Annotated in this window: 49 protein-coding genes and 2 tRNA genes (2 of these 51 running past the window's edge); 22 read left to right on the top strand and 29 right to left on the bottom strand. The window is 48.2% G+C overall.

What is annotated here, in order from left to right; all coding sequences use genetic code 11:
• Both rfaE1 and VLX91_00990 read right to left on the bottom strand, forming a co-directional pair.
• A protein-coding gene (gene rfaE1, locus VLX91_00995) for a D-glycero-beta-D-manno-heptose-7-phosphate kinase (protein ID HUI28760.1) crosses the window boundary here: on the bottom strand, nucleotides 1–523 show its 5' portion. Its footprint begins 509 nt before the window's first position; 523 of the gene's 1,032 nt are visible here — the first part of the coding sequence; it begins with the start codon at nucleotides 521–523; the stop codon falls past the left edge of the window.
• A gap of 110 nt (nucleotides 524–633) precedes the next feature.
• A complete protein-coding gene (locus VLX91_00990; GenBank protein ID HUI28759.1) occupies nucleotides 634–3,639 on the bottom strand; it encodes a PAS domain S-box protein in 3,006 nt (1,001 codons plus the stop codon).
• Nucleotides 3,640–3,931: 292 nt separating this feature from the next.
• On the opposite strand from VLX91_00990, the gene VLX91_00985 reads away from it, so the two are divergent.
• On the top strand, nucleotides 3,932–4,516 hold the full coding sequence (locus VLX91_00985; protein HUI28758.1) for a GNAT family protein: 585 nt from the start codon (nucleotides 3,932–3,934) through the stop codon (nucleotides 4,514–4,516).
• Nucleotides 4,517–4,622: 106 nt separating this feature from the next.
• On the opposite strand, the gene VLX91_00980 is transcribed toward VLX91_00985, so the two are convergent.
• The 4 genes from VLX91_00980 to VLX91_00965 all read right to left on the bottom strand — a co-directional run bounded on the left by VLX91_00980 (nucleotide 4,623) and on the right by VLX91_00965 (nucleotide 12,080).
• The gene (locus VLX91_00980) at nucleotides 4,623–6,431 is read right to left on the bottom strand and encodes an acyl-CoA dehydrogenase family protein (protein HUI28757.1); all 1,809 of its coding nucleotides are present in this window, start codon (nucleotides 6,429–6,431) and stop codon (nucleotides 4,623–4,625) included.
• Nucleotides 6,432–6,465: 34 nt separating this feature from the next.
• Nucleotides 6,466–7,644 carry an acetyl-CoA C-acyltransferase gene (locus VLX91_00975; GenBank protein HUI28756.1) on the bottom strand — a complete coding sequence of 393 codons (1,179 nt, stop codon included), beginning with the start codon at nucleotides 7,642–7,644 and terminating at the stop codon, nucleotides 6,466–6,468.
• 121 nt (nucleotides 7,645–7,765) lie between these two features.
• Nucleotides 7,766–10,171 (bottom strand): 3-hydroxyacyl-CoA dehydrogenase NAD-binding domain-containing protein, encoded by a 2,406-nt coding sequence (locus VLX91_00970; GenBank protein HUI28755.1) that lies wholly within the window; start codon nucleotides 10,169–10,171, stop codon nucleotides 7,766–7,768.
• 61 nt (nucleotides 10,172–10,232) lie between these two features.
• On the bottom strand, nucleotides 10,233–12,080 hold the full coding sequence (locus VLX91_00965) for a long-chain fatty acid--CoA ligase (GenBank protein ID HUI28754.1): 1,848 nt from the start codon (nucleotides 12,078–12,080) through the stop codon (nucleotides 10,233–10,235).
• A gap of 191 nt (nucleotides 12,081–12,271) precedes the next feature.
• On the opposite strand from VLX91_00965, the gene VLX91_00960 reads away from it, so the two are divergent.
• The 3 genes from VLX91_00960 to VLX91_00950 are packed head-to-tail and all read left to right on the top strand — an operon-like array spanning nucleotide 12,272 to nucleotide 14,069.
• On the top strand, nucleotides 12,272–12,889 hold the full coding sequence (locus VLX91_00960) for a DedA family protein (protein HUI28753.1): 618 nt from the start codon (nucleotides 12,272–12,274) through the stop codon (nucleotides 12,887–12,889).
• Complete coding sequence (locus VLX91_00955) at nucleotides 12,889–13,602, top strand: pseudouridine synthase (GenBank protein ID HUI28752.1); 714 nt, start codon at nucleotides 12,889–12,891, stop codon at nucleotides 13,600–13,602. Before VLX91_00960 ends, VLX91_00955 begins: the two co-directional genes overlap by 1 nt.
• Nucleotides 13,602–14,069, top strand: coding sequence for an NUDIX pyrophosphatase (locus tag VLX91_00950; protein ID HUI28751.1), 468 nt, complete (start codon nucleotides 13,602–13,604; stop codon nucleotides 14,067–14,069). The genes VLX91_00955 and VLX91_00950 overlap by 1 nt, the downstream gene beginning before the upstream one ends.
• 59 nt (nucleotides 14,070–14,128) lie before the next feature.
• Here the strand turns inward: VLX91_00950 and VLX91_00945 are convergent, their stop codons facing one another.
• The 16 genes from VLX91_00945 to VLX91_00870 form a co-directional block, all read right to left on the bottom strand.
• The gene (locus tag VLX91_00945; GenBank protein HUI28750.1) at nucleotides 14,129–14,536 is read right to left on the bottom strand and encodes a VOC family protein; all 408 of its coding nucleotides are present in this window, start codon (nucleotides 14,534–14,536) and stop codon (nucleotides 14,129–14,131) included.
• Between the two features lie 61 nt (nucleotides 14,537–14,597).
• Nucleotides 14,598–15,368, bottom strand: a complete 771-nt coding sequence (gene mazG / locus VLX91_00940; protein ID HUI28749.1) for a nucleoside triphosphate pyrophosphohydrolase — start codon at nucleotides 15,366–15,368, stop codon at nucleotides 14,598–14,600.
• A gap of 6 nt (nucleotides 15,369–15,374) precedes the next feature.
• Nucleotides 15,375–16,415 carry a glycosyltransferase family 9 protein gene (locus VLX91_00935; GenBank protein HUI28748.1) on the bottom strand — a complete coding sequence of 347 codons (1,041 nt, stop codon included), beginning with the start codon at nucleotides 16,413–16,415 and terminating at the stop codon, nucleotides 15,375–15,377.
• Nucleotides 16,412–17,887, bottom strand: coding sequence for a GWxTD domain-containing protein (locus tag VLX91_00930; GenBank protein HUI28747.1), 1,476 nt, complete (start codon nucleotides 17,885–17,887; stop codon nucleotides 16,412–16,414). Before VLX91_00930 ends, VLX91_00935 begins: the two co-directional genes overlap by 4 nt.
• Before the next feature lie 55 nt (nucleotides 17,888–17,942).
• On the bottom strand, nucleotides 17,943–19,205 hold the full coding sequence (gene murA, locus VLX91_00925) for a UDP-N-acetylglucosamine 1-carboxyvinyltransferase (protein HUI28746.1): 1,263 nt from the start codon (nucleotides 19,203–19,205) through the stop codon (nucleotides 17,943–17,945).
• Nucleotides 19,206–19,270: 65 nt separating this feature from the next.
• Nucleotides 19,271–20,149: a permease-like cell division protein FtsX gene (locus VLX91_00920; protein ID HUI28745.1), complete on the bottom strand. Its 879-nt coding sequence runs from the start codon at nucleotides 20,147–20,149 to the stop codon at nucleotides 19,271–19,273.
• Complete coding sequence (locus tag VLX91_00915; GenBank protein HUI28744.1) at nucleotides 20,146–20,979, bottom strand: prephenate dehydratase domain-containing protein; 834 nt, start codon at nucleotides 20,977–20,979, stop codon at nucleotides 20,146–20,148. Before VLX91_00915 ends, VLX91_00920 begins: the two co-directional genes overlap by 4 nt.
• 56 nt (nucleotides 20,980–21,035) lie before the next feature.
• Nucleotides 21,036–21,569 carry a hypothetical protein gene (locus VLX91_00910; GenBank protein HUI28743.1) on the bottom strand — a complete coding sequence of 178 codons (534 nt, stop codon included), beginning with the start codon at nucleotides 21,567–21,569 and terminating at the stop codon, nucleotides 21,036–21,038.
• Nucleotides 21,536–22,144 carry a hypothetical protein gene (locus tag VLX91_00905; protein ID HUI28742.1) on the bottom strand — a complete coding sequence of 203 codons (609 nt, stop codon included), beginning with the start codon at nucleotides 22,142–22,144 and terminating at the stop codon, nucleotides 21,536–21,538. The genes VLX91_00910 and VLX91_00905 overlap by 34 nt, the downstream gene beginning before the upstream one ends.
• A gap of 61 nt (nucleotides 22,145–22,205) precedes the next feature.
• Nucleotides 22,206–22,805: a recombination mediator RecR gene (gene recR, locus VLX91_00900; GenBank protein HUI28741.1), complete on the bottom strand. Its 600-nt coding sequence runs from the start codon at nucleotides 22,803–22,805 to the stop codon at nucleotides 22,206–22,208.
• Nucleotides 22,806–23,138, bottom strand: coding sequence for a YbaB/EbfC family nucleoid-associated protein (locus VLX91_00895; GenBank protein ID HUI28740.1), 333 nt, complete (start codon nucleotides 23,136–23,138; stop codon nucleotides 22,806–22,808).
• A gap of 83 nt (nucleotides 23,139–23,221) precedes the next feature.
• The gene (gene rnr / locus VLX91_00890) at nucleotides 23,222–25,363 is read right to left on the bottom strand and encodes a ribonuclease R (GenBank protein ID HUI28739.1); all 2,142 of its coding nucleotides are present in this window, start codon (nucleotides 25,361–25,363) and stop codon (nucleotides 23,222–23,224) included.
• Entirely contained in the window at nucleotides 25,338–26,798 is a 1,461-nt protein-coding gene (locus VLX91_00885) for an N-acetylmuramoyl-L-alanine amidase (GenBank protein HUI28738.1), read from the bottom strand. The genes rnr and VLX91_00885 overlap by 26 nt, the downstream gene beginning before the upstream one ends.
• A 127-nt stretch (nucleotides 26,799–26,925) precedes the next feature.
• Nucleotides 26,926–27,744: a TIGR02757 family protein gene (locus VLX91_00880; protein HUI28737.1), complete on the bottom strand. Its 819-nt coding sequence runs from the start codon at nucleotides 27,742–27,744 to the stop codon at nucleotides 26,926–26,928.
• A gap of 125 nt (nucleotides 27,745–27,869) precedes the next feature.
• Nucleotides 27,870–27,943 (bottom strand) — tRNA-Pro (locus VLX91_00875).
• A gap of 302 nt (nucleotides 27,944–28,245) precedes the next feature.
• Nucleotides 28,246–28,617 carry a MerR family transcriptional regulator gene (locus VLX91_00870; protein HUI28736.1) on the bottom strand — a complete coding sequence of 124 codons (372 nt, stop codon included), beginning with the start codon at nucleotides 28,615–28,617 and terminating at the stop codon, nucleotides 28,246–28,248.
• Nucleotides 28,618–28,761: 144 nt separating this feature from the next.
• On the opposite strand from VLX91_00870, the gene VLX91_00865 reads away from it, so the two are divergent.
• The 5 genes from VLX91_00865 (at nucleotide 28,762) to VLX91_00845 (ending at nucleotide 34,131) form a co-directional block, all read left to right on the top strand.
• Nucleotides 28,762–28,835: transfer RNA gene (locus VLX91_00865), tRNA-Arg, on the top strand.
• Between the two features lie 245 nt (nucleotides 28,836–29,080).
• Nucleotides 29,081–30,193: an efflux RND transporter periplasmic adaptor subunit gene (locus VLX91_00860; GenBank protein ID HUI28735.1), complete on the top strand. Its 1,113-nt coding sequence runs from the start codon at nucleotides 29,081–29,083 to the stop codon at nucleotides 30,191–30,193.
• A 9-nt stretch (nucleotides 30,194–30,202) separates the two neighbouring features.
• The gene (locus tag VLX91_00855; protein HUI28734.1) at nucleotides 30,203–31,438 is read left to right on the top strand and encodes an ABC transporter permease; all 1,236 of its coding nucleotides are present in this window, start codon (nucleotides 30,203–30,205) and stop codon (nucleotides 31,436–31,438) included.
• 24 nt (nucleotides 31,439–31,462) lie between these two features.
• Nucleotides 31,463–32,704, top strand: a complete 1,242-nt coding sequence (locus VLX91_00850) for an ABC transporter permease (GenBank protein ID HUI28733.1) — start codon at nucleotides 31,463–31,465, stop codon at nucleotides 32,702–32,704.
• 230 nt (nucleotides 32,705–32,934) lie between these two features.
• Nucleotides 32,935–34,131 (top strand): 3-phosphoglycerate dehydrogenase family protein, encoded by a 1,197-nt coding sequence (locus tag VLX91_00845; protein ID HUI28732.1) that lies wholly within the window; start codon nucleotides 32,935–32,937, stop codon nucleotides 34,129–34,131.
• A 6-nt stretch (nucleotides 34,132–34,137) separates the two neighbouring features.
• On the opposite strand, the gene VLX91_00840 is transcribed toward VLX91_00845, so the two are convergent.
• Nucleotides 34,138–36,744: a two-component regulator propeller domain-containing protein gene (locus tag VLX91_00840; protein ID HUI28731.1), complete on the bottom strand. Its 2,607-nt coding sequence runs from the start codon at nucleotides 36,742–36,744 to the stop codon at nucleotides 34,138–34,140.
• Nucleotides 36,745–36,968: 224 nt separating this feature from the next.
• Between VLX91_00840 and VLX91_00835 the strand changes: the two genes are divergently transcribed.
• Complete coding sequence (locus VLX91_00835; protein ID HUI28730.1) at nucleotides 36,969–37,472, top strand: DinB family protein; 504 nt, start codon at nucleotides 36,969–36,971, stop codon at nucleotides 37,470–37,472.
• A gap of 120 nt (nucleotides 37,473–37,592) precedes the next feature.
• Here the strand turns inward: VLX91_00835 and VLX91_00830 are convergent, their stop codons facing one another.
• Nucleotides 37,593–38,186 carry a hypothetical protein gene (locus VLX91_00830; protein HUI28729.1) on the bottom strand — a complete coding sequence of 198 codons (594 nt, stop codon included), beginning with the start codon at nucleotides 38,184–38,186 and terminating at the stop codon, nucleotides 37,593–37,595.
• 348 nt (nucleotides 38,187–38,534) lie between these two features.
• Here VLX91_00830 and VLX91_00825 point away from each other — a divergent pair, with 348 nt between their 5' ends.
• Both VLX91_00825 and VLX91_00820 read left to right on the top strand, forming a co-directional pair.
• Nucleotides 38,535–39,464 carry an ion channel gene (locus VLX91_00825; protein ID HUI28728.1) on the top strand — a complete coding sequence of 310 codons (930 nt, stop codon included), beginning with the start codon at nucleotides 38,535–38,537 and terminating at the stop codon, nucleotides 39,462–39,464.
• A gap of 189 nt (nucleotides 39,465–39,653) precedes the next feature.
• Nucleotides 39,654–40,220: a heme-binding beta-barrel domain-containing protein gene (locus VLX91_00820; protein ID HUI28727.1), complete on the top strand. Its 567-nt coding sequence runs from the start codon at nucleotides 39,654–39,656 to the stop codon at nucleotides 40,218–40,220.
• A gap of 343 nt (nucleotides 40,221–40,563) precedes the next feature.
• Here VLX91_00820 and VLX91_00815 read toward each other — a convergent pair whose 3' ends face one another.
• The gene (locus VLX91_00815; GenBank protein HUI28726.1) at nucleotides 40,564–40,938 is read right to left on the bottom strand and encodes a hypothetical protein; all 375 of its coding nucleotides are present in this window, start codon (nucleotides 40,936–40,938) and stop codon (nucleotides 40,564–40,566) included.
• A gap of 162 nt (nucleotides 40,939–41,100) precedes the next feature.
• On the opposite strand from VLX91_00815, the gene VLX91_00810 reads away from it, so the two are divergent.
• The 4 genes from VLX91_00810 to VLX91_00795 all read left to right on the top strand — a co-directional run bounded on the left by VLX91_00810 (nucleotide 41,101) and on the right by VLX91_00795 (nucleotide 45,053).
• Nucleotides 41,101–42,234 carry a hypothetical protein gene (locus VLX91_00810; protein ID HUI28725.1) on the top strand — a complete coding sequence of 378 codons (1,134 nt, stop codon included), beginning with the start codon at nucleotides 41,101–41,103 and terminating at the stop codon, nucleotides 42,232–42,234.
• 77 nt (nucleotides 42,235–42,311) lie between these two features.
• Nucleotides 42,312–43,058, top strand: coding sequence for a hypothetical protein (locus VLX91_00805; protein ID HUI28724.1), 747 nt, complete (start codon nucleotides 42,312–42,314; stop codon nucleotides 43,056–43,058).
• A gap of 175 nt (nucleotides 43,059–43,233) precedes the next feature.
• Complete coding sequence (locus VLX91_00800; GenBank protein HUI28723.1) at nucleotides 43,234–44,196, top strand: hypothetical protein; 963 nt, start codon at nucleotides 43,234–43,236, stop codon at nucleotides 44,194–44,196.
• A gap of 17 nt (nucleotides 44,197–44,213) precedes the next feature.
• On the top strand, nucleotides 44,214–45,053 hold the full coding sequence (locus VLX91_00795; protein ID HUI28722.1) for a hypothetical protein: 840 nt from the start codon (nucleotides 44,214–44,216) through the stop codon (nucleotides 45,051–45,053).
• Between the two features lie 79 nt (nucleotides 45,054–45,132).
• Here the strand turns inward: VLX91_00795 and VLX91_00790 are convergent, their stop codons facing one another.
• The 3 genes from VLX91_00790 to VLX91_00780 all read right to left on the bottom strand — a co-directional run bounded on the left by VLX91_00790 (nucleotide 45,133) and on the right by VLX91_00780 (nucleotide 50,118).
• Nucleotides 45,133–46,521, bottom strand: a complete 1,389-nt coding sequence (locus tag VLX91_00790) for an amidohydrolase family protein (GenBank protein ID HUI28721.1) — start codon at nucleotides 46,519–46,521, stop codon at nucleotides 45,133–45,135.
• Nucleotides 46,522–46,620: 99 nt separating this feature from the next.
• The gene (locus VLX91_00785) at nucleotides 46,621–47,487 is read right to left on the bottom strand and encodes a LytTR family DNA-binding domain-containing protein (GenBank protein HUI28720.1); all 867 of its coding nucleotides are present in this window, start codon (nucleotides 47,485–47,487) and stop codon (nucleotides 46,621–46,623) included.
• A 195-nt stretch (nucleotides 47,488–47,682) separates the two neighbouring features.
• Entirely contained in the window at nucleotides 47,683–50,118 is a 2,436-nt protein-coding gene (locus tag VLX91_00780) for a TonB-dependent receptor (GenBank protein HUI28719.1), read from the bottom strand.
• Nucleotides 50,119–50,846: 728 nt separating this feature from the next.
• On the opposite strand from VLX91_00780, the gene VLX91_00775 reads away from it, so the two are divergent.
• From VLX91_00775 to VLX91_00750, 6 genes are all read left to right on the top strand, one after another.
• Nucleotides 50,847–51,290 carry a VOC family protein gene (locus VLX91_00775; GenBank protein HUI28718.1) on the top strand — a complete coding sequence of 148 codons (444 nt, stop codon included), beginning with the start codon at nucleotides 50,847–50,849 and terminating at the stop codon, nucleotides 51,288–51,290.
• Between the two features lie 51 nt (nucleotides 51,291–51,341).
• The gene (locus tag VLX91_00770) at nucleotides 51,342–52,250 is read left to right on the top strand and encodes an SRPBCC domain-containing protein (GenBank protein ID HUI28717.1); all 909 of its coding nucleotides are present in this window, start codon (nucleotides 51,342–51,344) and stop codon (nucleotides 52,248–52,250) included.
• Nucleotides 52,251–52,804: 554 nt separating this feature from the next.
• Complete coding sequence (locus tag VLX91_00765; GenBank protein ID HUI28716.1) at nucleotides 52,805–53,674, top strand: hypothetical protein; 870 nt, start codon at nucleotides 52,805–52,807, stop codon at nucleotides 53,672–53,674.
• A gap of 360 nt (nucleotides 53,675–54,034) precedes the next feature.
• On the top strand, nucleotides 54,035–54,568 hold the full coding sequence (locus tag VLX91_00760) for a hypothetical protein (GenBank protein ID HUI28715.1): 534 nt from the start codon (nucleotides 54,035–54,037) through the stop codon (nucleotides 54,566–54,568).
• A gap of 407 nt (nucleotides 54,569–54,975) precedes the next feature.
• A complete protein-coding gene (locus tag VLX91_00755) occupies nucleotides 54,976–55,251 on the top strand; it encodes a hypothetical protein (protein HUI28714.1) in 276 nt (91 codons plus the stop codon).
• A 213-nt stretch (nucleotides 55,252–55,464) separates the two neighbouring features.
• On the top strand, nucleotides 55,465–55,623 hold the full coding sequence (locus VLX91_00750; GenBank protein ID HUI28713.1) for a hypothetical protein: 159 nt from the start codon (nucleotides 55,465–55,467) through the stop codon (nucleotides 55,621–55,623).
• A 622-nt stretch (nucleotides 55,624–56,245) separates the two neighbouring features.
• Here the strand turns inward: VLX91_00750 and VLX91_00745 are convergent.
• Nucleotides 56,246–57,671: the 3' portion of a hypothetical protein gene (locus VLX91_00745; GenBank protein HUI28712.1), read on the bottom strand. It continues 341 nt past the right edge of the window; the window shows 1,426 of its 1,767 coding nt (coding positions 342–1,767); its start codon lies beyond the right edge, outside the window; its stop codon occupies nucleotides 56,246–56,248.

Below are 57,671 nucleotides of genomic sequence, written 5' to 3'. Positions count from 1 at the left end.
CCGACAATAATTCCCCGGTCAGGATTCCTTTGTTATAATCCTCAAGAATAATTGCATCGATATCTTTTCTCAAAGACCGCATGACTTCCAGAATGTGGTCTGCAATTTTCCGATCTATGTCTCTTCTGACTTCATGGTCCATTCTGACCACGTGCTGATTGTGGGCTATGACGCGTGTTTTCACGGTGGTCGGCCTGTCGTCAACTTTAATGATTCCTTCTCTTGTCATTTGCATCTCAGCAACGATATGCGAGATTCTCTCTCCCGCCTCATCATCTCCGACGATTCCAAACAGAATAGGTTCTGCTCCCAGCGATTTGATATTGTTCGCTACGTTCGCCGCTCCGCCAAGGCGGGCAGACTCGCTCTCGACTTCCAGCACGGGCACCGGAGCCTCGGGCGATATCCTTGATACACTTCCCCAAATGTATTTGTCCAGCATTAAATCGCCGACTACCGCAATTCGCTGACCGTTAAAATTGTCAAAAAGGTCCTTCAGCCTTTTGATTTCAAAGCCTCTCAATGAGATTCTCCACTTTACATTAATTTACACCCGGTTGACGTGAAGAGCAATTTATGACGGTGACGCAATGGAGACCCTGGTCATGCCATCAATCGATCAACGACCTGTTTTCAATCCTCGTTCAGAACCTCGTACACCGTCTTAAGAAGTTTTTCTCCGGTAAAAGGTTTACTGATGAATGCATCGATCTGACCCGCGAAGCCTGCAGAAGCTTCTTCCTGCAAACCGCTTGTCGCAATTATCTTCACTTCCGTTTCCATTCGTTTAAGTGCAGACACTGCCGACTTGCCATCCAGGATCGGCATCATATTGTCTATGATGACGGCTCTTACCTCTTCCATGTTCTTGACAAACACAGCTATCGCTTCGGCACCGTCGCCCGCCAGAACCACTTGATAATGATATGCCTCGAGAGTGGCCCGTGCAATTTCTCTTATGGACGATTCATCATCAACGACGAGTATCATTTCACCATGTCCGACGTACTGATCAAGATCGGTCTCCACGGCAGTCGAAACCTCTTCAAGCTCAGTTGCAGGCAAATAGATCTTGAAAGAAGTTCCTTTGTTGATTTCGCTGAAAACGTTTATGAATCCGCCATGTGCTTTCACAATCGCCAGCGCAGTCGACAAACCGAGTCCGGTTCCCTTGCCAACTTCCTTGGTAGTAAAGAAAGGCTCGAAGATTTTATCCAGCAGTCCCGGCGGTATTCCGACACCGGTATCACTAACCGCAATCAAAACATATTTCCCCGGTTTCGCATCTATGTTCATCTTGGCGGACTCTTCATTGAGAATTGTATTCTCCGCGCTTAATGTCAGAACTCCACCCTCGGACATCGCGTCTCGAGCGTTTACACAGAGATTAAGAAGAACCTGGTGAAGCTGAGTTGCGTCTCCCAGGATCGTCCATAAATCTTTAGGGATATACTGATCGACGCGTATCGACTTCGGCAAAGTCTCGTTCGCGATGCTCACTATTTCCCTCACGACATGGCGAGGCTGGAGTATGACGCGCTCGCCCTTAGCGCCCCTTCCAAACATAAGGACCTGTCGTACCATATCTGCGCCGCGTTTTGCGCTCGACTCGATCGCCTGCAAAATTTTCTCGCTCTGATCGTCGTTAAGGCGGCGTTTCAATGCCCTCACTGACATCATGATGGGCGATAAAACATTGTTGAGATCGTGCGCAATGCCGCCCGCGAGCGTGCCTATGCTTTCCAGTCGTTGTGCGCGCATGAACTGCGATTCAAGTTTTTTCCGATCAGTTATGTCGGTGCATATTGTCATTATTGTTCTCGGATTGCCTTCGATGTCTGTCAGCAGCTTCCATCTGCAATCCAGAATTAACTCATCACCGCTCCGGTTGAATGAGGTCATCTCACCGGCCCATTCGCTTTCCTTCAGAGTCTTGTTGCGCGCCGCGCTCGAGCCTTGCGGCATTTTGTCTTTCATAAGCGATTCCAATTTCTTTCCTATCGCATCTTCGCTCTTCCATCCGAAAATCTTCGTCGCGCCTTCGTTCCAATAAGTTATTATACCATCCAGTGTCTCCAGCGTGATTGCGTCCTGAGATTTGTCCAACAGAGTTGCCTGTTCACGGATTTTTTCGTCGGATCGTTTTCTCTCGATCGCTGCAGCAATCTGCCCGGACAACAATGACAACAAATTCTTTTCCCGATCGCTGAATCTCGTCATAGTGGTAAAATTCTGTATCCCCAGTACTCCGATCGTACCCGAAGCAGTCTTCAGGGGGACGCCAAGCCAATCAACCGGCATTTTCCGGACCGCATTGCCTGCCTCCTTCGTATCCATGTCGCTGCTCTCGTTCACCGTTAGAATCGATGGACTGCCGCTTAATGCCGCCTGTTCGTTAAAGGCATCAAGCCCCGGCTGCTTCTCCGGTCCGTCAAAAACTTCGTTTACGTAATAAGGATAAAATAAACTATTGCTAAGGGAATCGCGCAGGGCGATGTAGAAGTTTTTTGCCGGTATAAGGTGCGCAACAACTTCGTGTATCGCTTTGCAGAATTCATTTAGGTTGTCGGTAACGCGGGTAATTTCGGCAAGTCTGACGAGCGCAGCCTGCAGCAGCTCCGAACGGCGCCGCTCCGTGATATCCCTTCCCACTCCGACAAAACCTACAGTCTGTCCTGCCTCAAGCACGATGGTTAGCGACAAATTCATGGGCACGGTGTTGCCGCTCTTCGAAACAAAATCCACATCGACCACGACCTCGTCCTCTTTCCCGCCGATGGCATTTTCCTTGTATGTCCGAATGGCTTCTCCCTGCTGAGTAAACGCCAGAAGATTTTTTCCCAAAAGCTCACTCTCTTGATAACCAAGAACCGCCAACGACCCGCCGCGGACAAACTGAATATTAAGGTCATCATCCATCCGGAACAGGACATCACTCATGAACGTCAGCGCAGATTTCATGGCATCGTAAAGAGTGTTGATAATTATTTTGTGCCGGAACACGAAGTACAGAGCCACGACCAAGGAGAGAAGAGACGTGAAGATGTACAATTCCATGTTCTTCGGAAAAAAAGCATTGAATATCGATTCCGTAAAAGGTCCTGGGAGCAGCAGCAGCAGACATGCAAACCCACCCACAATGAGATTCGACTTCGTCCCCTTTTCGCTGAACCCCTTCAGAAACGTGAACAGTATCGCGATGCCAATGCTGAATGCGACGGACATCCACGTCACAAGAAACACGTAGCCGATCGATGAAAGGCCTACGCCGATAACGGTCGGTTTAGGAATCAGGCCTATCAGCTCCAGCGTGTAGCTAAAGAGACCTGCAAAATAGACAGCAGCGACAGTAAGCGGAGACTGCAGTAGTTCCTCCCGGCGCACCATGATTATCATAAAATGGAGGAAGAAAAAAGGAAACAGCGCGAAAAGAAAAGAACTCAATGCACCTGTCACGGCGATTGCATAATTCGAAGTAATAACGGTTGATAGGAAACCACACGCGCCGAACACAATCAAGCAGCTCACAAGAAAAAGGTAAAACTTTACGATTAGACTTCTGGTGGCTTTGAGGTATATGATGACCGCAAGCAATAAATTCGTCGCAGAGTAACCGATGGAAACATACTCATATAGCATTTAATGCCTCCATAAATTTATATTAAAATTTCCGATCCGACCCGCAGCCGTCAACCGCTGCAAAGTTTTATCCATCAACGCGAGACCGACGCGGACTGTCTCCCAAAATTCCGTAAGCCGGCTTAAACACACAAAAAACCGATCACCCAGACTCGAATGAAACTTCGGCTATAAGTTATAACCAAAGGCCGAAAAATCATAGTCAACAATAATCTGAGCGACACAAAATATTTTTCGCGCCGATGTGCAGCAGCATTTTTATTGTGCTCGTCATGAACTTATCTTAAGCTCCATGGACAATTTCAACTCGTTGATCCTCGAAGGAAGAAGAGTCACACTCCGCTCGGTTCGATTGGAGGATGCAAACGAGCTTTTCAGAATCATAACAGAATCCCGTGAACATCTCGAAAGATGGCTGCCATGGGTCGATTACATCCGTTCCGTCGACGACGAAAGCCATATCGTGGAACAATGGACATACGAGATGCAAATGAAAACCGCAATACATTTTTGTATAAACGCCGAGAGCCAGACTGCTGGGCTGGTCAGCACGCATCAGATCGACTGGATGAACCAGCGGACAAGCATAGGATATTGGATCAAAGCGGGGATGGCAAATAAGGGCATAATTACGGAATCGACCGCGGTAGTGATGGAATATGTCTTCGAAAAGTTAAACCTGCACAGAATCTATATTCAAGCCGCAACTGGAAATGCTCCCAGCAATCGCGTGATTCAAAAATTGGGCTTCAAACATGAAGGAGTTCTCCGAGAGAACGAACGGTTGAGAGAACATTACCTGGATCATAATATTTACGGAATGACTAAAGGTGACTTTTCAAAAATAAAACCAAGTCTTTCCAAATACTTCAAGTAGACTCGGCGAAATAAATTCATGCTGCAGGGGACGATGAGAACTCACAGTTTTCTATCGCGGTCCTATTTTATCCTGTGGGGCTTTAAATTTTTTTCGGCGAAAAAATCTACAAGCTATACTTATCAGCTTCTGCAAGCTTATCTGTGACGGTACGACGGATATAAGCCGAATTTATCGGCACATATTTCAACAGACGGCGAACAGCAGTGAGGTACGTACGCAGCATATCGCCGTCCGCAATGATCGCAAGCGCAGCCTTCGCGTGGCTCTCCACTCTTTCAAGTGCGTCATAAACGAAAGCCCTCGCGATGTCTACGTATAGCGATGCGTCTCTCTTGACTTTCGTCTGCCCCGAAGGGATCGGTTCCGACATCTTTTTCACCCTCAATAACACGCTTTCCATTGCGTAGGATTCCATGGCGATGTCGCTTATATGCCAGATCACTTCCTGTTCGTGTTCTAGATTATTCATGTATTTTTGAAATGCAACACCTGCAGCGAGCAACCCGACTTTCTTGGCATTTGCAGCAAGCGCCATTTCACCGGCCAATACACCATCGTATGATGATTCATTTACGGAGAATGAGATAAGTTCATCCGTCAATTTTTGACTCGCCGCCATCAGAGGCAATTCTCCTTTCATGGCACGGCGAATAAGCATGGATGGGATGAGGAGACGATTGATTTCGTTTGTACCTTCAAATATCCTGTTGATTCTCGAATCACGATAAGGTCTCGCTACCGGGTATTCTTCGGTAAATCCATAGCCGCCAAAGATTTGTACGCCTTCATCGGCAACGTAATTCAAGATTTCGGATGCGTAAACCTTTATGATGCTGCACTCGACGGCGTATTCTTCGATACCTTTCAATGCCAGCGTATTCGCGTCGGGCATTTTCTTATCGATGTGCTGCAGTATGGAGTCTATCAATCCGGCGGTTCGATACACCATGGATTCACCTGCAAAAGTTCTTATCGCCATTTCGCCGAGCTTATTTTTAATCAGCCCGAACGAAATAATTGGAGCATTAAACTGTTTCCGTGTCTTCGCGTATTTCACCGCTTCTGTTATTATGGACTTCGCTCCGCCGATCACACCGGCTCCGAGCTTGAACCTTCCAATATTAAGTATGTTCAAAGCGACCCGATGCCCCTTTCCAATTTCGCCGACAACGTTTTCTGCAGGCACCTGCACATTGTCAAGATTAAGAGCACGCGTCGATGAACCCTTGATCCCCATCTTTTTCTCTTCCTTGCCGAGCGAAATGCCTCTGTAATGTTTTTCAAGAATAAACGAAGTGAACTTATCGCCGTCGACCTGAGCGAAGGTTATATACACATCCGCAAAGCCGGCATTAGAAAGCCACATCTTTGTCCCGTTGAGGGAAAAGGACTTTCCGTCGACGGACAACATCGCCGTCGCTTTGGCGGACAGCGCATCGCTGCCGGAACCCGGCTCGGAAAGCGAATACGAAGATATCATCTCCCCCGTCCCGAACTTCGGAAGATATTTTTGTTTCTGATTTTCCGTCCCGAAATAGACAATTGGTAACGTCCCGATCCCGGCATGTGCGCCATGACTTACTGCAAACGATCCCGTCTTGCCGAGATTCTCCGCCACAAGCATCGAGCTTGTTTTGTCGAGTCCAAGTCCGCCGTATTCTTCCGGGATATCGACCGATAGAAGTCCTATCTCCCCTGCTTTCCGGAGGAGCTTCACTGTAAGATCATAGTCCAGCTCCTCCAACTTTCCCAAGTTTGGCATTACCTCGTTATCGACAAAATCTCTTGTCGTATCGGCAATCATCTTATGCTGCTCAGTGAAATCTTCGGGAGTGAATACTTCTTCGGGCTTCGTTTCCTCGATAAGGAAGCTGCCGCCTTTTTTGTAGCTCAGCTTTTGTGTCGTTTCCATTTTGGATCTCCTGGTAGGGACGTAAAACTTTTCTTTAGTTTATATTTTCAAAAATTCCTGCGGCACCCATTCCCCCGCCGATGCACATCGTAACCATGCCGTATCTCGCTTCTCGTCTTTTCATTTCGTGGAGCAGAGTTGCAGTTAGCTTCGCCCCGGTACAGCCGAGAGGATGACCAAGAGCTACCGCACCGCCGTTAACATTAACTTTGCTCTCATCCATCCCGAGCTCTCTTATGACAGCAATCGCCTGAGAAGCGAACGCCTCGTTCAACTCGATCAAGTCGATGTCATCAAGTTTGAGTCCGGCAAGCTTCAATGCTTTTGGAACAGCTTTGACCGGTCCAATCCCCATGATTTCGGGCGGTACTCCGGCCACGGCAAACGAGACAAATTTCGCAAGCGGCTTCAGTCCAAGCTCACTTGCTCTTTCTGCGCTCATCACGATTGAAGCGGCTGCGCCGTCGCTCATCTGGGAAGAATTCCCTGCAGTCACCGTACCACCTTCCATGAAAGCCGGTTTTAGCTTAGAAAGCTTATCGAGTGACGTATCTTCTCTTGGTCCCTCGTCGACGCAGAAGGTCGTTTCCTCGGAAACAGTCGTCCCGCTCTTCGTAAATTTCCTTTTCACCTTCAAGGGAACAATTTCGTCGATGAAGTTTCCTGCTCTGATAGCTGTGACGGCCCTTTGGTGACTTCGCAGCGAAAATTTATCCTGGTCTTCGCGTGATATTTTATATTGTGCCGCCACCCGCTCGGCTGTTAATCCCATGTTGAGATATGTCTCAGGCTGATTATCGATAAGCTGCGGATTCGGGAGAACTTTTCGGCCGCCCATGGGAACCAGGCTCATTGTTTCGGTTCCGCCGGCAACAATTACATCTGCAGAACCCACCATGATCCTTTCCGAAGCCATCGCTATCGTCTGTAAGCCTGATGAACAGAACCTGTTGACAGTCGCTGCCGGTACCGATACTGGCACGCCGGCCCGCAGAGCGGCGATCCGCGCGACGTTCATCCCCTGCTCACCCTCCGGCATCGCGCAACCCATCAGAACGTCATCGATGGACTCGGGCTGAAGACCACGCGTTCTCTCAATCGCCGCCTTGATTACAGCAGCCGCCATCTCGTCGGGTCGAGCCTCCCGCAGTGTACCACGAAGTGCTTTCCCGACGGCGGTTCTGAGAGATGTTACAATTACTGCATCGTGCATTTTAGGACAACCTCCTGCTTAAACATTAACCTATAGAAGGAGCGGAGACACGAGTAAACAAATTCATTCGCATCATGTCTTTTCACTTGTGCTGTTGCATCCTGCCGCCTTGCATCATTTCTCAGTTTCTCAGCGCCTTATTGTTCTTCAACATGTATTGCATTCGTTCCTGAGTCTTTCTTTCACCGCACAAACTCAGAAATGCCTCCCGTTCAAGGCCGAGGAAATATTCTTCGTCGACTTCCTGCGGTGAGGTGAAGTCACCGCCGCACAATACGTAGGCCAGTTTTTTCCCGATATTGAATTCGTAATCGGTGATCCGCCCGGCTTCTTTCCACAGATACAATCCGAGCGTCAACCCCGAAAGAACCGATTGGCCGAGTGCGATTATTTTTTGCCTCTCCGGCGGACGATAACCTTCTTGTACCATGGCAAGCGCCGTAGATTTTGCATCATGGATTAAAAACTTTTCATTCATCGAAATGTCGTCAGTCGGACGCAGGTACCCCAGATTTTTCGCGTCGTCGGCGCTCGCGGACACCTTCGCCTGCCCGATTGTCTCAAGCACCTCGCGAACAAACGGCATAAGATCGGCATCCGGAACTCTAGGCGCTCTCGCGAGACTCCGCGCTAGCATTTCCTTCGTTCCGCCGCCCGCCGGTATGACACCTACTCCGATTTCGACGAGGCCCATGTACGTCTCTGCAGAGGCGCGAACTCTGGGAGCATGAAGGACCATCTCTGTCCCGCCGCCGAGCGTCATGTTGAACGGCGCCACCACTACCGGCTTCGGCGCATACTTGATTCTCATATCCATCGATTGGAACATCCTTATGGCGCGGTCAAGCTCATCGAATTCGCCTTCCTGTGCCATCATAAGAAGAAGCATCAAATTTGCGCCCGCGGAAAAATATTTCCCCTGATTTGCAATGACTAATGCATCATAGTCGGTCTCAAGTTTTTTCAAACCTAAATCGACGATCTGGCTCACATCTTCTCCGATAGAATTAGCCTTGGAATGAAATTCTATGCAAGCAACCGAATCTCCGAGATCAACCAGAGACGCGCCTGAATTTTCCCTGATGATCTTCCCATTCCTCTTCTCAATGGCAAGGTTGACGAATTTTCTGGAGATCGGAACCTGCCTGTAACCTTTCGAAACAAAATCATAAAAGAGTATCGCTCCGTTTTCCTCCTTATAAAAACTATCCGCACCTCCCGCAAGCATGTCTAGAACCTTTGCAGGTACCAGCCTCCCTTCCGCCTTCATTCTCTGGATGGATTTTTCAAGTCCGATTGCATCCCACATTTCAAACGGGCCCAAACTCCACCCGAAGCCCCACTTCATCGCGTCGTCGACGCTGACGATATTGTCGGCGATCTCCGGAATTCTGTTCGCGCTATAAATGAGGAGAGCTGCGGTCGTGTCCCAGAAAAATTCTCCGGCGCGATCTTTCGAGTAAGCAAGATTTCTGATGCGCTCCCGGACATCTTCGATATTCTTTCCCAATTCGATCGATTGGAAAGAAGGTCTCTGCCGTCGTCGATGTTCCATCTTGCCTCGATCGAGGGCAAGTATTTCCGTTTCCCCTTTCTCATTTTTAATACGTTTGTAGAAGCCCGTCCTGGTTTTCTCGCCGAGCCAGCCCCGTTTCTGCATCTCCAAAATGAATTCGGGGCACTTGAAATAATTTCGCATTTCATCTTCGGGTGCTGCTTCATATAGATTGGTTGCAACGTGGATCAAAGTATCGAGCCCGACGATATCCGCGGTACGGAATGTCGCGCTTTTAGGCTTTCCCGATGCAGGACCGGTTACCGCATCAACCTCTTCGATCGTGAGATCACACTCGACCATCCTGTGAAGGATATACATCATCGCAGCGACGCCAATGCGGTTCGCAATGAAGTTCGGCGTATCCCTGCAGAGCACAACTCCTTTGCCGAGGGTTTCCTCGGCAAAACCTTTCATAAAAGCAACAACTTCGGGAAGCGTATCTTCGGTCGGGATCAGTTCGAGTAAATGAAGATAGCGCGGCGGGTTGAAGAAGTGGGTTCCCAAAAAATTCTTTCTGAGATCGTCCGACAGGCCTTCCGCAATTTTTGAAATCGGGATTCCGCTCGTGTTCGAGCTGACGATCGTTCCAGGTTTTCTAAACTCTTCTATTTTTTTCATCAGCTCCCGTTTCGGTTCGAGGCTCTCTACGATCACCTCAATGATCCAATCGACTTCTCCGATTTTCTTCAGATCGTCATCGAAATTACCGAGCGTTATGTAATTCGATTTTTCTATCGTAAAGAATGGCGCAGGCTTCAAATCAAGGGCACGCTTCAATCCCATGGAAGCAACCCTGTTTCTGACTTCCATGTCGGAAAGCATCAAACCTTTTTTCGTCTCTTCGTCATTAAGTTCCTTCGGAACGACGTCGAACAAATACGAACTGATTCCCGCGTTCGCAAGATGCGCGGCAATCTGTGCACCCATCACGCCTGCACCGAGTACTGCCGCCTTTCGAATGTTTTTCATTTTTCCCTCATTGAAAACCCACGGGCATTAAACACCAGTGAGCCTCGCTTGATTCCGGCATTCATTCTTGGTAGAAGCTGTCAATCAATTCTCTATATCTATTCTCTACATTCCGCCTCTTCATCTTGAGGGTAGGTGTCAAATAATCCTCCTCGATAGTCAATTCGCCGTCCAGAACCGCAAACCTCTTTATCGTTTCCCATTGGGACAAATTCTTGTTCATTTCATCGATTACACTTTGATATAATTCATTGACTTTTTCATTCTCAGCCAGTTCACGATTAGAATTGAACCGGATCTGATTCTTATGAGCAAAATTCTTCAGTGCATCCCAATTCGGAAAAATCAATGCGGAAGCAAACTTACGGTGTTCCCCGATAACGATCGCTTTTTCAACGTAAACATTTTCCGCCAATGCCGCCTCGATGACCTGAGGCGCGATGTACTTCCCGCCGCTGGTTTTAAACAAGTCCTTCTTTCGATCCGTCACGAACAGGAATCCGTCCTTATCAATATATCCGATATCTCCCGTCCTAAACCATGACGCATAAAACGCAGCAAACGTCAACGCAGCATCTTTGTAGTATCCCATCATGACATTCGGACCGTCGACCAATATCTCTCCATCAGCCGCGATCTTCACGGATACGTTCGGGATAATCGGTCCAACCGAACCGATCCGGTTCCTCTCGAGCCTGTTCACCGCGATCACTGGAGAAGTCTCCGTTAGTCCGTATCCCTGAAGTATTGTCAATCCTGCAGCTGAAAAAATTCTCGCAAGGTCCGGACTTAGCGGTGCACCGCCGCTGATGATAAATCTTATCCTTCCGCCGAAGGCTCTGCGGAGGTTTTTATAGACCAGAAGACTCGCGAACATATGTTTCATCTTGTAGGCAAACGTCATTTTCTTTTCGACGTCGAAGCGAAGTGCAAGATTGATCGCCCACCTGAATACAAACCGTTTGTACCAAGGAAGATTCTCGACCACGGCTTGCGCTTTTTCAAAAGCCTTCTCGAGCATTCGCGGAACGGTCGTCATCAGATTCGGTTTTACCTCGACAAGATTTTGCGGTAGATTCTCTATCGAGTCTGCAAAGAATATCCGTATCCCGACATCAATATAGTGGTAAAGTATCATCCGTTCGAACACATGCGACGGAGGAAGATAACTCAGGGCGATGTCGTCAAGCGGATGGAACGTGAATATTTCCGCACAATCTACGGCATTGGAGACAAGGTTTTCATGAGAAAGCATCACGCCTTTCGGCTCACCGGTTGTTCCGCTCGTGTAAATTATCGTGGCCAGATCGTCCTCTTTCACGAAGTTTTTCATCTTGTCGAAAAATTCTGGATTCACGGAAGCCGCAGCTCTCCCCTTTTCGAGCAATTCATTCCAGGTAATAAACTCGATGCCGCAGCCATCTTCTCCATCCTGGAGCAAATCAAGTTTCTCGTCCGAAATACTTATGACAAATTTACAGCAGGATTTTCTAATTGCGTCCTTGGCTCTTTCAAATAGTTTTTTTGAACCGACGAATATTCCTTTCGATTCGGAATTATTTAGAATGAATTCGATTTGATGAACGGCTTGCGTGACATAAAGAGGAACATCCGCCGCGCCGGTGTGAATAATTCCGAGGTCGCTCATCGTCCAGTATGCCGAGCTGTCCGCGTATAGGGCAACATGGTCGCCTCGGACGATTCCGAGTGAGTGCAGGCCGAGAGAAATATATTTTACGGTCTCATGAACGCAATCAGATGAAAATGATTTCCACTCGCCGCCAATCTTACAGTTTAGAGTCTGCGGATTATGAAAGCGCTTAACCGATTTTTCCAGCAATTCGCAGAGCGTTAACGGCCTGTCCATCTTGACTCCGGAATTCTTGTCTAGCAACAGTTGACGAGTCATTTTAAGATCTGTCTTTTTCATAATCAACACTTTCGACGGCAAGAATGTTCACGAGAAGATTGATTATTTCTTCTTTAGAAAATACTACCATGGAACATGACCGGGGAAAAAACCGAGAGCTTTTCTTGTCTGGCAAATGTCTCCATTTTCGCCTAAATTCATTATCCGAAGAGCTCCTTCGGGGAATTTCTATGACTGAATTACTAATCAATCACGTGGTCAACTGGATCGGGATCTCCGGCTATGCCGGACTGGTCATACTAATGGCGCTGGAAAGCATGGTGGCACCTCTGCCGAGTGAGGCAGTGATGCCTTTTGCCGGATTCCTGATATTTGAAGGGAGATTTTCGTTTCACGAAGTAATATTCTTCAGCCTGCTCGGAAGCATAATAGGCTCGGTTATGTCTTACTATGCGGGACTCTACGGCGGGAGGCCGTTCGTTACCCGCTTCGGAAAATATTTACTGTTGGACTCCCGCGATCTTGACCTCACAGAAAAGTTTTTCAACAAATACGGCGACAAGACAATCTTCTTCAGCAGGTTCATACCGGTGGTCAGGCATCTTATCTCGATTCCAGCCGGCATCGGGGAAATGAAGCTCGGCAAATTCTTGATTTACACGGCAATCGGAGCGGGCATCTGGAATTCTTTCTTAGCATATGCCGGCTTCAGGCTGAAGAGTCATTGGGAAACGATCAGGCATTACAGCCAGATTATGGATATCGTGGTCGTCGTCTTTCTGATTTTCGGACTAGGTTATTTCATATATCGTCATCTCAAGCGTTTGAGCGCTAAGAATCCGACTTGATGACTCCAGAACTGATTCCTTTGTCCAGAGCGTTGACGAAGTTAGGGTATTGTTCGCGGTCGAGGGCTGCCGACTATATAAAAAGCGGAAGAGTTTCGGTCAACGGAGAAGTGACCAGGCTTCTCTCGTCGCGCGTAGATTTGGATAGAGACATTATTGCAGTCGACAGGAACCGCCTCTCGAGACCGGTGAGGGTCGTCATAATGCTTCATAAACCTCGCGGCTTCGTGACCACTTCGAGTGATGAGTTCTCGCGGAAGACAGTTTACGGTCTTATACCGAACGATCTCCACCTTTTCTCCGTCGGGAGGCTGGACATAGACACAACCGGGCTTCTTCTCTTCACGAACGACGGCACACTTCAAGATAAAATTCTCTCTCCGGAAAATGAGATCGCCAAAACCTACATCGTTACCGTCAACGGGAAGGTAACCGGTGAGCAAATCGGCAAGCTCATGAAAGGCGTCGAAATTCGAGATGGAGTTATTTGCAGAGCAGATGATTGTGAGATAGTAGAAACGGAGCTGTCTAAGACTCGATTGAGAATTAGGATCCATGAAGGGAAGAACAGAGAGATCAGGCGAATGCTGGACGCAATTGGGAAAAAAGTTTCAAGATTGCACCGAACGGCAATTGGAGGCCTGGAGTTAGATGTCCCTGAAGGGGCATGGCGGAAACTGACAGATGAAGAAATTAAATTAATCTTGAACTGATGCCAAGGATAAGTTCTAAGATTGTCGAAGTCGTTATTTTCAGAAAAAAGGATGTTCCCGAATTCCTCGTACTAAAGAGGGCCGATAATGACCGGATTTATCCTGGGCTATGGCAGCTTGTGAGCGGAGGAATCAAGCGGGGCGAGAAAGCGCACGAAGCCGCCATACGCGAGGTAAACGAAGAAATCGGAGTTAAGCCGAAGAGATTTTACAACACTCCTCTCACAAACACTTTTTATTTTTTTACGAACGATGCGGTCAATCTAAGCCCGGTTTTTGCGGCCGAAGTCGATGGCAGTACAAAAGTGAAGTTGTCTGGGGAGCATAAGGAATTTCAGTGGCTGAAAAAAGAAGATGCGATCTCACTCCTCGTTTGGCCGGGTCAGAAAGAGGCGATTAGTGTGGTGAACGATTACATTCTGAACGAAAGCCCGTCGCGCAAGTTTATGGAAATAAAAATCAGGTAAGCACCTGACCCTGCCGCTCCGACAAGTTTTCATTTCCAGATATCAACCGGAAGGAAAAATCACGAGCCCGGCTTGAGACGGGCCTCGGGTATGATCGGCTGAAACAATTCTATCGGATTTCCCGATGGATCGTCGAACAGGCACTGCTTCCCTCCGACGCCGGTTATGATGTCATTTCTAAAGTGAACTCCGGCTTTACGGAGCTTCGCAACTGTGGCTTCTATATCCTCAACTTCAATCGCGAATCGGTTCCATCCACCCGGCATCGGCAATCTGCCGTCCGACATAGCCTGACCGCCACCGGGTCCGCCTCCCGGCTTGCTCAATACAAGACGCAAGTCACCGCGAGAAAGCATGGCGAACGTCGGTGCCGGATGCATGACTTCCTTAAACTCAAGGTGCTTGCAGTAAAACGAGATTGCATCCTCAACATCGTTAACAATGTATCGAACCTGAACGGCGGCCATCTGATGGTTCTCCTTTCCTCGCTCCGCAAATATTACTCCTCGGTGTTGATTCAAGAAATCGCTATTCTCTGCCTTTACTTTCTTCCCAAATTTCATTCATCTCATCGAGGCTCGCATCATGGAGCGAAATGTTTTTCTTTGACAGCTCGCTTTCCACGTAAAGAAATCTTTTTTGAAACTTTTCGGTGGCGCTTCTCAGCGCGCTCTCAGGATGAACATTGATATGACGGGCATAATTGACCAGCGAAAAAAGGAGATCTCCGAGTTCTTCTTCTATCTTATCGCGGTTTCCCTTCTCCACTTCCTCTCGAAGTTCTTCCACTTCTTCCGTAACTTTCGGCAGGACTTCGTCGGCACTTCCCCAATCGAATCCGACCTTTGCGGCCCTGTCCTGAATTTTAAAGGCACGTGCAAGCGCGGGAAAAGCGACCGGTATTCCGTCAAAGATAGATTCTCTTCCCGCATCTGTCTTTATTCTCTCCCAGTTCTTTTTCACCTGCTCCGGCGTATCGGCCTCAACATCTCCGAAAACATGCGGGTGCCGAACTATCATTTTCTTTGTCTCTTCCCTAACCATCTCGCTGAAAGTAAATTTCCCTTCGTCTTCGGCTATCTGGGTGTGAAGAAAAACATTCAGCAGGATATCTCCGAGCTCGCTCTTCACCTCCGGCCAGTTCTCTTGATCGATCGCCTCGGCAAGCTCGTAAACTTCTTCTATTGTATAATGCCTTATCGATTTGTTCGTTTGAATCTTATCCCACGGACATTCCTTCCTCAGTTTTCTCACTACATCCAGAAACTCTTTCAAAGATTCATCTTCAATTTTCGTCATGGCGTTCTATCCTATTTCCAAAATTTGTTTCAGGGTTTCAAATACTTCTTCCGGTTTTATTGCCTTCATGCATTTCATATAGTCTTCGCCACTCATGTCGCAACGATCACTATGACAACACTGGACATCCTTGTGCAGTGCAACGTGGCCGAGACTCTTCTCATATGGAAACCAGATGTCCGGCTCGCCAGGCCCGAAAATCCCGATCGTCCGAGTTCCGACCGCCGTTGAGATATGCATGGGCGCAGCGTCGTTCGAAACATAAGCACCGCACCGGGAAATTATCGCGGCGAGTCGCCTCAAATCCCGAGGCGGAATTACGACAACTCTTGCCTGAGTCGACGACAAAAATCTCTCTAGATAGCCGGAGTCTCGGGGGCCGTAGGTTACCACAACCTGCGCGTCGAGATCTCCGGCGATCAATTCCGCGAGTCGGGCAAAATATTCCGGCATCCAAACCTTCGCGGGCCAGGTGGCACCGATATGCAAACCGATCATTAGTTTTCGAGCCGAAGACTCGACAGCCTTCCGCTGAGTATCTCCGACTCCGACCTGTTCCAGAAACTCTTCGGCGTCGCGGATCTCGTTGTCATCGAGAAAAATCCTCGGTTGTCTGTAACCTTCATGGATTCCGAGTGGAAGAAGATATCGAAGATGAAAATCAACGGCGGTAATTCTTTCTTTGACGGCCACAGGATGCGTAAATAGTCTTCCGCGCCAGCCGAAGTCGCCGCCGATTCTCATTTTCGCCCCGGAAAGAAAAATTTCAACCGCACTTCTGGGATTGCCGAATAGGTCGATCGCCACATCATATTTTCTTCTTCGCAATAGAGACGCAACGCGGAATTGTTCTATCACCTCAGGCGCCGAGAAATTGTAAGGAATTATTTCACTCAAGTTGGGATTACGATACAAAAGGGTGACACCTTCACTATCGCCCAAGTAGTCTATCGTTGCATCGGGAAATTTCTCCCGCAGGATCTCAAGCACAGGCGTGGTAAGGACGATGTCACCGATAAATCTCAGCCGGCTTACGAGAATTTTCAATAAGACGTCCGCCACTGATTGATATAATAATCCCAAAGATCGGCGTTTGAATAAACCTGATCGATCCTGTAGAACCTATCCTCGATATTTGCTGTCTCCTGCGCGAGCCTAAAAACTATGGTCATCGATGCCTGAGTCGACGACTGATAATAGCTCCATTTTTCGTCCCACGCTCCCTCACATTCGACATCGTCCGGCGCACCGCATACGATAAAATATATCCCCATCGGCGTTCTCCATCCTTCAATGCAGCTCGTGAATAGCTGGTTCGCCTGGCTAACCCTCTGGTAATACTGTACCATCTTGTTGAGTCCCCCATGTTCTTTCCAAAATGTCACCAAATTTGCCTTGATCGACGAATCCGTCCTCCCCGCAACAATGTTTTTTATATCGCTGCTCGCAGCGATATAATTAAGAGAATTGATCATTGTGGGAAAATCATCTGCAATCTGCGGAAAATTTTTGTCATGCACCTGAAATTTCATTGTTGAAGTCGCCGAATCACCTCCATTGTCACTCACGACAACTTTCAACAGGTAATTTCCCGAAGCAGGCTTCGGCACGCTGCCGAAAATGTACGAAGTGCCTGCCTTAAAAGCCGAGGACGCCGCATGCTGGTACACTAGCATTGTATCCATATCTTCTCCGCACGGGTTGTAGGGTGTCGACTGATATGCAAACATCTGGACGTTGAAAGTCGGCAGGTTTATTTCCCTGCTTCGGAGCCGGTAAACGTAAATGGAAAGAGAATCGTCCGCGCCGTTTTTTTGGGACAATATCGTGAAAAACTTCAGCGTGTCGGGAAGGAGTCCGACGTTGGACAGGATGAACGGCGTTATCTTCCTTCCCTGACCGGCGCTGTCGGATCTTGTCCCGGCAGGATCCATCCGGGCAAGGAGCATGATATCGCTAAGCACGAGCGGCTTGTTCGACATTTCCGGCACTTCAACAGAATATGTCCTCGATGATCTTGCCTTGCTTTCATTGTCCACGATGCCTATCTGGACTTCGTGATTTCCACTTTTAATCGGGAAAGAGACAAGAAAAGCATCATAGGAATTCTGGTCGGGTTTCGGATAATTCTGGAGAACTACTTTTCGATCTATCTCCTTCGAAGTCGCCGATTCTTCTTTCCCGGTAAGCCGAATCGAACAGGTGTATGACGCAACGAACAAATTACTGTCTCTGTCATACCTCAACCGCGATTCTTTCACACTCACGTATGCATCCAAACGGAAATCGGACGAATCGGGAGACCAGAATAACCTGGCATCAAATTGCGGCAGTGCGACTTTCGTATTTACATAATCATAGTAACACTGATATGACGGAGTTGTTTCAGACTGACTACTCGAACTGCATTCTGAAAAGGAAGCCACGAAAAATACAAGTGCACTCAATACTAAATATCGAAAAATTCTCCCGCGCATTATCCAGCCATAACCGAAATACGAGCCGGTACAAAGCAGCATCTCAGGTCTCTTATCAGCAGCCCTTTTCCTGCTGGCAGAATTTTCGGAGGAGTTTTTAGAATTCGTCGCTCTCGACACGCTCGATATCCGCACCAAGTCCTCTCAATTTTTTTTCGATGCTTTCATAACCACGATCCATGTGGTAAACACGCAGAACTTCGGTAGTTCCTTCGGCAACCAGTCCGGCAAGAAGCAGCGACGCGCTCGCGCGCAAATCCGTTGACATCACCTTCGCCCCTTTGAGCGATGCAACGCCTTTGACCACCGCAACGTTCTCCTTCACTTCTATGTCTGCACCGAGCCGCACAAGCTCGGGCACGTGCTTGAAGCGGTCGAAGTAGATCGTCTCGGTTATGATAGACGAACCTGAAGCGCGCGTCATCATGGCTATCCATTGAGCTTGGAGGTCGGTTGGAAATCCCGGATATGGCGCCGTGGAAACATCGACAGGATTGATATTGCCCTGACCTTCAATCACTATCGAGTCATCTGATGCTTTCAACATCGCACCCGCCTGTCCAAGTTTCGAAAGAAGTGCTGTAACATGGTCAGGCCGGCAATTCTTGACGGCAACCTTTCCACCCGCCATCGCACCGGCAATTAGAAATGTTCCCGCTTCGATACGGTCCGGAATGTTAGAGAAATCCGTGGAATGTAAATCATCGACTCCTTCAACCGTAATTGTCGACGTTCCCAATCCGTCTATACGCGCGCCCATCTTTTTCAAAAACTCACCAAGAGCTGTCACCTCGGGCTCCAGGGCGGCGTTTCCAATAACGGTGGTTCCCTTCGCCAGGCAGGCCGCCATCATTACATTTACGGTCGCGCCGACGCTCGATACGTCAAAGTCTATTCGTGCTCCCACAAGCCGTTTTGCTCTTGCGATCACATAACCTGAGTCGAGTTTTATTTCCGCCCCGAGCTTCTCCATCCCTTCGATGTGCAAATTGACCGGTCTTGGTCCCCATGCACATCCGCCCGGCAGGGAGACTTTCGCATAACCGTAACGGCTCAAAAGAGGTCCCAGCACATAGAAAGAGGCGCGCATTTTTTTCACGAGCTCATACGGCGCCTCGAAAGTGCCGATACACGTCGTATCTAGAGTTTGCAGTTTCCCTTCCAACTGTGTTTTTGCGCCGAGCTCTTCCATGAGCTGTGCCATGGTCGCGACATCGCGGAGATCGGGTGTGTTGTCAATTCTAAAAATCCCCTTTGCAAGGAGTGATGCCGGCATCAGGGCCAGCGAGGCGTTCTTCGCGCCGCTGATTTCTACGCTCCCGGAAAGTTTCTTACCGCCCTTGACTAAAAATTTATACATAAAAAAGCCGACAGTTCGCACCTGAAGACTTGGTTCCGTTCACGACTAGTTTCACTTCCCTTCATTCAAACCAGACCTTCCTTGATATACCGGCTCGTCGCAAACATAGTTGACAGTAGCCCAAGGAGCGAAGCAACTCCGACGATCGCGCCGTAAAATCCCGGCGGAGGAAGCAATTCAATTTTTGCGCTCTCTTGAATCAAAAAGGTCGCCGCTTTGATAAGACCATAAATAATTACCGAAGCTAGAAGCCCTCCGGTAAATCCCTGAATTATTCCGCCGAAGAGGAAAGGGAGTCTGACAAATCCACGCGAAGCCCCGACAAGCTTCATCGCTTCAATTATCTTCCTTTTGTGCGAAATCGCAAGCCGCATCGAATTATAGACCAGAAAAATCGACAACAACATGAGCGCCCCGCCGAACGCACTCATTACTTCGTAAAAAAGTTTCACCCTCTTGTCTATCAGCGTCAATAAAATTTTCCTGTAGCTTACCGATTCTATACCGGGCATTTTCTCTATTCTGGCCGCCAAAGCGGCGACGTCGCGAGAATTTTTGCTTTCATCCTTGATAAAAACTCTGAACGACGCAGGGAGCGGGTTGAAATCCAAAACGGACTTAATGTCCTGCCCGAAATCGTTCTTGAATTTTTCTGCCGCCTCGTCCTTGCTGACGAACTGGACACTCTTGACCGCCCTCATCGCTGTCAGTTGGCTCTTCAATTCCTGCACACTAGTATCGGATAGCGAATCCGTCAAGAATACTTCGAGCTCAACTTTCCCTCTAACATATTCCAATACTTTCTGAGCCTGCATCGACGTCAAATAAAAACCACCAAGCAGTGTGAACGACAAAATAACCATCAAGATGGAAAAGAAAGCGCTGAGTTTTGCGCGGCCCAGACCACTGAACGCTTCTTTTAGGAGAAACCAAAATCTGCTCAATGGATTGTCCTCCCCGATTTGAAGCTTCCGATCACTTTGACGTGCGGGCAGAGTTCACGAAGGTGACTGATCGCATTCGACTCTTTTCCGCCCAGCAAGCTCCCTCGAAACTCGACAAAAAATTCGTAATCCCACGGTTTACGCACAACGGGGATCGAATCGATCGATAGAATATCTATATCCCTTATCGCAAACACGCTCAGCACCCTGTGCAGTTCACCCGGACGGTTCCTTAATCCAAAAACGACCGACGTTTTGTCCGCATCGCGGGCGATAAGATACTTCTTAGAAATAATCATGAACCTTGTAAAGTTGCGGCCGTCGCTCTCAAGATGTTTTTTTAATACGATCAGTCCATAGTCATCCGCAGCCGCTTCACTTGCGATCGCCGCCAGACTCATATCATCATTATCGGAGATGAACTTTGCCGCGCCGGCTGTGTCATAATATTCGATCCGGGTCAACTTCATGTCGCGAATAAATTTTCTGCACTGAAGCAATGCCTGCGGATGGGAATAGACTTTCTTAATCGCCGATAATTTTGCACCGCGCAAGGCGAGAAGCGAATGCGAAATTTTTAGCTTGATCTCTCCGACACCGTATACCGGCTCTTCATCGAGCAGGTTAAAGACCTCTCTTATACCGCCTCCGAGGGTATTCTCAACGGGGACTATACCGGCGTCAACTTTTCGTTTCGCAACTGCATGGATCGCATCTGCAAACGTGTTATACGGAACCAGGTCGAGATTTTTTCTTCTAAAAAAATGCTTGGCGGCAATCTCGCTATATGCGCCCTTCTCTCCCTGGAAAGAAACCAGATATTTTTTCATCGATTACCTGCCGATCCGCAGGTTACGAAATTCAAACTGTAAGTTTATATCCATCTTTAGAAATTTGACTCATCCTTCCACATTGAAATCTTCCAAGGATCCGATGAAGTGGTGCGATCCAATACAAAATATGCTTTGCCCGCCACGTCTTCAATATCCGCCGGGTTAAACGCAACGGTTAGATTAAATCCCCGCGTGACAACGGCGTGGGTGCTCGTGGTGTCTGCAGGATAATAAGTGTTATCCCATGTCAAGGTAAATTGGTTCACTAACTGGAACATCATGCTCGTCGATCTCATTTCCACATCTCTTCCCCACGCTACATCCTGAGAATTGTCATAATCGCGATAGACGAAGGTGAAATTGGGTCCGATGAGCTGCGAGTAGACGCTGGTATCTCTGAACGTGTAAGCATAAATAAAATTTTGGAAAACGCCGTCGATATTTTTTTGATCCGAGAGAAAACTTGTCGCTGCAATCTGCTGGGTTGCCAGCTTCGGCGCGAACGGATTTACGCAGCTCAGGAATAAAAGGGCAGAAGAAACCAGCAACCATTTCACTGGCTGAACTTCGCTTTCATTTCGCTCCATGTCGGCAAGCTATCCGTGAGTTTTGTATCGATCCATCGATAAACGGACCAATTCTGATTTCGGTCCACTCCCAGGAAAAATTGAAGGTTCCCTTCTGCCTGCTGAGGGCTGCCGCTTGCACTATTCGGCCAAAGGAGAATGTAGTTCGCAGTGTATTTGACAGAGTCGCTACTCAGCGATGTATAGTTTTCAGAAGAAAGTGTAAGTGCCGGACTTGCGGTCGCGGAAGAATAAACCGCAAGATTGCTGAAATACGTACGTTCGGAATAATCCTTGTCCCAGTTCGCGAAAATTTGCGCATACTGGCTCGAAATGTTGACCGCCGGCACAAAAGTAAATTTTCTTCCTCCGAAGTTCGTGTCAGAGAGACACGACAAATAATTATCGACATTTTTTTCCGCAACTGCGCTCTTCAAGTTCTGTATGACGATGTCAGATGATGTCGGCGGAATAAAATCTGACTGGCCCTGCTGCGGCTGTTGCGGTGTACGAGTCTGAAAAATGTTGCAGCCGGATAGAAAAGTAAAACAAAATGTTGACGACAAAAGGCTGATGGTAAGGGTTAAATCTGCCATTTTTTCTCTTACTCTCCCGATCCTTTTACCTCCTGTCTTTAGCCCTTCCGTGCTTGACGTTTCACCCAACGGCGATCCGCCCTTCCAGAGCTCTCACCAGGGTCGCCTCGTCGGCAAACTCGAGGTCGCCTCCGACCGGCACCCCCCGCGCAATCCGAGTCACTTTAACTCCAAGCGGCTTCAATAAATTTGCCAGATAGATTGTCGTGGCTTCACCTTCGACATCCGGGTTCATAGCAAGAATAACTTCGTTAATCTTCCCGTTGAGCCGACTCAACAGCTCTTTTGTTTTTATTTGATCGGGGCCGATTCCTTCAAGCGGGCTCAATGCACCACCGAGCACATGATATACTCCGTGGAACTCATTGGTTTTCTCGATCGCGAGGACATCGCTCGGGTCCTCGACGACGCAAATGGAGGCATGATCCCTATTTCCATCTGCGCAAATCGAACAGGGATCTTTCTCAGTGATGTTCCAGCATACGGAGCAATACCGGATTTTTCGTTTCACTTCAAGGATGGCATTAGCAAGTCGATTCGCATCATCGTTGTCGGCTTTCAACAGATGCAATGCGAGCCGCTGAGCGGTCTTTCTGCCGATTCCGGGGAGCTTGCTCAACTCGCCGATCAGAACCTCGAGTGCTTGAGAAGTATAAATCATTCAGGAAATCCCGCCGAATTTAAAACCTGGAAGCATAGTTAGAAGTCCGCCGGCACTCGCGCCCAAATGCTCGGTTGCCATCTTTTCCGCCTTTTGCAGCGCGTTGTTGCTCGCTGCAGCAACGAGGTCCTCAATCATCTCTTTGTCTTGAGACTTAACGAGATCCGGCTCGATATCAACACTGAGAATTTCCCTCTTGCCGTTTGCCGTGACTTTTACCATTCCCCCGCCCGCTTCTCCGATCACGCTCATGTTCTCAAGTTCGCCCATCGCTTTTTCCAGAGTCTTCTGTAACTCGGAGATCATTTTTTGCATATTTCCGAAATCATTCATCTATTGAAACTCCTCGTTAAAATATACTTCAAATAGATATCAGCTGTTAGCCATCAGCAGCAGATCATAAACTGAAGAATAACTTAACAGAGCACAAAATCAATTTCGTGGCGCTCCATGTTGACCCGTGAGACCTTGACGTTAACTCTGTCGCCAAGCTGATGCACCTTTCCGGTCCGCCTGCCTTTCAATTGAAACCGTCCTTGAACAAAGTCATAATAATCATCCATCTCTCTAACATGAACAAGTCCCTCAACTAATAAGTTGTCGACTTCGACAAACATTCCGAAACTTGTGACGCCCGAAACAGTTCCTTCAAACTCATCTCCGATATGCTCGGACATGTACTGCACCTGTTTTATCTTGACCGATTCACGCTCGGCCTCCACGGCGCGCCTTTCTGCTTCGCTCGAGAATTCACTGACCTCTGCAACCATCTTCTTGAGTTTTTGCAGGTCGAGAGGTCGATCACCATTTTCATAGTCATGCAAAAGCCGGTGTACCACCAGATCAGGGTATCTCCTTATGGGAGAAGTAAAGTGTGTATAGTATTTGAATGCAAGTCCGTAATGGCCGATATTTTTTTCCGAATAAATTGCTTTCGCCATCGACCTCAGCATTATATCGTTTATCAGATACTCCTCCGGCTTTCCTTCGACGGACTGGAGAAGTTTCTGCAGTTGCCTCTGGCCGACTGTACCATCATAGTTCAAGCTGTATCCAAAATGAGAGACAAAGACCGCAACCTCGCGAATCCGGTCCGGGTCGGGTACATCATGGACTCTGTATAGAAACGGCTTTGCCTTTACGCCGTGCCGGCCGATGTGGGCTGCAACGGTCTTGTTTGCAAGCAGCATAAATTCTTCTACCAGGCGATGGCTGTCGAGCCGGGATTTTTTGATGATTTCAATAGGTCTGCCAAGCTCATCAAACACGAACTTCGCTTCCGGCAGATCGAAGTCGATGCTCCCGGCACGGCTTCGCAGTTTCGATAGAGTGTGCGCCAGTTGATTCATGATACGGATAGTCTCCGCAAAATCTCCCGTGCCGGTTTCAATTATTTTCTGAACTTCCTCATAGGTGAATCTCCGTTTGCTGCAAATCACCGACTTCGCGAACCTGTAATCCTTAACTCTCCCCGTCGATTCGACTTTCATAATCACGGAGTATGTCAGCCTATCGACGCCCGGATTCAAGCTGCAGATTTCGTTCGACAGTTTGTGAGGGAGCATTGGAATCACTCCGTTAGTCAAATAAACACTTGTCCCTCTTTTGTACGCTTCAACGTCGAGAGGGCTTCCGGATTTGACATAGTGGCTCACATCGGCAATATGAACGCCGACCTCAAATGTATCGTCTGAAATTTTCTTCATAGAGACCGCGTCATCGAAGTCACGGGCATCCTCAGGATCGATCGTAAACACTTCCTCGTGTCTCAGATCGAGCCGCTGCGCAAGTTCTTTTGCGGGAATTTGTTCTCGAATTGAATCCGCCTCCCTCAAAACCTCGGACGGAAAATCTTTTCTAAGGCTGAACTGTGCAGCTATGCTTTCTAATTCGACCGATGGGTCGCCGGCATCTCCAAAAACGGAAATCACCTCGCCGGAATAGCCCGCATACCTATCCACGACCAGCTTCGCCAGGATCTTGTCGCCCTCCTTCGCCCCGTTGAGTTTCTTCCGTGAAATGTCTATCGATGGCGGAAGATCTCTGTCGCGCAACAAAATCCTATACGAACCGCCGATCCTTTCGATCGTCCCTACGACTTTCCTATCCTCATGCTCGAGTATTTCAGTAACCTTTACGACTACGACTTTTCCCTTTCCACCGACGGCCTTTACGGAGACCTTATCGCCGGGAACAGCGCCGCCCAATTCGCTTGGTGAAACCACAAAGCGAATTTTTGTATCCTCATTGGTTTTTCCATTATCGGGCATGAACAAAAAATTCCCGTCACGGTCGATGCGAATGATCCCTCTCGCAATGTCCGGAGTCATCGCTGCACCTAATTTTCTGCGACTGCTCTGACGGATATCACCATTCTGCTCAAGCGTTCTGAGTGCTTGTTTAAACCTTGCGTACTCATGAGCGGAGGTATATCCCAGCACTTTCGCCAATTGCCGTTTCTTGAAGTTAGCCAGCGGATTTTGCTTCAGGAAACTCTGAATCTCCCCGGCGATATCTTTAACTTTGGTCGGTTTAGTTTTGAGTGAAGTTCTTTTCATATTCCTCTTTGAATTGCACCACGGCGTTTGCGATCCCTCGAGCTATGGCGCTTTGTCCAGCCTTGTTCTTCAAATATCTCTCTTCCTTTTTGTTGGAAAGATACCCTGTCTCTATGAGGACCGCCGGCATCGAAGCTCCCACCAGCACGTAGAAACCCGCCTGGCTCACTCCGTCGTCGGAAAGGGACGCTGTCGAAGTCACATCATCTTCGATTAATTGCGCTAACTGCTCCGAATATTTCACATATGCGCTGTGTGCCATGGTGGTTAAAATAATATTATCTTCGTCGTAAGACTGATATTTCTTCTCGTAATCGTTTTCATATTTCACGGCAGCATTTTCCTGTGCTGCGATCCTGATCGCTTCGTCGGTTCTCCCCGGGCGGAGGAAATACGTCTCAAGTCCTTTCATCGAATTTGGTTTGCGAGGCATGGAATTGCAGTGAATGCTTATGAAAAGTTTTCCGCTGGCATTGTTTGCAATTTCCCCCCGCTTATCCAACTCGACAAACTCATCGTCATCCCGGGTCAAGACAACTTTAATTTTCGGCAGCTTTTGATTTAATATTTTTTTTAGGTCTTTTGCAATGGCAAGCGTAACATTTTTCTCCATTGTTCCCTTGACGCCGGTCGCACCGGGGTCTTTCCCTCCGTGTCCCGGATCTATGACGACAACATCCAGCTTCCAGTTTTTCTTCTCATCCTCCAGTCGCTTCTTGATTTCTTCGGCAACAACTTTTTTTACATCGGCCTCCGAGTAAAGTGCGACCAGAATAGAATTCTGAGCACTGTCTACGAATATTTGCTTGGAAAGATAATTCTGTTTCAACTTGAAGACCAGTTGGACAGAGTTAGGGTTTTGAATTGCAAGAACATTTGAGTAAACCTCAGACGGCGGCAGCGAATCCACCGCAAGAGTATCTGCAATTGCCGGAAGAAGCGTGAGATATAACGAATTGTCCTGTCCTATTGCGGCCTCGAGATTCTTCGGAAGTTTTGTCATTGCGACTTGAATTATTGCTCCGTTCGCTTTCTCCTGTCCCATTATGTCCGCTACGGCCGGAGTGAGAGTATCTACACGCGAAAAAACAAGCTCGGTTTTTTGCGCATCGTAGGAGAAGTTGCCGCGAGTGAGCATAGAGAAATACTCACCGGCATAGTTTAAAGGAATATAGAGTTTCTCATTTGCTGAAAGGATCGGGAGCGCCAACTGAAAGAGCCTGCTACCGGTTTTCGAGAAGACGACAAAACTATTATCGCGCGTGAAAAGGAGACTGCCATAATTCGAATAAACGCCGAGTTTCCCGCTTGATTGCAAAACAACAGTGCTTAGACCCAGACTTTTGGACAGTTGTTCAATGGAAATATAAATGTGGTTGAGCTCCACGAAGCCGCCGATGTACGTGGTGTCCGCCCCTTTTATCAGTGTCACCACCTTAGGTTGCGCGAATAATAGCGAAGAGTGAAGAGTTAGAAATGAAAGAGAGAGAAAAAGGACATTTGTAATCTTAAATATCAATTCTGAAGACTTTATATGTTTTTCGGTTACCACTCTGCGTCACTTACAATTTGCTGTTCGATTTTCTTAATTCCATACCATAGAGAAAAAGCGGCACGTCATACTTGACGGGATCCAGCGGATCGAGCGATCGAAGTCTGTCCGTGACCTCCAGTGCTGTTTTCCAGTTGTCCGTTTTCCTTTTCGTGAGCTTCAGCTTTCTTGCTGCTCTTGATACATTAACATCTAACGGAATTACAAGATTCTGTTTGCCGAGCCAGTTGTAAAAACCGAAATCTATTTCGTCATCTCTCGTCATCCACCGCAAAAACATATTCATTCTCTTGCACGCGCTCCCATCCTTCGGACTTGCAAGCAATGCCCTAGCCCGCGGAGTCAATTCCCGGCCGGTCTTCCGGTCCAGTCTTACGGACTTCATTTCTTCAAGAAGTCGTGTAAGCATTTGCGAGACCAGATTTTCACTCCCGTTGCGCCCGCTCAGCAAGGCATTTTCAATTGTAACATACCTATTAAGTATGGATTTTGTCGCAAGAAGGATCTGGACAACGTCGGTGCCGGTGATATTCTTATACGCGAACTGGATATGCCCATTCAATTTTTTTGCGAGTTCGGCTCCGTCGAGATCATGGATCGCATGATACGGTGAATCCCCGAGTATAGAGAATATTTTTTCGAGTGATCTGAGTATCGCATAACGCGGACCGATAGCAAACATAGCCGAAACAAATGCCGCAGTTTCTATATCGTTTTTGTTTCTAAAGCGTTTTGGAAAACAAACCGGATCGGAAAGATAAAAATCCTTCAGAGATTTTTTTTCAAGGTGGGATTCAAAGATTTTCTGAAGTAGCTTCAGACCTTCCATTATATTTTTTATAAGCTCACAAAAAGCATAAATACCTACATCCCAATTTCATCATTTTCCCGGGTCAGCAGTTGCCGCCAGAACGATTTACCTTTTGAAAGCTCCTCAAGTTTTAACCTTGTTTGTCGGAACGGCGGGATTTGAACCCGCGACCCCTTGCACCCCAAGCAAGTGCGCTACCGGGCTGCGCTACGTTCCGTGTATCATTTTGACAAGAATAATTTACGCAAAACATTCTCATCTATCAAACCTCATCCCGTCGCTGCTTCCAACCGATGAAGCTATATGCAATCTTGACTCTCATTGAAATCGATCAGCGGATTCCCCGAACCATTGATGGAATTCCCCGGCTGATCGCAACGCCTCAACCGACGCACTCTCTGCTTTACACCATCCCAACACGTGGATAAATAATGGCGTGGTGCGCTGTGATTTGCAGAAGACTGGACGATTTGTTTCGATGAGACCGCGAGATGGAGAAAACCTTCAATAAAAACTGCTTCAGTGCTTGTCAGAGAGGCGGTGAACGAGATCATCCAAGAACGCACGTGCTTCAAGCAAAGTCTGCTTCAGGTCCTCAGGCGAAGCTTTTCCATTAGTTGCGTCAAGCTGCCCAGTACTTCCGTTTGACTTTGCGCTCAGAACTTTCTTAGCACCCTCAATTGTGAAGCCTTCATCCCGTACGAGTCGTTTTATCTCAAAAATGAGGCTGATGTCCTTGTTAGTATAAATCCTATTGCCCGCTCTGTTCTTGGAGGGATTCAGATCTGGAAATTGAGACTCCCAGTACCGCAAAACATGCTGTTCAAGTCCTGTTATGCGACTCACTTCGGAGATGGAGTAGTAAAGTTTCTTGAACTCGAAATCCTTCATCTGTCGAAAGTATAACATATTACATTGATAATTGCAAATTTCCGTTAGGTAATCCCTGTAAGTTTTCAATTCCAAACAGCCCTTTGCGTTAAATAAGAAGTAATTGGAATTCGAGTTAATCAACAACTAAATTACCAGTGCAAAGCGCCTGTAGCTCAATTGGATAGAGCAATAGACTTCGGATCTATCGGTTGGGGGTTCGAGTCCCTCCAGGCGCACATCCTGTACACATCTCTTGCTTTTTCAGCGTTCTCTGGAATCCAGGGGATCTGCAACTGAAAGCCCTTCCACCCATCCGCCGGAACCCTTGACTCGAATCTTCATCGAGCTGATTCCGGATATCGCATCTTCTGTGCGTTCAACCAAGCATCCGGATGCGAAAGGTCTGCGCTTTACCGAAACTAAAGCAATCCACCCCCGTAATCTCAAAAAGAAATAGAACTTAAACCAAAGGTCTGGCAACATGCCTATTAAGAAAAAAGGAAAACGGAAAAAAGTCATTGTCCTCGCGGCAATCATCGTAATATTTGGAATCGTTGCTTTCGTCATTGTGAAATCAAAGAAAAGTGACGATCCTGACAAAACCGCCGAAATAAAAGTTGTGTCAGGCACAATCATGGAAAAAGCGCTCGCGATCGGAACGATTGAACCCGAGAACGAGATATCAATTAAATCTCAAATCAGCGGCGCCGTTAAGAAACTTTTCGTGGATGTCGGTGCATACGTACACGCGGGGGATCCGCTTCTTGAAGTCAAACCAGATCCGGCTCCCGCGGATTTGGCGGATGCAAAACGTCAGCTGGAGCTGGCGGCCGTCGACTTCGACAACACGAAAAAAGAGCTGAGCCGCCAGAAGCTTCTTCACGATCGATCTCTAATCTCCGATCAGGACTTTGAAAATATTCAGAAGGAGTATAGCGAGTCGGAGCTTCACGTCAAGATCGCACGGGAGAAGTTGGACCTCATGCAAAGCGGAACGGTTACAATAGATAACACGAAGATTGAATCTATCATCTATGCGCCCATCGACGGCTATGTGCTGACACGTTCGGTCGAGGTCGGAGATCCGGTAACACCACTCACGCCGTACCAGGAAGGCACCGTCCTCATGAAAATGGCCGACATGAAGAATTTGGTTTTTAAGGGAACGGTAGATGAAATCGATGTCGGCAAGCTGCGCGAAGGAATGCCGGCTGAAATCAGGATCGGAGCTCTCCCCGGAGACACCATCTCAGGCAAGCTTTCAAAGATCTGGCTTGAAGCCGAGAAGAAAGAGAACGCGTCTGTGTTTCCCATCAAAATATCGATCACTCCCACGAGCAGGATAACGCTGAGAGCCGGTTACTCTGCCAATGCCGACATCATCATACAGAAGAAAACCAACGTGCTCTACATTCCGGAGAGAGTTGTTACCTTCAGAAACGACTCAAGCTTTGTCACGCTTGCTTCAGCGGACAACAAGTCCGAGGAGCGTGCCATAAAGACGGGCCTGAGCGATGCAATTAATATCGAAGTTCAATCGGGACTCAAAGAGGGCGACAAGGTACTTGAGAAACCTGTCACAAAAATCGAATGAGCTTCGATAATGACACAGCTCGTTAATTTCATTTCTGAATTTTTTGTCGACCTCCGCGCGCAAAAGATGCGGGCGTTTCTCACCATGTTCGGAATCATCTGGGGAACGGTGACAATCATCGTCCTGATCTCGTTCGGCCTAGGATTTAAAACACAAGCGATGATCAACATGCACGGCATGGGTGAGAGTATCTCGGTAATGTTTCCTAACAAAACGACCAAAGCTTACCAGGGATTCGGGATCGGAAGACAAATAAATTTGACCGAAGATGCTGCATCCATCATTCGCGCTAAGGTCCCTGACATCCAGTCGATTTGTCCTGAGTATATTGGTATGGGTACTCCCGTGAGGTATGGGAATAATATTACCAATCCAGGCATAACCGGAATTTATCCGATCTATGAACATATGAGGAACATCATACCGGCGGAGGGAGGGAGGTTCATCGATACCCTTGATGTGGCGGATAGGAAACGTGTTGCTGTCCTTGGAAATGAAGTAAAGAACTATCTTTTCGGCGATAAGGACGCCATCGGGAAAATCGTGTACGTTGGTCAGACGCCGTTCACGGTCATCGGTGTGATGAAGAAAAAGAACCAAAACTCATCCTATTACATGCGGGATCAAGACAGGATTTTCATTCCGGCGCCGACCTACACCGCAATGTTCGTAACTCCTTATATCACAGACCTGGTGTACAAGGCTGACGAGGTGTCGAAAACCGAGGAAGTCGAACAGGAGGTACGCCGGGCGCTCGGAGAGAAATACAGGTTCGATCCTGTAGACAAGGATGCCATCTTCATCTGGAATACTGCGGACATGGACAAAATACTTCTGTACATCACCGTTGGATTCACACTCTTCATGGGAATCATCGGAAGTTTTACTCTGGGTGTGGCGGGACTTGGCGTCGCAAACATAATGTTCATAGTTGTGCGAGAGCGTGTCAAAGAGATCGGCGTGAAGAGAGCCGTCGGCGCAAGAAGGTCGGCAATTCTACTCCAATTCTTCTCGGAGACTTTCATGATTGTCGGAATCGGAGCCGGAATCGGATTCCTGATCGGCTGGGGAATCGTTTCTGTAATGCAGCTAATCCCGGTGAAAGATTATATCGGAACACCGGAGATTTCCCTGCCGGTTGTCTTGACCACCATGTCGATACTTGCGATCGTCGGACTTTCCGCGGGGATGATGCCGGCGAAGCGCGCTGCAAACCTTAATGTCGTCGAATGCCTTCGAGACTAAAGTATATCAAGCCGGGTTCATAAAATGGTCATCCAGCTCGTCAAAGAATTTCTCAACGACATGAACAGCCACAGATTGCGGACCGCACTCACTCTGATCGCGATTACATGGGGAACGATGTCCGTGGTTCTACTTCTTGCGTTCGGACAGGGCTTCGGGACGGCGATGAGAAGAGGAATGGTTAACGCGTGGAACAGAGTCTTAATCGTATACGGCGGCGAGACGGGAAAAGTGTATCAGGGTCTTCCAAAGGGACGCGGCATTGGTCTCGAAGAAAGCGATGTAGAACTTCTGAAGGCAACCGTGCCTAACATTATCATGTCCAGCCCGCAATACAGGAAGAACGTGGAGCTGTTCTACGGCAAGACACGATTGACGACGGAATGCGAAGGAGCCGGCCCGGATTTCGAGGTCATGCGCGCAATGTACCCACAAGCGGGCGGGCGGTTCATCGATGCAAACGATATCAAATACCAGAAGCGAAGCTTGTTTCTCGGGAATGAGATTGTCGATGACCTCTTCAAGGGCGAAGACCCGATTGGAAAAACCGTATTGCTTGACAACGTGCCGTTTACAGTAGTCGGCATCATGGAGAAGAAGCTTCAGACCTCCATGAACAACGGCCCCGACTCGCGACGCGCGATAATACCATATTCAACATTCAGAATGATATATGGGTACGAGCATGTCAACACAATCTTGTTGAAACCGGCCAGCCCGAATATGGAAACTCAGATGATAACTGAGATCAGGAGAGTGCTGGGGCAGAAATACAGGTTCGACCCCACCGATGAGCGTGCAGTCGGCATTTTCGATACTATGATAATAGATGAGATTATCCAGAAGGTAAGCCTGGGCGTTACCATTTTCATGGGGATTGTCGGATTTTTCACATTGATGATTGCAGGCGTCGGAGTCGCGAACGTCATGTATGTCGTAGTCAAAGAGCGGACAAGGGAGATTGGAATCAAGATGGCAGTCGGTGCGAGGAAGGCATACATCCTGGCACAGTTTGTTTTTGAAGCATTGTTCCTTTCATTGATTGGAGGGACCTCAGGTCTTCTGTTATCGTGGGGCATAGTATACGGAGTAGGTTTCATCAAATCGGACAGCGGACCGATGCAGTTTCTGGGGAGGCCGATACTCTCCATCGGAATCATGTTGTTTACGGTGATCGTGCTGACACTGATAGGTTTGTTCGCGGGCGTTTTCCCTGCACGACGCGCGGCAGGCGTGAACCCGGTCGAATCGCTGAGATACGAGTAGACGACTCATAAGAATTATTCAGGTTACATCCCTCAATAATTTCGTTGTATCCTGTTCACAACCTCTGCTGCTGGATGCCTCTCCGGGCTTTGCTTCTCATCTAACCACAGACTAAATTCTCGAAAGGCTGGCACAACACCAGCTTCGTCATGAGTCGGCCCAAAAGGCAACTCAGTAAATTCAGCCTTCATCAACTCTGCCAGAGGCAGACAGGCATGAAAGGAGCATTTATGAAAGTCCTCATCGCGGATAAACTTTCGGATAAGACAACGTCTGACCTGAAAAAGCTTGGGATGGAAGTCTCGGTGAATCCTGATCTAACCACCGATAATCTCCCTCAGGCCATCGGGGATTCTGACATCCTTGTCGTTCGGTCGACAAAAGTCACCTCAAAAACGATCGAGTCGGCACCAAACCTCTCTCTTATAATTCGTGCAGGTGCCGGAGTAAACACGATAGACATCGCCGCCGCAAACGCGCGAGGCATTTATGTCTCAAACTGCCCGGGTAAAAACACTGAGGCGGTAGCGGAGCTTGCAATCGGGCTCCTCATCTCGGCGGACAGGCAAATACCCAATGCAGCTTCCGACTTGCGGAACGGATTATGGAAGAAGAAACAGTACGGCAAAGCCCGTGGGCTGAAGCATCGCACTCTCGGAATAATCGGGCTTGGAGCAATCGGGAAAGCTGTCGCGAAACGTGCTCAGGGTCTCGAAATGAAGGTGGCTGCGTGGTCGAGAAGTCTGACGAAAGAAATTGCGGAACAAATCGGCGTTACTTACGTTGAAGACCTTCAGGCGCTCGCACAGCGGTCGGACGCAATAAGCATTCACGTTGCGTATTCGAAAGAGACTCACCATCTAATCAGCAAATCGTTTCTCGATTGCATGAGGAACGGCGCGATACTCATAAACACCTCTAGAGGAGAGGTTGTCGACACAGAGGCGTTGAAAGAGGCAATTAGAGCAAAAAGCCTTCGTGTTGGTGTCGACGTTTACGAAAACGAGCCCGCCGCCGGCGAGGGGGAATTTCCCGACAAAGAATTTGCAGGTATGGTTGCAGGAACCCCCCACATCGGAGCATCGACAGATCAATCATCTGAAGCCATTGCCGATGAAGTCGTAAACATAGTGAAGTCATTCAAAGAAACCGGCGTGCCGCTCCACACGGTCAACATCAGGGCACGATCCTCTGCGATACAATCACTCGTGGTCCGGCATTACAACCACGTCGGAGTTCTCGCGGGAATTTTAGATAAGCTGCGCAATGGCGGGATCAACATCGAGGAAATGACAAACATAATTTTCGAATCATCAAAAGCCGCCTGCTGCACGCTGCTCCTTGATGGTGCACCGTCAAATGAGATGCTGATCGAAATGCAAAAAGACGAGAATATAATCGAGGTTGCGGTAAAGCCGCTCGCTTAGGACCGCCTATTTGTCATCCTGCTTCAAATGCATATCGGGGTACAGGTCCGCCGCACAATCCGGGCAAATGCCATGAGAGAACTGCGCTTCAGAATGTGTCTGGATGTATTTTTCCAGATGCTCCCAATAACCTTTGTCGTTGCGAATCTTCTTGCATCTGGAACAAATCGGGATCAGGCCGCCCAGCACTTTAATGTTCGCCATGGCTTCCGTTATCCGGGCGTTCAGCTCCCTCTCTCTCTGCAGTAACTGCCACACTCGGTACCGGTATACGCCGAAGACAACTCCTGCAAGAAAAACTCCAAAAAGAATATAAAACCAGGATGTCTGATAGAATTCCGGCCGCAATTCAAAAGTAAAAGCCGCACCGGCATTGTTCCACACTCCGTCATTGTTGCACGCAATGACCATGAAGGTGTAGCTGCCAGGCGGGAGGTTCGTATAAAAAGCCGTGCGTCTCGTGCCGGCATCAACCCAATCGCGATCGTATCCTTCGAGTTTGTATTTGAATAATACTCTGTCCGGAACAAGAAAACTCAGAGCAGTATACTGAAACTCAAGATTCTTCGTGCCGGGTCTGAGGCTGACAAAATGTCCTGGAGAAATAGTACTGTCATTTGCCGTCACCCGCTCAATCATTACAGGAGGAGGAGTCTTGTTTTCTTTTATGGCATTGACATCAATGATCACCGCACCCATCCTTGTCGCAAACCACAAACGCCCGTCAGGGCCCTTCCAACCTGCCGGCTGCCAGAAGCCGAAACACTCTTCCGTCTTCATACCATCCAGGATACCGTAAACCTTTGTGTGTATGCTTGCAGCACGGCCGTCTGCGAAGTCGTTCAATTCCTTGAGAGTCAGGTATCCTATTCCCCTCGGACTGCTCAACCACAATCCGCCCTTACTGTCCCCAACGACGCAGAAGATCGCATTAGTGAAAAGGCCGACTTTGGTATTGTAGGCAGTGAACTTGCCATCCCTGTACCGGCTAAGGCCGCCCTGTGGTGAACTGATCCAGAGATTTCCCTGTCCATCATCATATATGGAGCTTGTCCAGTTGCCGGCCAGACCGTCCGCGGTCTTGTAGCTCGTGATTTTACCGTTTTGAATTTTCACAAGCGAATCGGCGGACCCGACCCACAGCACACCGTCAGGCTGCCGGAAGAAAAAGGACACGTATCCCGCAGGCGGATATTGCCTGCCGTCCCCCAACACATACGGCGCCAGCCTCCCTTCAACAAATCTGAAAATCTGCGTGTGGTCAACGAAAAGAATCAAGCTCTTGTCGTCTTCGGTAATGGCCGATATCCATTTTTTCGGGAGTCCTGCACCTGAATCATACGTTGTCAGTACACCGTTTCGGATACGGTATAGCGCACCGGTCTGACCGATCCACAAACTCCCGTTGCGGGAAACGAAAGCCGGCCCAACTGGTATATTGTAAACCGTATCTCTGCCGTTCCTCATCCTGGTGACACTTGCACCCTGGTCACTCAAGAAATACAAACTCCCGTCCGGCGTCCCGATGACACTTGAGAGATAGTTGTTTGCAAGACCTTCCTTCGTTGTGTAGGTTGTGAGATTGGCATTCTCAAATTGATTCAGACCCTTTGACGTACAGACCCAGAGGCTTCCCTCGTCATCTTCAGCAAATGCAATAACATTGTTGTCGGATAGTCCATCAGATTGCGCGTATGTCTCCCACTTTCCTTCATGGAAACGGCTGAGTCCATTTCGAGTTCCGACCCAAATATTCCCGTCTCTATCTTCAAAGAGAGAGTTGATATGGTAATCCGGCAAGCCATTGTTCATATCGTAAATGGAGATCTTCCCGTTCTTCCAATAGGCGAGACCGCTGTATGTTCCGATCCAGATACCACCCTGTCGGTCGGCCAGAAGATATGTAACGACATCATTCGACAAACCGTTTTTTGCAGTAATGCTTTCTACCGGAGCAAAGTCCGATCCATCTTCAATCGATTTCTCGGTAAAGACCTGCACCCCATTGTGTGTACCGACCCAAATCCTGCCAATCGAATCCTCGCAAATGCTTGCCACATAGTTGGACATTCCCAAAATGGCACGGAACTTAGAGCCGGTGTACAAATACAAACCGATCGATGTCCCGATCAGCAGATGCCCGGAATGGTCTTCAAGTATCGACCACACCTCTGTATCATAGAAGCCCTGATTCAAGCCGAAATTGGAAACGCTGTCGTCTTTCAACCTTCTCAGACCGCTGAATATGGTACCTATCCATAGGCTTCCGTCTTTAGTTTGACAAAGACAGGTGATGAGCTTTGTATTCTTAGGATCCGAAGGATCCATGATTACGGGATCGAAGTCCACACCATCAAAGCGAACCAGCCCGTTCATCGTTCCGAGCCAGAGCCGGCCGTCGCGGGTCTGCAAAGCGGCAGTGACGGTGTTCGCAGGCAAGCCGCTCTGTCTGAGCCAGACGTTGTGCCCGTATTGGTCGATAGATTTGTGTGGATCAAGAGCAAACGCAGGGCACAAAAGTGAAGACATGCTCACTGCTATCATGGATAGTGTAAGCGAACAATACCACGCTGAGGTCGGGAGCTTAATTGTTCGTCCAATGATTTTTAGCATACCGGCAACTCATTGTTCACAATCAATAATAGCATATCCCGAGAATCATGGCAAGGCACACATCACGCATTGAGAAAAATAGTTTGATTTTTATATTTGCATTGGGTCCGGCAAGATCTTCCTGAAATCAATTCGTTGTCAATTCCCAGAACCTTAACTTCCCAAATAACGTTATCATCTCACGAACATATGTTTTTTTCTAAATCTGTTTAGAAGGAGAATTCATGGAACGTGAAAACATCTTAGGCGCAGCATTCCTCAAGGAACTGGAGGCTGAAGCACCTGCGAGCCGCAAGTGTCTCGAAAGAATTCCGGAAAAATTGTTTGACTGGAAGCCTCACGAAAAATCGATGACGCTGGGTTACCTGTCCTTGCTGGTCGCCGAAATGCCGAAATGGATAGAACATACAATCGATCCAGGCGTAATTGATTTTGCAACGTGGAAACATTTTGAGCCGGGGCAGACTGCCGACTTGGTAAACCACTTTGATGAAAACATGAAAGGGGCAAGGCGAGCTCTGCAAAATATCTCCGATGAAAAACTATCGGAACTCTTTTATCTCAAGAACAGCGGACAGGTTCTGATGAGCCTTCCGAAGAGGGACAGCATCGGGTCCACGATCAACCATCTTGTCCATCATCGCGGTCAGTTGACTGTCTTTATGCGTTTGAACGATATACCGGTTCCCTCGATTTACGGACCTTCGGCCGACGAGCGAAGATTTTGAAGTCACTTTCAAGAGAAAATAGGAGCTGAAGCCCCGCCTCTTCGGCCTTAAGCTTGCGTCACGCAGTAGAGCTCCATTAGGAATCCAGCAGCAGGCAAGGACTCTGCGACGATGCAGCCGTTACTGGACTTTATATCCCGCAGGCACTGTAAACTTCTCCGGGGGGACCTTTGCATTCTCTTCAACCTTCATTGCGTGCTGGGTGCTTCTGACACTTTGCGTTTGAACATCAAGATACAAAAGGATTCTGTCCCATCCTCCATACGTTGCAACGCTCCCTTTTCCATCGTCGGTCACGATTACCTCGCAAGTTTTCCCTGCAACAGTCATCGCTGGGGCTTCCTTGATGCTGCCTGCGTCCCAGTCCTTTTGCGAACCGAACTCTGTCTTCTCCATCCTCACTTCTGTTCCACGATAAGCAGGTCCCTGATTCGTTACCGTCTTTTGAGTGTGGTTGAGCAGATATAGATTTTTTCCGTCGCTGAATACAGACGTTCGCAACTTATCGTTAGTGTACGTTTCCTTGCATTCCTTCATACCATAGTCGTCGAAATACACTATCGACTTTGTTGTCAATTGCATGCTTCCCATTTTCATGTCCGTCTGGAAAGTAATAATGCCCGACTTAATATCGTACTTCTTGATTTGAGCTTGCGTGATGACACCGGCGGCAAACACAAATATGATCGATAATAACAAGAGTTTAGTTTTCATTTTTGCATCCTCCAATTTATGAATGATTTCTGTCATCCTGTCTAAAGGTCGGAGGCAGCAGCTGTATTTATACGATCTGGATGCATACCCGCGACGGGATCAATTTAGGTCAAATACTCTGTGATTAGCAAGAACGCCGATGGATTATATAAGCAGACGGACGATCTTAGCGAACAAAAAACGAATCCGATGAATTACAGTGACCCGTTTGGCGTGCCTGTGAGAATTTCTCTCGACTGTTTTCTGTTTACAATGTAGCAACCATTCCCGCGGCTGCCAAAACTCCCAGTGGACGCCGGTCCAGGGGAATATCTTTCTCTTGTTCAAAAACTTTTAGGAGTATTTCTCATGAGTCTTGACCAGACTTCCTTCGATCCCGGTTTGACCGAAAAATATACCGGAGAGCTGCATCGTGCAATTGAAAAGGACGGCTCGTTCAACGTCCGAATGTCGGGCGCCGGTCTGAATAATTTTCACTTCTACCGGTTCCTCATAAATCTATCCTGGCCCCAGTTCTTCCTCATGATTCTATTGGGGTACATACTCATCAACTCGCTCTTTGCCTGCCTCTACCTTCTGGCAGGAATCAAGAACATAGTGGGCGGCGATGCAAGAACACCGATGTCGGCGTTCCTCAGCACATTCTTTCTTAGCGTCCATACATTCACTACTGTTGGATACGGGACAATTGCACCGAACAACTTCTGGACAAATGTAATTGCTTCCTTCGAGGCTTTGACGGGACTAATGGGGCTGGCACTTGCTACGGGGCTACTCTACGGGAGGTTTTCGCGGCCGTCGGCAAAAATAGTGTACAGCGACCGCGCGGTCATCGCGCCGTACCGTGGAAAGACAAGCCTTCAGTTCCGCATAGCCAATCGCCGGACGAACACGCTGATGGAAATAGAAGCCAAGATGCTCCTCATGACAGTATCCGGGACGGGTGATAACCACAAGCGCAAGTACCACGTACTAAACCTGGAACGACCATCGGTATATTTTCTTCCGCTGACTTGGACGGTTGTTCACCCGATTGACGAGCAGAGCCCGCTGTTCGGAAAGACGCTCAGCGATCTCTCCGATTCGCAGGCCGAGATCCTGATATTGATAAAGGCATTCGACGATACATTTGGTCAGTTTGTCCATTCGCGGTACTCTTATCGGTTCGACGAGATCCTCTGGGGAGCAAAGTTTGTCCCCGCCTTCAGCGTAACGAAGGACGGAGACATGGCACTTGAGTTAAACAAACTGAATGAAGTCTATGAGGTGGAGATTTGATGTAAGAAAAATCGCTTCGCTCACCTTCCGAATCTCTGATGAAGTTTCCTTCGACCAGTCCGGTATGGAAATCACAAACAAAAAGAATTATGTTCTTATGCAGCCTGCTTGCGTGGGAAACAGTTATTTGGCCTCCACTTCAATTTCCGCGTTCGGCTGGAGATAACACTGACCAAGATGGAGAACATGATGGATGAAAAAACATTTAAAGGCCTCGGGCCGTTGGCCTCACTGGCGGGTACGTGGGAAGGAACGAGTGGAGACGACACCGCCCCCTCTGATGACCGCGGGACCGAACAGAATAAATACCGTGAGCGAATGGTCATAGAGCCGATTGGGCTAACGCAGAACCACGAACAGAATCTCGATGGTCTTAGATACCACACCCAGGCATGGCGGATCGGTGAATCCGATCCGTTCCACGATGAGATGGGATATTGGCTCTGGGATGCGCGATCAAAGGAAGTAATGAAATGCATCCTGATCCCGCGAGGCGTTTCGGTGATTGCCGGCGGAACGGTGGAGCCCGATGCGAAGCATTTTAAACTAACCGCCAAGCAAGGCTCGTCTTGTTTCGGGATTTGTTCTAATCCTTTTCTAGATGAAGAATTCAAGACTATTGGTTTCGAGCTCGAAATGGTTCTCCACGACCGTGACAGTTTCAGCTACGATGAGATAACGAGTATCCGAATTAAAGACCAGAAAGAGCCCTTCGAACACAGAGATCGGAACAAGCTGAAGCGGATTCAATCATAGATTCGTTGCTACATCTCAAACCATTTCCAGCAAGTAGAAAAATGGCTGGAATCCATTCTAAGATCAGCAATTATTTTGGAGATGCTTGGCAGATTCTCACCGGATTGCACTCCGGTTATGCTGGCTCCGCGAGTAGTTTTTCAAAACAAATCGGATTCTTTTCAAAAGCCCTTTACGCAGGAGGATGTTGCCGGGCGCGTTCAAATGGTGCCGCGCAGGTAAAGGTCTTTATTTAGACGCTCTAATTCGTGCTGTCTCAATCAAATCCATTAAGTCAAGCCAGGGTCATGATTGCCGGTCAGAGTTATCATCGAGAGCGGCTTGACCTAAATATGTCGCTATCCTAAAACGTAGCTGTATTGTGCTTCTCGGCACTCAACGTGTCCGTAATGTCGCGATCCTGAACGAGGTTATCCTCGATAAACTTACGGGTCGCCGCTTCCAAAGAAATCCTTCCCTGTCTCGACAGCTCCTTGATAGCAGCCTCAGTCATCTGCTCCGTGAGAGAGTCGAGCTGAGAGCCCGATTCGGATTTCACCGGCGCATTCGACTTTTGATCCGTTACAGGCTTTTCAGGTATGATCTTCCCCTTCTGAGATACGGAAGCCATACGGCACGGTTCGCTTGATTTAGATTTTCCGAGTGAAGCTGTCTGGGCTTTTCCTTGCTGTACAAGGAGCACCGAAAAAATCAAGAAGAGTAAATAGATTCTTTTCATTTTCTCCATCCTTTTTGACGACGTATATTCATACGGGAAACGAGCGAGGGAGTTACAAAGGAGAGTTTCATAGAAGGAAGGGCATCTGAGAATCTTCCTTTGAATCAACCACATGCTATGTTAAATTTTTGGGATGTCAGTTTAACAAAAAGCGGGAATGCAATGACCAAGCTAAATCTATCCATCACAGGGGCTTTCATGCTCGTCTCGTTTGTCTTCGCCGGATGCGGAGGAAGCGAAATCGTGATGAAACCCGACTATTCTACGGAGCTCATAACCACACAACGCATCGCCGACTCTCACGTGAAGATCGTCAAGGTTGTCGACAGAAGGAATGTTGATTCTACGACGATCGGGACCGGAAGGGTAGGACTATTCGAGAAAGAGGTGCCGTATAGGCTTTCAGTGCCGTTAACCAAATTCGTGCTCGGCGTTCTTGATTCAGATCTCGTTCCATCGCCTCCCGACAGCAATGTGTCAGCGGTGGTTTACATCGATTCATTCGACGTAGGTGCACCTCAATCGATCTTCACTGAATCTGCAAAAGTGGATGTCAAAATGAATTTCGGCATCCCCGTTTCGTCGGATTCGATGCTCTACATTGTCACACGCGCAAATGAAGTCGAGGAGACTTTCTCGCACGCAACTCCTTTGCTCGAACCAATGATATATAAAAGCGTCGTCGATTGCGGCCGCCAATTTGCAGCGACCCTTCGGAAGCTGGATCTCAAATTGTCGCCCGCTAAATCCGATACAACTCCGCGGTTGTTTGCTTCGGTCCCCGGGAGCACGCCTTCCGGAACCATTGAAGCGGTCGCGCTGGCGCCGCAAGCAAAATTCTACGACGACTTCGGAGTCGGCTACTCGGTGGGCGGAAAAATAACAAGTGAAATACGCATATACGGCGATATCATGACACAAAAAGATAGCAGTAATACTATGACAGGGTTCGGTCTGAATCTGAATATTCTGAGTGTCACGAACAAATCCGCGGCTATCAAAGGATCATTTGTCGTATATGGCGGTAATTTCACCCTGCGTCAATTCTTCAGTGAGAGTACTAACTCACCCTATTTAGGATTGCAAGGAACACTTGTATTCGGCAGCGAGACTATTAAATACCCTGATCACCAGGAAAGTTCATTTTTCTTTGGTCCAATTGTGCGCGAGACGCTTGGCATCTCGTTCAACAAGAGAGCGTACCTCGAAGCAGGATTATACGAATGCGCGTTGCTCGGCTCCAAGATGCTTCCGAGCGATTTTGGATTTACATGCGGGCTGACGTTTGGGATTTAAAAACGATCCCTCAGCTTTCTAATCTTCGCAAGGTTACCAGGAACTCAGCGAAATGTCATGGTTGTTAGGATAGCATCATGCAACTTCGCCTAGGCCGTTACGTGTTTGGTCTCGCTGCCATGGCTTTCGGTATAATAACTCTGGTCTGGCATCAGATTGACGAGCTCGGAAATATTTCAAATCCCGAAATTCTGGTATACATCTTTGGCATCGTCGAACTCATCGGGGGCATTGCGATTCAATGGCAGAAAACGGTGAGGCTCGGAGCCCTGATACTTGCGGCTGGCTTTTCGGTATTTTCACTTTACTGGATACCGCAAATGATCAAGACACCCCTGCTCTTCGATCCCTACGGAAATTTCTTCGAGCAATTTTCCATCGTCATTGGCGGCGTTTTTGTTTTTGCATCCACCATCCAAAGTCATCCGGAAAGAAAGGAAAAGATAGAAAGTGCCGCGTACGTAAGCTTCGGGATAGCCGTCATTTCATTTGCGCTTTATCAGCTTTTTTACCTCACCTATACCGCAAGCCTGGTTCCGAAGTGGATTCCTCCCGGTCAAATGTTCTGGGCGGTAGCTACCACGATATTATTTGCTCTCGCAGCTTTCGCTATACTTTCGGGGCGCTCGGCTCTTTTGGCGACGGGGCTGCTCACAGCGATGCTCATCCTATTCGGCGTGTTGATATGGGTGCCGGCATGCATTATCCATCCGCATGAATTGGGTAATTGGGTGGAAAACTCTTCGAATCTTGCAATGGCCGGATCGTCGTGGATCGTGTTCGACTATCTCAGCGGGAAGCGCCCCGCTAAAGCCGTTCTCTAATATTCACTTATGCAAAAGTCCTGAGAAGATCGGGCGCCTACACGCGTCGATGTGGTGGAGCTTTGCTAGCTTGCGAAGGTAACTCCGCCTCGGCTCCAGGAACCTTCGCAAGGTAGACGCTTGACTTTCTTATCACTGCGAAGTATACTTTCTAAACTGTCAGAAGGAGAACGTCATGTTCAAGGGCATACACTATCGCAGCGCTTACTCAACCGACCTCAAAAACCCCAACGGTCTCAAGAGGTTCGCAGAACGGTGTCTGAGCGCACTCATCGACAACGTCAAGAAGAAATCCACTTCAATGCGGCAAAGGATTCAGGAGATGCAGCGGGATCTCGACGCCACGAAGTCTTATCTCGATAAAGTCGACGCTGCCGATCTCTTATCGGATAACGAGTTCTTCAGTGCCCGCAGAAAAATCAGAATCAGTACCTTCCTGGTGATGGGTATCTTAATAACCGAAGGACTCCTGAATTATTTTTCCACACTCGTCTTTATCAGCGGTGAAGACTTAGGACTTTCACTCCTAAGATGGTTGATCGGAATTGTATTGACATTGGGAGCGATCGCCTCGGCCGAGCGGTTCATGGAGGCTATCATGCCCGTTCGAAAGCACAGCGATCCGGAATCGAAGCCGCGTTCGATATTGATGGTTGTTCTCTGGACGGTGCTTTTCGTGGGTGTTGAGATTGCTATTGCAGGAGTATCCGAAACCCGCGCCCGTGACATCGAAGGCGGCCATACGGGAGGTCTCCTGTATTTCGGTTTTATCATTCTCTCCATGGTGTTGCCGCTCATCGCCGGGGGTCTCAGCTGGGACTTCCTCCACGTCTACGATTCGTATAAGTACACTCGCAAACACAATGTTGCCAAACGCACATGGGACACCGTCGATCGACAGATTAAAATTGTCATGCAGCGGCTTGAAGACTATTATAATGTCAGACTCAACGAGGCGTGGAATCGGTTCAACGATTTCCGGTCTTACAAAGAATATTATAACCTGCGGAGAGGAATGAGCGAGAACGTCGCCGGCCAATTTTATGATGAGTTCAATAATTTTAAGAGTGAGGCCGATCGGCGGTACGGTGCCATACTGGGGCAGCTGGAATTGCCGGCTAAAACCGCAAGCGCGTAGAGAAAGGAGTCAATCCAATGAACAAGAGAATTGGTCTAATCCTTTCGATCGTTGTCTTGCTCGCGGCGGGAGGATGCAATACGGGAACCCGTCAAAGGATGAACTGCATTTGTCTCATCGATTACTCGGGAAGTCTGTCGGAGCAGACACTACACCGGTATATAGAGATCATCAGCTCCGATATCTTGAAGCGGCTGAGAGAGAAAGACAGGTTGGTTGTTCTTCCTATCGATGAGGGTGCAAAAACCGTAGCTGTCAAACTGGTTTACGAAGACCTGGCAGAAAAGAAATTTTCGTTCAGCACCGACGGCTATGCGCATGCGAAAGACAGCCTGGACATGAGGTTGAGGCAATTTGCGGATCAGACCGGAAAAGAAGTCGCATCTGAACTTCTTCGACAAAAAACTATTCGTGAGAAATATACCTACTACTCTGATATCTTTTCCGCAATTGAACAGGCCGCGGTACTTCAGGAGCACAACGAGGCCGAGACATTCTGGGGCGGCGTCGAAAGGTTCATCACCGGAAAGAAGAAGATCGTTTCCACAAATGTCATCATCCTATTTTCCGACATGATCCAGGAATCGAGCGAGACATCATTTGCCGGTGACCAGGGATGCACCGATGCGCAGGCAGATTCCGTCATCGGGAAACTACGAGCCGAAAACAGGATCCCGGATCTGCACGGATGCGTCATATACGTAAATGGAAGAACCGGCAAGAGTAATGTCCAGGTAGATAACATCAAGAATTTCTGGACTCGATATTTCAAAGAGGCCGGCGGAGAGCTTGTTGCCTATGATTACGACGCCGGAGCGCAGATTACTTCTTACTTAGCCCAGCATACCAATCAGTAAGAAATAGGCTATAGGTTGTATTGAAACCTTGCGAAGGTAACTATCCCCTCGCTCAGACACCTTCGCAAGGTGGCCGGCTTTAATGGCCCGACGCGGCGGCTTCCTTCACCTTGACCATGAGTGTATCCAATCGTCCACGATCTAAGAATTGTCCTCGAAAGAAAACTCCATCGATCTTCGACGTGTTTCGGATGTCGTCAAGCGGGTTGGCGCGCAGTAACACGAACGATGCCTCTTTCCCCTCTTCGATGCTCCCAAGACGTTTATCGACACCGCAAAACCTTGCGGGGACAATTGTAGCGCTTCGCAGTATATCTATCTGCGGTATCCCGGCTTCCTGCCATATTTCCATCTCTTCATGAACGGAAAAGCCGGGGACGACGCCGGGAAATAGCAGATCGGTTCCTACGAGGAGCGTGAAATGCGCATCGTACAAATCTTTCAGGAAACTTTTATAGTATGGAAAAAGCTGACCGGCGATTTCTGTATTATTCACCTGCGCTCCCCACAAGTTTTTCCAAAAACCTTTTACAAAAGGAGAAACATAATCAAGGTTCGGATAGTCGCCTGCGAATATCTTTTTCAGACTTGCCCCGCTTTTCATCTCGACCAGCGTCGGACAAACGGCCATCCCGTAACTCCCGATCTTCCTTAGTTCCGCCTGCAATTTTTCACTGTCGACTTTAGGATAGCTCAGGAAGTAAACCTGGTCGGCTCCCATACCGCCGGACTTAAGACTGAAAGGCTGTCCCAACGCTTTTGCTATCACATTTCCAAATCCGAAAAGGTGTTCGCTGCTGCTCAACCCGGCTCTCGCGGCATCTTCGATATACACAGTCTCCGGCACATGTCCGACCGCTTTGATACCCTCCTTCCTGCATTCATCGATGATCGCAAGGAAAACATCTTTTTTGAGTCCACTATACGTCTTGATTTCATCAACGCCTGCTTTGACTTGCTTGTCGACATTGGCTCTTCCTTCGTCCGGCGAACTGCACGCGAGTGTTATTTGCGGGATGAATGGCGGATCGCCGTCGAGATAATCGCCGGTGGTGATCATTTCCGGTCCGAACTTTTTCCCCGCGTTAAGCGAGTTGCGCTCCTTGACGGCAGCATCAGTATTGTTTCCCATCTCTCTCATGAAGACAACTCCCTGCGAGATCAGCATCGGCCCGAACCCGGCAGGGTCGATGTAATGCACGTGCGAATCGATCAGGCCCGGAATGACGAACAAGCCGCGGCCGGCAACCACTTCATAGTCTGAGAGGGGCATCCCGCTGTCGGCTGAGACGATCTTCCGGATCAGCCCATCTTCGACGAATATCGTTTTGTTTCTTTGAATGCACTTCTGCTCCACGTCTACGATAGAAATATCGGTGATCGCATATCTTTTCGGCGACGCATTCTGCGCGGTGACAACTGCGCTGCTGCAAAGAACAAGAAGGAAAAAGATCTTAATTGACTTCATGGCACAACTTCCTTTTTTCCAATAAATTAGTATCGCTGTGCTGGCGAGCGCAAGTTATAGGGGATAACTGAAAAGAAGTTGGGACGGTTTACAAGACTCTCAACGCCTCAGATAGGCGAAGACATTGTCTTTATACTTCCGGGAAACCGGTATCATGGAGTCTACACCCTCCAGCATGATTTTGTATCCGGCTTCATTCCCCGAGACAGTCTTTACCCTGTTGAGATTTACGATGTAGCTGTTGTGGCACCTTCTGACGGCCGGTGATTGCCTGACCAGCTGTTTCTCCGCTTCGGAGAGAGTGTTTCTCAAAAGAGAGTGTCTCATCTGTCCGTTCTCAATACGATAGACTTCGACATAGTTGTCCGCAGAAGCGAGGTACAATAACGACTGCGAGTCCACGGTAATGACCTCGCTAAGACTCGAGGAGGATAAAGTGAGCGCGCCATTTACGTATGCTCCTTCACTTTTGAATCTCGACAGGTCGGAATTGATTTGATTGATGATCCTGATCCTCTTCTTCAGATAATATGAATTGTAAAGCACTACCGTGAACAGGACCGGGAGCGAGCCGACGAGAAGCGTCTGTAACTCCATGATGTGCAGACCTCTCCAGTGAAATACTCCCTTGCCGACCACTATTTCGAACACGAAGAAATTGCTCAAGCCGATGACCAGCATATTCCAGACCAGCCACAGGATGGTCGTGCCGACGACATGGTTTTTTATCAGAATGTTCTGGAGAAGGTAAAAATTTGCGACAGAAATAATAAGTCCGAAGGTGCAATAATATAATATCAGCTCCGATTGGACGGCGGCTGGATAGAGTATCAGACCGAAGGGACCGAAGAACCATAGAAAGACACCCGCAAACGCCGTAGTGCCGAAGGATAACAACGCCTTGACGCGCCTGTCCTTCAGGAAATCGTATGGACGGTAGAAAAACGTGACAAGATTCTTAATCATATTGCAGTCCGCCTGAAATGTTTGCGGGAGTAATTTAGCGAGTGAGATTGAAAGTTTCATGGTTGCAAGGGTGCGACGGCCTGAGAAAAATTGGCGTCAAGTCACCGCCTTGCGGGATGGCGCAAGGCGCCAATTGACGGTTACCTTGCGAAGGTAGCTCTGCTCCAGCTTTGCAGCCTTCGCACGATCGCTTGCTCAGAACTTCACGGAGAATCCCAGCGACGGCAGCGTGGGAAACAATTTCTCCGCGCGGATCTGCGGATATCCGTTATTGTCAAATCCGTAATCATACGATTGGACATTTGTGAAGTCAAAAAGATTGCTCACATCGAGAAATACCGAAGAGGCACAATCGAAGAGTGTAAAGTCTTTGGTTACTCTGGCATCGATCCGTTTATAAGCCGGCAAGTAAGCCGAGTTTGGATTTCCTAATTCCCACGTCCACGTATCATATGTTTGGTTGTAAACGGCGATCATCGGAGTATACGGATACCCGCTGCCGTAAACAGCCCTGACGTTCATGCTCCATGCCTTTCCAAGATCGATGTCGGCAACTATGGCGAGCGTGTGGCGCTGATCGGTGTTTCTCGGGAAGTAATAACCCAACGTATCGTTCAGTGTCAGCTTCTGATCCGCTTTGAGGTAACTGTAGCTTATCCATCCGGAGAATCCCGGGATCGAGTACATCAAAAATAAATCCGCGCCGGATGCTCTGCCCATCGCATCGTTCTTCCTCGAATAATACACTCTCCCTGAGGGTGAGACAGTTGATGAAATAAGATCGCTGTATGTCTTATGATATAATTGTACCTTCAGGGTCAGGAAATCACGGTCTTCCTCGTCGGAGATGATCCTGTAGTCTCCACCGATCACGTAATGGATCGCGAGCTGCGACTTTGTATTGGTATCCGACGGAGTCGAGTACTCGAGTTGCTCGTAAACCGGCGATTGATAGTAGTATCCCCACGCCCCACGAAGCGTAAGGTCGGTAGTCATCTTGTACGCGAGATTTATTCGCGGACTCCATGTCAGGTCCTTATCGATATCGAAATAGTCAACCCTGCCTCCGACATTGAGGATCGTCTGTTCCCCGATCTGGAATATGTTCTCAAGATATCCGGCAACTTTAAATGACTGCGCGTCTATGCTGCCGAATTCGTTAGAGATACTATTTTCGCCGCGGACCGTGTATGATGTGTCCGGGTACTGGTTGCCGTTGTTGGTAAACTCCGCGATGGTTTGCTCATTTACTTGATCCTGGTAATAAAAGATCCGCTGATAGCTCGCTCCCGCCTTTATGCCGTAGATAGGAAGCATCTGCATGTCGTAAGACGAGCTGAACTCTAACGTCTTGATCCTAAGGTCATTGTCATATCCACGATTAACTGTATCTCTGTAGAAGATGTCGTTCTGGAGACTGTCAGAGTGGAACAAAAATGAATACCTGTTCTGATTCACTGCCTCCTCCGATTCGAGCTGGTCGTAATAAGAGATCTCCGATTTCAATACTGCCTCTGATGATATCACGTCTGTGCTTTGAAGCGCAATCATGCTGCTGTAGTAGTCGGCATGCTGCTCACTCGTGTCATTCCACACCTGAGTCAGCGAACCCGTGTAAGCGTGGTTTGACGTATAGAACGGGTAGGTGTACGAGTTGCCAAAGTCGACGTCAGGATCCTGCCTGAAAAGGTCGCCGGCCCGGATGAACAAGAGCGACAGCTTATGCTGCGGTGCAAGCTGGTACGCCAGTACACCCTGCGCATCGTAAAATGAGATATGCAACCCCGGCGAGATATTGAGCATTCTCATCACAAGCTGAGTGTAGCTTTCCCTGGCGCCGAAGATGAAAGAACCGTTGCTTCCGATTGGACCTTCTATCAGGGCATCGGCGTCGGTCATGCCGAGACTTGCCGAACCCTGCACCCTGTCTCTGCTTCCTTCGCGGTAATCGATGCTGAGCACGGAGCTCATCTTGTCTCCGTACCGCGCGGTGAAGCCGCCGGTCATCAAGTCCATCCTCTTGATCATATCGGCGTCAAATATCCCGATGCTCGCGTTCGACGCCTCCTTGATGTGGTATGGCTCATAGACCTGCATGCCATCAACCAGGACGAGGTTCTCGTTGAAGTCGCCGCCATGGACGTTAAACTTTGCGCTCAGCTCGTTGTCGTTCGAGACACCCGGGAGCATTTGAACGCTGCGGAGGACGTCCGCCGTCATGCTTGTTATACTGGAGATGGTCTGGCTTTGCAGTGAAAGAGCGCTGACCTCTTGTTGGGTCCCGCCGTTGGCTTCCTGGCTTGAATAGACGGTCATGTCCTGCAGGAGGATGTCGATGGATTTCAGGGCAATATCGAAATGAGTATCCCTGTGCACAGAGACCGGCACGATGGAAGTTTTATATCCGACGTAGCTGAATTGGAGCTGATAGTCGCCAGATGGTATGTCGATCGAGAAGTTGCCCCGGTCGTCAGTTACGGCTCCCTGCTGGGTTCCAACGACGAACGCACTCGCAAATACCAACGGCTCCATTGTGGACGCGTCGCGAACGATACCGGTGATCTTGAAAGTCTGTGCACAAAGGGTGGAATAACAAACCAATAATGAAATGATCGACAGCCTTGTGAGCATTTCCATTCCTCCTGAATTCCTGCGAATTTTTGTCGGAGAAAATCTACCACTTTACTATACGATAATACAAGAGACGTGCATCACATTATTGCCTCGGTCGAACCACTTCCAGGACGAGGCAGCGATAAGTCAAGTCATGGTCATTTTCGGTAGTGACTCATTTTCGATTCTATAAAAATGTCATTCCGGCGAAAGCCGGAATCCAGCGCTCTGGATGCCAGCTGGAGTTTACCCCGTGCTTGACACGGGGCTGGCATGACAAGGCTCGTTTGTCCGAATGTTCAAAGTGAGTCGCTACCTGGAAACTCTATTGTTGTCTTTCTCGTTTATTCCTCCGTACCAACATGTCTATAAATATGGTAGCAACCAGTTTTCCCTGCGGGGACCGACCAAACACATCGAATGTCATTCCCGCGTGCTCCAAGTCCCGTCAGAATTATTTATATGTCGGGATCCCGCTTCGCGGTGACGGGAATCCAGTCCGCTGCAATGTGGATTCCCGATGGCGCCTTGCGGCATGCCGCATACCTGCACAGAATGATTGAGCGGCATAGAAGCATTCGGGAATGACAGATGTGCAATGGGGTATATATTACTCCGGAGGAAAAGGATTACTTCAACAACATTCCGTATTTCTACAATAAGCAAATCGAATTAAAATCTATTTTTATTCGGACAAATAATCAAAGAAAGACAATTAGAACAATAAACAAGGTCGGAGTAAAATCATGACAAAGGTAATTCTTGGAAACCATTCATCGGTTTTGGTTCCTCGGAAGGATCGGGACAGCATTCGTAAATTCTATTGCGATGTCCTCGGTGGTAAAATCACAAAAGCGGAGGACGAAAGGGACTTCCTTCGTTTGGGAGAAAACTTTTATATCGTGTTTCGCTATGCGGATGTACCCGATGAGAGTGAGTTCTTACGAACTGCACGATCGATCTGGCTGGAAATTAAGTCCAACAACGTGGAAGAAATGAATCAAAAAATCCTGGAGTCCGGTCTTGTAGTGAAACTTGAACGACCAGACCCTCATCTTTATTTCCAGGCACCTGGAGGGCAGTGTCTCCGGTTAGTCGGAATCGACGAGGATCTCTCCTTTTATGAGGGGATCGGAGGAGATTCGAACGTGGCAAAGACGAAAGAGGCATTCAAGAAAAAGGGAAATTAGGATTTTCAAAGCAGTATCTCTGCAAGAATCAGCACAAATGAGGCAAGCAAAATGGAAAACAAAAGTTACACTGCGACGATAGAGGTTGCCAAGTCTCCGAAAGACGTTTTCAATCGCATCAGTGATGTTTCAAAATGGTGGAGCAAAGATTTTGAAGGAAGCAGCACAAACTTGAACGATGAGTTTGTCATTCACCATCCCGGCCGCCATTATTCAAAACAGAAATTGATTGAAATTATTCCCGGCAAAAAAGTCGTATGGCTTGTTACCGAAAGCAAACTGAATTGGATTGAAAAAGATAAGCGTGAATGGACAAACACAAAGATGGTTTTTGAGATAACCACTAAAGGAGATAAAACCTTTCTTCATTTTACTCACGAAGGGCTAGTTCCCGAAAAAGAGTGCTATGCAAGGTGTGGGCAGGGCTGGAATATGGTTATTAAGGATTGGCTATTCAACTTTATCACCGACGACAACTGGAGGCTTCCAATTGCTAAATCGGACTTTGCCTACGTGACCTATATCCGCACCACACAGGAGAAGCTGTGGTCGGCACTAACGAACGTGGAGCTCATGAAGCAATACTGGTTCGGCGTTCGCTGCGAGAGCCGGTGGACGGAGGGGTCATCGTGGAAGCTGGCGTACCCCGATGGCCGCAGCACAGATGCCGGCGAGATCGTCGAGGCCGAGCCGCCACGCCGGTTAGTGATCCGGTGGCAGCATCAGGACAAGCCTGAGCTCAAAGCCGAAGGCGAGTCTTACTGTATGATGGAACTGGAACAAAGTGGATCGGCGGTCAAATTCTCCGTCACCCACACCATCGCACGCGAACCCTCGAAGTTCATCGCGGCGGTGTCCGTCGCCTGGCCGATGGTCATCTCCAACCTGAAGTCCCTGCTGGAGACCGGCTCCATCGTTCTACAGAACCCCTTTCCCATTGAGAGCGCCCATCCGCACTAGTTACGGGGCAGTTGTCCTAATGAATCCCTTCAGTAAACTCCCGACAAGCTTTCCCTTTCCGACCCCCATCATTTCGATGGCGCCTTAAGCGCCAGAAGCAATCCTTTTGTTTGTAGTACAACATTGGGATTGTCACGTCCAAAAATCTGTATGTCGGGATGCCGTCAAGCGGCACTTCGTCGTTTTACTCCTCGCGATGACGGGTTAATGAAGGAGGCAGGGTTCTTCCCGCTCAGGAGTGCCTTCGCAGCTTTAGGGCCCGAACCTTGTTTGAATAAATGTCCCGGCGGGAATGAATTCTCTGTGGGAACTATCTACACAATAACTTTGTAATTTTAACGATGAATGCAGCACAAAAAGGAACCCCGGGTTATTTTACTCGCGAAACAAATCTTCATTCATGAGTCAGTCAGTGTCCACTTACAATTCAAAACGGTTGAACGAATAAGCATCGCTTTATGCTAATCGACAGATGCGGCAGAACTAAAAGGAATAACGGAAACATTAACGCGCTAAAATAAAACCAATTCATTTCCATTGAAAGGAGAGACAACATGGGAATCGAGGTAAACATAATTGCAGGCCCTGACAAAAACTCATCGAGCATCAGTGCCTCAGGATCGTTCCAGCACGTAATTACAGATGACGAAATAAAAAGCTTCAAGCTAGGAGATAGAGCGCTTAAGGAAGCCGTTAATGCTCATTTCGGAAAGTCTCCGAATGACGCATACCTTCGAAGCCCTACCCCGTGGGACGATCTGTACAAGACATATAATTGGCCGGAGGTTCAAGTGGTCTTCGTCGTCCAGAGTGCGGAGGTTCTTGGGATAACGTCCAAGCCGACGATCATCAAGACCCAGGAGTTTGAGAATAAACATCCTACGAAGAAGGCCACGTTCAATGTCAACATCACGGAACAAGTGAATAACACCACGTCGTCGAATTGGAGTCATTCGAACATGTTTAAGGTGGGTCAGAAATTAACTTACAAAGCCAAATTTTTCGCGACTGCCGAGATCGGCGGTGAGACCGCAATTGAGTACAGTCACACCTGGGGAGAAGGAGGGGTGGAATCTCAATCGATCACGGTGGGTTCCACCGCGGGGATGGTCGTTGAACTCGGACCTGGTGAGAGCATCCTCGCAGAACTTTCTGCAAGCCGGGGAGTCCTGAAGACGCGAATTCGTTATAACGCATACCTGATAGGAAACACCGCGGTAAATTATAATCCGACATATCGAGACCATCACTTCTGGTCTTTGGGCATCGCCGGAGTAATGGCATCCGGCAAAATTCCAAATTCAATTGTTTCAACTGAAGAGATAGAAGTCGGTTACTACTCGAATGCCAAGATAACGTTAAAGGATGGCAAGACCGGCAAGATGAAGATGGCTCGCTTTGTGTCCGACGTATCTGCGGATTAAATCCTGACATAGATACAGGTTCAACTCCACCGGAGGTAAGTGTGGGTGGCTTTGAAACTCGCCGAGTCCGACGGACTCGGCGGAGTCTGACGATCTTCGCAAGATTCGCTCAGCTTTGAGGGAGTTGTCCGAACGAACCCCTTCGAGGAACTCACGACAAGTTCTCCCTTTACAGTTTCTCGTCGTTGCGATGGCGCCTTAAGCACCAGAAGCAATCCTTCGCAACTGAAGCAACCCTGCGAAGGTTTCACAGTCGAGATACCGTTGCTTTCGGAAGGTTGCTTGATGAGTCGAATGAAACTTCCTTTAGTTTTCCGGCGTATTAGAAACTGTCTGTTCTCAGAAAGAAGGAGGTTGGTCATGAAAAAATCTGTATTAGCGTTAAGCATTCTTCTGGCGTTCCTCGCTGGAGCCTGCGCTCAAACGAATTGCATCTGGGTAGAAAAATCCGATGACGGGAGAGCGATGCAGAGGCTCGGCATTTCTATAGGGCTCGTCAAACTTCTTGCACGACCCGGATCAAGCTTTGACCTCGACAACACGAGGTTATCGTACGATACTCTCCTTGCCGTCTATAACGAAGGTTTGGAAATACGGATTAAGGACAGCATCGGTGAGACGATAATATATGGCGGCAAGTTCGGCGAGAAGATGAAGGAAGAGAGTGAACGACACAACTATTTAATTGTCGAAAGCACTGACAGCGACGGTACAACAAAGACCGAAAAGATCAGGATCGAATCGATAGAAGCCCTTCCTTTCTTGCTTTCCATGATCGGCTCAAAGGATACCGGCGATGACATCGACAGGATCGAATCGGCTCTGGAGAGAGGTGGAGTTCTCTACATCCGCGACTTCAGGAAAAATACGCGGCTGTGGATGTACGTGAACTGAGGGCATTACAAATAGGCTATAATAAATACACTCACCGATAATAATGAGTTGAGTTCCCGAATGGCTTCCCCCTCAGGGGCAGAACCATGCCTGCCGGCAGGCAGGTCCCTCGGAACAGGAGAGAAGCCAGAGGGGTAGTGTCTCAGTTTCATCCTAATTGTCATTCCGGCGAACGCCGGAATCCAGCCATTGACCCGGATGCCAGCTGGAGTTTACCCCGTGCTTGACACGGGGCTGGCATGACAACGTCTCGCCTATTTAGATGTTCAAATTGAGACACTGCCGCCAGATGAATCTTGTGAAAAATTACAGGTGCATCTTTTAAATTGAAACTTCTTGCATTATATTCTCAATAATGTGCATGGCATCATGCACGAGTATAATCACTAACATTTAGGAGACAGAAAATGAAGTCCTTGCTTCGCAAGAAAACGATCTTATCCTGCATCATTGCAGTGTTCCTTTTTGCTGGTATTACAGCTTTTGGTGGTAAAGTGAGCCACAAACGGCACCCCAATCTTGCAGCAGCGCAAACGCTGATTGAAAAAGCGGTAAATAAAGTCAGCGCTGCTCAGGCGGCTAACGAATTCGACATGGAGGGTCATGCGGCAAAAGCAAAAGCTCTTCTCGATCAAGCCTATGCTGAAATAAAGTTGGCCGCGGTAACTGCCAATAAGAAGTAATTCGTTTTGTAAGTATTATTTGCTTTCGGCGTCGGGCATTCTGAATAGAATGCCCGATCATCTAAACCAAGACACCCCTCCCGCCGGGAGAGAGTCGAACTCCCGGCAAGATTTCCCTTTCCAGCCTCCTGTCATTGCGATGGCACCTTAAGCGCCAGAAGCAATCCTTTTGTTTGTGGTACAACAGTGGCATTGCCCCGTCCAGAAATCTGTATGTCGGTCACCGCGAAGTCCCGACCAGTTTATCTGTATGCCGGGATGGCGCAAAGCGCGTACGGGATCCCGCGTCATTTGAATGGCCATAATGTCAGAACGGGAGATGCCGTCAAGCGGCACTTCGTCGTTTTACTCCTCGCAATGTCGGGTCAATGAAGGAGACAGGGTTCTTCCCGCTCACGAGTCCCTTTGCAACTGTGGTAGGATAACAAAACGAGTCACGAGACTAATTTATTCGAGAAAGGAAAACGCAATGCCGGATATTTTTCATAGAGGTTGTTCTTTTGAGTTTGAAGGACTATTTAGAGAAATGGAAAGGACATCCTGCCCCCGATGATACACAGATTTTCGTGGGGGAAAGGGTTAAGAAATAGACTTTCATTAAGTCGATTGATTCGCTGACGAGAGGGAATTTTTCATGGAGAGACGGGAGGGCGTCGTTGGATCTGGAAACTCCTCAAACCGCGGCGGCTGTCCCAATGCATGTAACACGGCAGCTTTCATATTAGGCTCTTGGTTTTCATCCACGAAAGATAATTCACGCCAACCTGTCAACAAAAGGACGAGCTAAATTCCGGCGAAGCCTAAGATGGGCGGGACGGCTTTGGAAAGTCAAAAAACAAATTTGACTATACTAATTATTCGCATTAGAAAAGGAAATATCACGGTTAACCAACAATCTTTTTGAAAGGACTCGGCATGAAAAGAGAGCGTCAAAATCAACAGTACCACGAGGACAATCCATTCATGTCTATAAAATCTCGACCCAATTGTCGAATTATCTCGGCCTTCTATTTATGCGTCGCAACATAATTACCTCATTGAGGGCATTTGTGGATAAATTTTTCTGCCAAAGGTAAAAACCAGTTGCCACTATAGTCACTCGAACTTCGTTCTCATTCTCCGCCACAGAAACAGTAACATCAAAAAAACCTAAACTATCCACGGCACCCAAACGCGCCTGACCGCAAAGAATCACAGCCTTCCGAATTCTCTTTCCTGATTGGTCCCGAACAAAACCTTGGAAGTGGATGGGCTTGCGCTTTACCTCGACATTTAATGGGTTTCCATCGAGTTTGTACATCTTTTCAGGATCGACTGCCTGAAATCTTTCATCGTTCACCCACATATGTACTTCTTGGTTGAGGAAGGTCCCCGGGATTTGTTTGAAATCTACATCTCCCTTTCCATTGATGTGCTCTTCTCTGGTCTCTGATCCAAGTCTCATTAGTATTGTCCCTGAGTCCCGCAGTACCAGATCATGTATTCCTGCATTGCCATGGACAAAGACAGTTACTGAAAACGATTCATGATAAACATTACTAAATATATAGCCTCCGACAAGAACAAGCGTAAAGCCAACAATCGGGCCGCCAAGCTCGAGCTTTCCATTGAACTGCTGACCGGAATAACGCGCGTACGAACGAAGAACCCCGAATAAGAGCCCTGCTACAAGCAGACCGAAAGAAATCAATACAAAATAGTAAAACCCTCCTAGTGTTCCAGATTGTTCCAATTTGTCCATGTTCCTCAGCATAACGGAGACTAGTCCGATCGCCAGAAGTCCGCATGACAGTGAGAGAATTATGTAAGGTTTGGCATCTTTCCTTGAAACACTTGGCTCTTTAGCTATTTTCATGGAACCGTCGTCAAAATAATCTTGACCTGAAGAATGCGCAGCCCCCAAACTCTCTGAATCGCCTCGTGGGATCAAGGACTTATCAACAACTTGAACTGATGAGGGCTCACTTAGCATAATTACACTTCCGCTGGCTCTAGTTTTCTCTAGGGTTTGGTTTATGGAACGTGCCACCCCAGAGACAAACATATCAGAAGGCTCTTCGGTTTCTAGCGCTAAAATCTCTCTGTATTCATTTTCCTGAAATGCAAACTGTGCAAAATGCCAGAGCAACTGCAATTTCACAATCCTTGGTGGGTTCGTATTGTACCAATTAATAAGAAATCTCTTCAACAGAGTGTCTGGGGAATATTTGGCTAGGCCAATTGCAAGTCCTTCAAGCGCCTCGGCGGATGATTCGGTTTTCGGCAAGGATTCGATGAAATCCCAATTGGAATCAATGCTATCCCTGTCCTTTGTGATCAACCGATACAACCAACGACGAACATTAGGAGGTTGTTTATGCCAATCCTGAGGAGGAATTTGGAGGTCCCCGAAATTTGTCCCTTCTCCTTTATTCAATGCC

It is taken from the genome of Candidatus Acidiferrales bacterium (assembly GCA_035515795.1).
Classification (GTDB): Bacteria; Bacteroidota; Ignavibacteria; order Kryptoniales; family JAKASW01; genus JAKASW01.
The sequence above is the reverse complement of the archived record's forward strand: the minus strand, read 5'-3'. Positions and strand labels throughout refer to the sequence as shown.

What these genes read in the sequence shown, in the direction of transcription:
- VLX91_00895 (HUI28740.1), bottom strand. Translation starts at nt 23,138, where the DNA reads ATGAATGATTTCGGAAATATGCAAAAAATGATCTCCGAGTTACAGAAG.
- VLX91_00835 (HUI28730.1), top strand. Translation starts at nt 36,969, where the DNA reads ATGGAACGTGAAAACATCTTAGGCGCAGCATTCCTCAAGGAACTGGAG.
- VLX91_00850 (HUI28733.1), top strand. Translation starts at nt 31,463, where the DNA reads ATGGTCATCCAGCTCGTCAAAGAATTTCTCAACGACATGAACAGCCAC.
- VLX91_00860 (HUI28735.1), top strand. Translation starts at nt 29,081, where the DNA reads ATGCCTATTAAGAAAAAAGGAAAACGGAAAAAAGTCATTGTCCTCGCG.
- VLX91_00960 (HUI28753.1), top strand. Translation starts at nt 12,272, where the DNA reads ATGACTGAATTACTAATCAATCACGTGGTCAACTGGATCGGGATCTCC.
- VLX91_00825 (HUI28728.1), top strand. Translation starts at nt 38,535, where the DNA reads ATGAGTCTTGACCAGACTTCCTTCGATCCCGGTTTGACCGAAAAATAT.
- VLX91_00975 (HUI28756.1), bottom strand. Translation starts at nt 7,644, where the DNA reads ATGCACGATGCAGTAATTGTAACATCTCTCAGAACCGCCGTCGGGAAA.
- VLX91_00765 (HUI28716.1), top strand. Translation starts at nt 52,805, where the DNA reads ATGGGAATCGAGGTAAACATAATTGCAGGCCCTGACAAAAACTCATCG.
- VLX91_00830 (HUI28729.1), bottom strand. Translation starts at nt 38,186, where the DNA reads ATGAAAACTAAACTCTTGTTATTATCGATCATATTTGTGTTTGCCGCC.
- VLX91_00820 (HUI28727.1), top strand. Translation starts at nt 39,654, where the DNA reads ATGGATGAAAAAACATTTAAAGGCCTCGGGCCGTTGGCCTCACTGGCG.
- VLX91_00845 (HUI28732.1), top strand. Translation starts at nt 32,935, where the DNA reads ATGAAAGTCCTCATCGCGGATAAACTTTCGGATAAGACAACGTCTGAC.
- VLX91_00990 (HUI28759.1), bottom strand. Translation starts at nt 3,639, where the DNA reads ATGCTATATGAGTATGTTTCCATCGGTTACTCTGCGACGAATTTATTG.
- VLX91_00955 (HUI28752.1), top strand. Translation starts at nt 12,889, where the DNA reads ATGACTCCAGAACTGATTCCTTTGTCCAGAGCGTTGACGAAGTTAGGG.
- VLX91_00815 (HUI28726.1), bottom strand. Translation starts at nt 40,938, where the DNA reads ATGAAAAGAATCTATTTACTCTTCTTGATTTTTTCGGTGCTCCTTGTA.
- VLX91_00910 (HUI28743.1), bottom strand. Translation starts at nt 21,569, where the DNA reads ATGGAGCGAAATGAAAGCGAAGTTCAGCCAGTGAAATGGTTGCTGGTT.
- VLX91_00750 (HUI28713.1), top strand. Translation starts at nt 55,465, where the DNA reads ATGTCGGTCACCGCGAAGTCCCGACCAGTTTATCTGTATGCCGGGATG.
- VLX91_00790 (HUI28721.1), bottom strand. Translation starts at nt 46,521, where the DNA reads ATGAAGTCAATTAAGATCTTTTTCCTTCTTGTTCTTTGCAGCAGCGCA.
- VLX91_00805 (HUI28724.1), top strand. Translation starts at nt 42,312, where the DNA reads ATGCAACTTCGCCTAGGCCGTTACGTGTTTGGTCTCGCTGCCATGGCT.
- VLX91_00770 (HUI28717.1), top strand. Translation starts at nt 51,342, where the DNA reads ATGGAAAACAAAAGTTACACTGCGACGATAGAGGTTGCCAAGTCTCCG.
- VLX91_00965 (HUI28754.1), bottom strand. Translation starts at nt 12,080, where the DNA reads ATGACTCGTCAACTGTTGCTAGACAAGAATTCCGGAGTCAAGATGGAC.
- murA (HUI28746.1), bottom strand. Translation starts at nt 19,205, where the DNA reads ATGTATAAATTTTTAGTCAAGGGCGGTAAGAAACTTTCCGGGAGCGTA.
- VLX91_00800 (HUI28723.1), top strand. Translation starts at nt 43,234, where the DNA reads ATGTTCAAGGGCATACACTATCGCAGCGCTTACTCAACCGACCTCAAA.
- VLX91_00785 (HUI28720.1), bottom strand. Translation starts at nt 47,487, where the DNA reads ATGATTAAGAATCTTGTCACGTTTTTCTACCGTCCATACGATTTCCTG.
- VLX91_00980 (HUI28757.1), bottom strand. Translation starts at nt 6,431, where the DNA reads ATGGAAACGACACAAAAGCTGAGCTACAAAAAAGGCGGCAGCTTCCTT.
- VLX91_00945 (HUI28750.1), bottom strand. Translation starts at nt 14,536, where the DNA reads ATGGCCGCCGTTCAGGTTCGATACATTGTTAACGATGTTGAGGATGCA.
- VLX91_00905 (HUI28742.1), bottom strand. Translation starts at nt 22,144, where the DNA reads ATGGCAGATTTAACCCTTACCATCAGCCTTTTGTCGTCAACATTTTGT.
- VLX91_00795 (HUI28722.1), top strand. Translation starts at nt 44,214, where the DNA reads ATGAACAAGAGAATTGGTCTAATCCTTTCGATCGTTGTCTTGCTCGCG.
- VLX91_00840 (HUI28731.1), bottom strand. Translation starts at nt 36,744, where the DNA reads ATGCTAAAAATCATTGGACGAACAATTAAGCTCCCGACCTCAGCGTGG.
- VLX91_00780 (HUI28719.1), bottom strand. Translation starts at nt 50,118, where the DNA reads ATGCTCACAAGGCTGTCGATCATTTCATTATTGGTTTGTTATTCCACC.
- recR (HUI28741.1), bottom strand. Translation starts at nt 22,805, where the DNA reads ATGATTTATACTTCTCAAGCACTCGAGGTTCTGATCGGCGAGTTGAGC.
- VLX91_00855 (HUI28734.1), top strand. Translation starts at nt 30,203, where the DNA reads ATGACACAGCTCGTTAATTTCATTTCTGAATTTTTTGTCGACCTCCGC.
- mazG (HUI28749.1), bottom strand. Translation starts at nt 15,368, where the DNA reads ATGACGAAAATTGAAGATGAATCTTTGAAAGAGTTTCTGGATGTAGTG.
- VLX91_00870 (HUI28736.1), bottom strand. Translation starts at nt 28,617, where the DNA reads ATGAAGGATTTCGAGTTCAAGAAACTTTACTACTCCATCTCCGAAGTG.
- VLX91_00810 (HUI28725.1), top strand. Translation starts at nt 41,101, where the DNA reads ATGACCAAGCTAAATCTATCCATCACAGGGGCTTTCATGCTCGTCTCG.
- VLX91_00915 (HUI28744.1), bottom strand. Translation starts at nt 20,979, where the DNA reads ATGAAAAAATATCTGGTTTCTTTCCAGGGAGAGAAGGGCGCATATAGC.
- VLX91_00930 (HUI28747.1), bottom strand. Translation starts at nt 17,887, where the DNA reads ATGCTGCTTTGTACCGGCTCGTATTTCGGTTATGGCTGGATAATGCGC.
- VLX91_00760 (HUI28715.1), top strand. Translation starts at nt 54,035, where the DNA reads ATGAAAAAATCTGTATTAGCGTTAAGCATTCTTCTGGCGTTCCTCGCT.
- VLX91_00985 (HUI28758.1), top strand. Translation starts at nt 3,932, where the DNA reads ATGGACAATTTCAACTCGTTGATCCTCGAAGGAAGAAGAGTCACACTC.
- VLX91_00775 (HUI28718.1), top strand. Translation starts at nt 50,847, where the DNA reads ATGACAAAGGTAATTCTTGGAAACCATTCATCGGTTTTGGTTCCTCGG.
- VLX91_00755 (HUI28714.1), top strand. Translation starts at nt 54,976, where the DNA reads ATGAAGTCCTTGCTTCGCAAGAAAACGATCTTATCCTGCATCATTGCA.
- VLX91_00880 (HUI28737.1), bottom strand. Translation starts at nt 27,744, where the DNA reads ATGGAAGGTCTGAAGCTACTTCAGAAAATCTTTGAATCCCACCTTGAA.
- VLX91_00950 (HUI28751.1), top strand. Translation starts at nt 13,602, where the DNA reads ATGCCAAGGATAAGTTCTAAGATTGTCGAAGTCGTTATTTTCAGAAAA.
- rnr (HUI28739.1), bottom strand. Translation starts at nt 25,363, where the DNA reads ATGAAAAGAACTTCACTCAAAACTAAACCGACCAAAGTTAAAGATATC.
- VLX91_00970 (HUI28755.1), bottom strand. Translation starts at nt 10,171, where the DNA reads ATGAAAAACATTCGAAAGGCGGCAGTACTCGGTGCAGGCGTGATGGGT.